The sequence below is a fragment of the Cuneatibacter caecimuris genome, from assembly GCF_004216775.1.
Taxonomy (GTDB): Bacteria; Bacillota; Clostridia; order Lachnospirales; family Lachnospiraceae; genus Cuneatibacter; species Cuneatibacter caecimuris.
Map to the genome: position 1 here is coordinate 56,589 of NZ_SGXF01000006.1, position 57,671 is coordinate 114,259.

A 57,671-nucleotide genomic window follows, 5' to 3' on the forward strand; every position below is an offset into this window, starting at 1 on the left:
TCAACCTTGCAAGGAGTGCTGAAATGTGGTATAGTAAGCATATAAACTTTTCGCGAAACCCTAGTTTAACGAAGAGTATCAAGAAAAACAAGAGAAAGGTATAAATATTATATGAAACTGCAACAGTTGCTGAGTTATGCCCGCCGGGCTGTAGATGATTATCAGATGATTCAGAATGGAGACAAAATTGCTGTGGGAATTTCTGGAGGCAAAGACAGTCTTGCACTGCTGTACGCCCTGCAGGGCCTGCGGCGCTTTTACCCGAATAAATTTGAACTTTTTGCCATCACAGTCGATCTGGGATTTCCGGAATTTGATCTATCAGAAATTTCAAAGCTATGTAAAGAACTGGAAGTTCCTTATCATATTGTCTCCACACAGATTGGTGAAATTGTTTTTGATGTCCGCAGAGAATCTAATCCCTGTTCTCTCTGCGCGAAAATGCGCAAAGGCGCTTTCAACACGAAAGCCCGGGAGCTGGGCTGCAATAAAATTGCCTACGCCCATCACAAAGACGATGTGGTGGAAACCATGCTATTGTCCCTGATCTATGAAGGCCGCATACATACCTTTTCGCCTGTGACATATCTGGACCGGATGCAGGTTACCTTAATCCGCCCCCTGATCTATGTGAATGAATCTGATATTGTAGGATTTCAGAATCTCTATCGCCTCCCTGTGCGGAAGAATCCCTGTCCGGCGGATGGAAAGACTAAGCGTGAGTTTTCCAGCAGGCTTCTGAGCCAGTTGATACGGGAAACACCAGATGCAAAAGAACATATCTTTTCTGCAATCCGCAAGTACCCCTTAAAAAACTGGGAAAAATAATTTTCAACCTATGTTAATAAATTAACGAATGGAGTGAGTATATCATGGCAGAACTTCCTTATCATGAACAGATCAATATAGCGAATACTGAAAAGCTTCGTGAACTTCTAAAACCGCTTCCGCCTTTTGTAAAGACTTATTTCAGAGGAATTGAGCCGCAGACATCTTCCCGCACCAGAATTGCATATGCCTATGACCTGCATATATTCTTTGAATTCCTTCAGCGAGAAAACCCTGTGATTCAGAAGCTGAATCTGCAGGATATTACGCTCTCCCATCTGGAACAGCTCACACCTGTGGATATCTCTGATTATCTTGAATTTGTGAAATACTATCGCTCGGAGGATGACCAGGGGCATATCAATGGGGAACGGGGACAGCGGAGAAAACTGGCCTCTCTGCGCTCTTTTTATAATTATCTCTATAAAAACCAGATGATAGAATCCAATCCGGCGGCTCTGGTGGATATGCCCAAACTGCATGAAAAGAATATTGTACGGCTGGATGTGGATGAAATCGCGGTTTTGCTGGATGAAGTGGAACAGGGGGATAAACTGACAAAACGGCAGCAGGCATATCATGCCAGAACCAAAGTCCGGGATCTTGCTCTGATGACGCTGCTTTTGGGAACAGGAATCCGCGTTTCTGAATGTGTGGGCCTGAATATTCAGGATGTGGATTTTCGGAACGCCGGCATAAAAATTTACCGCAAAGGCGGCAAAGAGATGATTGTTTATTTCGGTGAGGAAGTGGAGGAAGCTCTCTCCTGCTACCTGGAAGAAAGAAAGCATATGATCGCGGAAGAAGGCAGTACAGACGCGTTATTTCTCTCTTTACAGAATAAACGAATATCTGTACGTTCCGTGGAAAATCTGGTTAAAAAATATGCTCAGACTGTGACTACGTTGAAACATATTACGCCCCATAAGCTGCGCAGCACATATGGCACCAATCTCTATCAAGAAACAAACGATATCTACCTGGTGGCTGATGTGCTGGGCCATTCTGATGTCAATACTACCAGAAAACACTACGCCGCCATGGATGATTATCAGCGCCGCAGGGCCAGAACCGCTGTCCGGCTTCGGGAAAAGCTCCCTGATTCAGAAGATTAATCTGGCATATAGTTTTTCATTTTTAGGGTATACTATCTGCAGTATCAGATGAAGGCGCCATTTTGCGGCGTTCCACCTAAAGGAGCAGGATGATATGATCGAACAGGATACCATTAAATTACTGAGAGAATGCGATGCGGGAATTAAAATGGGCGTAACGTCCATCGACGAGGTTTTAGATTACGCCCATCATGAGGAACTGCGCAAAGCGCTCTCCGAATGTAAAAATGAGAATGAAAAGCTGAAAGAAGAAATTCAGTCTTTGCTGGACCAGTATCATGACGAAGGAAAAGACCCCAATCCCATGGCCAAGGGGATGTCGTGGCTGAAGACCAATGTTAAACTGACTATGAATGAATCAGATCAAACTATTGCAGATTTAATTACGGACGGATGCAACATGGGTGTTAAATCTCTCTGCCGATATCTGAACCAGTATAAGGCTGCGGATGAAAGATCCAAGAATATTGCCAAACAGCTGATCCGGCTGGAAGAACAGCTTGTCATAGACTTGCGGACATTTCTATAAGTGGAATCGAAAGAGCAGGCCGGAACCTGCTCTTTTTAACTGTCATCCTATTCTTTTACTCAGCTCATCAGTCCGACGTAACATGATATCATGCACCCGCTCAACCTCGTCCAGAATCATAGAATCCATTTTTTGCATTTTCCTCATTTGCAGGTTGGTTTCCTTCAGGCCTTCCGCAAGCTCCGCCACTTTGGCATCAAGACCTGATACTTTAGCATCAAGCCCCGATACTTTAGCATCAAGACCTGATACTTTAGCATCAAGCCCCGATACTTTGGTATCTAGCCCTGATACTTTGGTATCTAGCCCGTCAAGCTTACTTAATATCTGCTGTAGTATATTCTCGTTTATTTCCATTCATCCTCCCACGCTTTGCAACGGATCTTCAACGACAAGATCATCCCTTCTTAGTTCCAAGATTCTTTTCTTTAATCCGAATAAATTCCAGAATGAGATCCACTGCCCCTTCATACCCGGTTATACTGCTGTTGACGCAGAGATGATAGCTTTTCGCGTCCCCCCATTTTTTGTTGGAGTAATAATTGTAGTAATTCGCACGTTTTTTATCTGTTTTGGCTATAATATCTTTCGCTTTTTCCGGTGTTACGTTCTGGGCTTCTGCAAAATGACGTATTTTATCTTCCTCATTTCCGGAAATAAATACGCTGATCATACTCGGATACTCCGCAAGAGCGTAATCGGCGCAGCGTCCAACGATAACACAGGATTCTTCCAGAGCCAGTTTCTTAATGGTATCAAACTGCGCCAGAAAAACCTTGTGATTGAGCGGCATATCCATAAATGATGAAGTGGTATAACCCATGGAATAGGTATCCATTACCAGGGAATAAAGAAAACTGTTTGTAGGCTTTTCATCATGGGATTCAAACAGCTCCTTACACATCCCGCTCTGTTTGGCCGCCAACGTCAGCAACTCCTTGTCATAAAACTTCACACCCAGCCGTTCAGCAAGCATCTTACCGATCAGACGGCCGGCACTGCCGCATTCTCTGCCGATTGTAATAACAAGATTTCCGTTCATATAAACAACCCCTTTCCCTCTGTTGACAATATACTCTGTTATTTACCATAATAATAACACAGAATTGCGGAAAAGTACAGCAAATTATACAAATAAATCAATGTACTTCCAGAGATCGGATATGCTTTGCCTCTTTTTGCCCGATTGGAGTGTTGGCAAGACCTCCTCTTCCGGTCTCCCGGAGAGAAACATCCATCTTCTCCCCTACCTCCCGCATGGCGTCAATGACCTGATCCGCAGGGATTGCGCTCTTTATTCCCGCCAGGGCCATATCTGCTGAGGCCATGGCATTTACGGCTCCTGCTACGTTCCGCTTCACACAGGGAACTTCCACAAGACCTGCTACTGGATCACAGACCAGCCCAAGCATATTTTTCAGGGCGATTGCCGCAGCATGAGAGATCTGGTCCGGGCTGCCGCCCTTTACTGCCGCCATAGCTCCTGCGGCCATAGCACTGGCAGAACCTACTTCAGCCTGGCAGCCTCCGGCCGCTCCGGATATAAACGCCCGTTCTGCAATTACCTGTCCGATTCCTGCAGAAACAAAAAGCGCGTCCAGGATCAGGTCAATGCTGCATCCGCTGGATTTGAAATAGGGAATTAAAACTGCCGGAAGAACGCCACAGGAACCTGCTGTAGGCGCTGCCACAATTCTTTTCATGCAGGCATTGGATTCCCCCATCTGAAGAGCCTGAGTAATCACGGAACCCATAAAACTGCCGCAAAGGGATTCCTGTTCCATGCAGTATTTTTCCATCTTTCCGCCGTCTCCGCCCACCAGGCCGCTTTTTGAATGGAGATTTTTTTCGTAAGTAGCGGAAGCCAGCAGCATCGCATCCCAAATCTGATACATCCTGGCTCTTGTCTCTTCTGATGTTACATTCCGGTCCTGGCAGTCATCCTGGATTATTGCTTCAGCGAAACTGATCTGTTTATTTTTGCATTGCTGCATTATTTCTTCCATAGATTGAAAGGCCATCAAAAATCCTCCCCTAGATTGATGCAGGTAACTTTTAAAATTCCGGTGCAGGTACGCAGATGTTCCACGACAGAGTGTGGAATATCTGTATCTGTTTCTGTTACCAATACTGCTCTACCTCCCCGGCTGGAGCGGTTGAGGGCCATGGTTGCGATATTGATGCCGCTTTGGAACAGGACCTTGGATACCTCGGCCACATGCCCGGGTTCATCATGATTATGAACGATCAGCGTAGGCTGTTCTCCGGTGAAATCAACCCGGATATCGTCGATGTAGTTCACCATAATACGTCCGCCGCCCAGAGAACTGGCCTGTATTTTTAATTCCTTTCCATCTTGCCCCTTTACCTGAAGCAGCGCGGTGTTCGGATGTGCGCCGCGGATATTTTTGGTATGAAAATGATATTTCATACCTTTTTTCTCCGCCAGCTCCTCACTGTCCGGAATACGTATGTCATCCGGTTCCATCCCAAGCAGTCCTGCCAGAAGAGCTTTATCTGTCCCATGACCTACTCCGGTAGCAGCAAAAGAGCCGTGCAGTGTGATCTCTGCATGGGCTGGGATTCCGGCCAGCAATTTCTGAGTGATCCGGCCGATGCGGACAGCTCCGGCAGTATGTGAACTGGATGGACCTACCATTACAGGACCCAGAATATCGTAAATATTCACCTGAGAATCTCCTTTTCTTCTGTATCTGTTAGTATAACCTGTTTAAGTGGTTCTATGTCAGTTCCGCAATTTTTCGAGAAGACTCTGAAAGTAAGCAGGAAGAGGGGCGTGAAATTCCATATATTCATTGGTTCTGGGATGTACAAACCCCAGAGACTCCGCATGAAGCGTCTGGCCCTTCAGACCGGAAAAGGGACATTTAGCAGGACCATACAGTTCATCCCCCACCAGTGGATGTCCGATAGAAGACATATGAACCCGGATCTGATGAGTTCGTCCGGTTTCTAACCGGCATGCGATATAGGAATACCCTTGAAATGCTTCGAAAACTTTGTAATGGGTCACTGCATGACGGCCTCCTCTGGCCGCCACCGCCATTTTGAGCCGCTGGGTGGGATGTCTTCCGATGGGCACATTAATACTGCCTTCCTCGTCTTTCAGATTCCCGTAAACCACTGCTCGATATTCCCTGGTGATGGAATGTTCCTTCAGTGCTTCAGCAATTTTATTATGAGCAAGGTCGTTTTTACAGGCGATCAGGATGCCGGTGGTGTCTTTATCTATGCGATGGACAATACCAGGCCGTAAAACTCCGTTGATTCCGGACAGCTGCCCGCGGCAATGGTAAGAGCATTGACCAGAGTGCCTGTATAATGGCCGGGAGCAGGATGCACCACCATGCCCTTTGGCTTATTAACCAAAATTACATCTTCATCTTCATATACCACATCCAGAGGAATATTTTCCGCCAGAATCTCCGGCTCCATAGCGGGAGGGATTTCCGCTGAGACACTGTCTCCGCAGACAACCGGATAGCTGCTTTTTACCGGAGAACTATTTACAAGAATACCGCCGGATTTGATCAGTTTCTGCAGATAAGAGCGGGTCAGGGTATCCAACTGCGCAGTCAGGTACTTATCGATCCGTTCACCTTCATATTCTTCAGTAACTTCAAAATGCTCCGTCATGATTCTTCCCCATTATGATGACGCTTTTTACGGGAAAAACGCATCCAGGTCCAGTCATCGTCCTCTTTATAGTAAAAAAACGCCAGAACCAGCAAAGCTGCGGCTGATACTGTGATATAACAATCAGCAACATTAAATATCGGGAAATTGATCAGTTTAAAATAAACAAAATCTACTACATAACCATTCAGAAACCGGTCAATAAAATTTCCCGCCGCACCTGCCATCACAAAAACTGCGATGATCCGCAGTGGGAGGAAACGTTTCGTCTGCGGGATTTTCCAATACAGGTATCCCAGAATGATTACAAGGACAATGGTCAGAACGATAAAAAGCACTCTCTGGTTCTGCAGCAGCCCAAAGGCTGCGCCGTGATTTTCATAATAATTTAGCTCCAGCGCTCCTGAGATAAGCTCCACAGGCTTTTGATTTTTTAAATTTGCTACCGCCAGGAATTTTGTCCATTGATCCAGTCCAATCAGCAGCAGTGCGGAAACTGCCGCTGTCAGACAGGACTTCACATGTTTTATCATTTTATTTATTCTCCAATCCCATATATTGCAAGGCGTTCCGCATATCTTCATCCGTAACCGAATTATCTATATATGCGCTGCCTATCCGGTTCAACAGGATAAAGCGGATGACGCCGGCAAACATCTTTTTATCATGTTTGGTAGCCTGAATCACATCTTCCGGATCAAGATCTGCAGGAAACGTTACAGGCAGCTTCAGCAGCTCCAAAAGAGCCCTGCAGTTATTCAGCTCCTGGGAAGCTATATTCCCTTTTATGCCGGAAAGGTAAAGGGCAGCCATACAGCCGGCGGCCACACATTCTCCATGCAGCAGGGAAAAACCGCATAATTTTTCTACCGCGTGCCCCAGGGTGTGACCAAAGTTCAGCAGAGCCCGTTCACCCTGTTCAGTGGGATCTTTTTCCACTACATCTTTTTTAATCCGGCAGCTTACTGCAATCATCTCTTCCAGAATATCATAATCTCTGTTCAGAATTTTATCCGTATTCTGCCGGAGCCAATGGTAATAATCTGCGTCTTTGATCATCCCGTGCTTTACAATTTCTCCCATTCCGGACAAGTATTCCCGTTCCGGAAGGGTATTCAGAGAAGACAGGTTCATATAAACCAGGCTGGGCTGTTTGAAAGCGCCTACCATATTTTTATAGGAATCAAAATCCACTCCGGTTTTTCCCCCAATACTGCTGTCCACCTGGGAAAGCAGTGTGGTAGGAACCTGAATAAAGCTGATTCCCCGCAAATAGGTGGCGGCAGCAAAGCCTGTTAGGTCTCCTACCACGCCTCCTCCCAAAGCGACAAGGAGATCTCCGCGGTCAAAACCTGCTTCTATGAGGGCGGTATACAGGCGGCGCACCGTATCCAGATTCTTCTGGGCCTCACCGGCGGGAAAGATAAAAGAAATCAGCCGGGAACAAATCGGTGTTAATAATTTTTCCATCTGACTCAGATGAAATTCTGCTACATTGCTGTCTGTGACAATGCAGATTCTCTTTTTTTCAGGGGACAGGAAAGCAATAGCCTCCCCCATTTCATCGAATGAGTCCCGGAGTAAAATATTATAAATAGGCTGTCCGTTCTGGCGGACTGTGATTGTCTGGCTCATATCCTGCATCCTTTCCTGATCGGTTTTATATAAATTTTTGAATAAGAATAAGATAGCGGCCTTTTTTCGTCTGACTCACTTCCTGCTGATAAATAAATTTTCCGAATCCTCGTACAGAAACCACATCCCCGGGAGAAAGCCGATAGGCATTGGAATTGACCAACCGTCCATTGACAAAGACTTTTTCCCCCTCAATCAGACCGACAAGCCGGCTTCTGGAACCGGAAAAAGCCAGCGCCAGCACAGAATCCAAACGGACAGATGCCACGGTGCCGCGAATATCTTCAAAATGAGGGCTGTACTCAAAGGATTCCCGGTCCGTGCGCACACAATGTACGCTTGTATGTCGGATTCTGGTCAGTTCCCTGCAGATCAGGTCCGCAGCCGGTGCGGTACAAAAAACCACGCAGGACTTGTCCATAGGAAGGATGTCACCAATTCCGGAACGGTCCAGGCCTAGATGAATCAACGCGCCCAGATAGTCCCTGTGGGTCAGGTCCTCAGAAAATTTTGCCTGAAGGGGAAGAATTTCCAGGGCACAGAAAGAAGCCGGGATGTGATACCCGGCTCCGGCAGGTTCAAAAGCCAGAATTTTCCGTTCTGCATATTCATAGCCGCCATCCAGACAGAAATCTACCGGAGGCAGCCCTCCGGCCACATACTGATGAAACAGGCTCTGTTCATACAGACTGAGGAAATCGCTGAAAATAGGAATATCTCTTCTGTAGCAGGTTTCAGCCAGATCCATCAGATGCCTGCACAGCATCTGTTCTTCTCTGTTCATCGTCACTGATTCAGGTTCAGAGAACCCAGGTCAATATTTTCGCCGCCCAGCAGATCGCTGAAATCACCGGACAATTCCACTGTATTAGGCGTTACAATAAAAATCTTCTTGGAAATTTTCTGAAGGTTTCCTCCCATCGTATAACAAGCTCCGGAGGCAAAATCAATAATCCGCTGTGCGGAATCTACATTCATCCCTTCCAGATTCAGAACTACAGCCTTACCCTGCAGAAGCAGATCAGCCACCTGATTGGCGTCCTCATCCGCTCTTGGCATTACCATACATACTTCAGAATGTCTCCCGTTCATTTTCATCGGCACCACCTTACTGTTTGATCGCGCAGAGGACTTACGGGATTTCTCCTGCACTGGCTCTTCATAATCATCGTCCTCATCTATATCGTAGGAAGCCTTCTTCTTATTGAATAAAGACTTTTTTTCTTTCGGTTCATCATAGATTTCATCTTCGTCGTAATCGTCGTACTCATCCTCTTCAGGCATGTTCAGACGCATTGTTCCTAAAAACTTATCCATTACACCCATGTTTCTGTCTCCTATCTGTATTGTCTTTCTCCAAAAATCCCGGTACCGACGCGCACCATAGTAGCGCCCTCCTCAATTGCAACCGGATAATCATTGGTCATTCCCATAGATAAATGGTCCATACTGACATTATCAATGTTTTTGGCCCTGGTGTCAATAAAAAATTCATATAATTTCCGGAAAACCAACCGGTTTTCTTCTGGGTCTTCTACAAAAGGAGCGATTGTCATCAGCCCTTTTATTTGTATATGAGGAAATCCGGCAATTGTTTTCAGTACACGCTCCGCGTCTTCAAGGAAAAAGCCATATTTGCTTTCTTCTTTTGCAACATTTATTTCAAGAAGAACGGGAACTGTAATCCCCATTTTCGCAGCTTCTTTTTCAATCTGATCCGCAAGGCGCAGAGAATCCAGAGAATGGATCAGGCTGACTTTTCCAATCACCTGACGCACCTTGTTGCGCTGAAGATGACCGATCATATGCCATTCCAGTTCCGGAAACGCAGCTGTCTTATCCAGGATTTCCTGCACATGATTTTCACCGAAAATCCGCTGACCTGCTGCCTGGGCCTCTTGTATCGAGGAGAAAGGCTTTGTCTTGCTCACTGCAATCAGCGTTATATCCTCGGCTCTGCGGCCGCACCTTTCACAGACCTGCCTGATATTCCTGCGCACAACTTCAATATTCTCACGAACCATCCTGGATTCCTCTCTTTCTGATTTCAGTAAATCACCTGGTTTTCTCGTTCCACCAGGCCCCCGTTTAAGACAATATGGTCGTAAATGGAAACTCCGTAATCTGTATCAGGGCTGATGATATAAAAATCTTCCTTTTGTCCCAGAATTTCAATGGGATCGAACTGGGTATATCCTTTATTGACGTTGTAAACCCCCTGCATAGAAACAGTTTGTCCCAACTGATAGGTTTCGTTGGAGTCAGGCTTGACCAATACACTGCCTGCTTCCAGCCCTGCTCCTGAGATACAGTACATGCCGTCTTTATGCGCATAAAATCCGGGAATCACAAACTGAACCGATTCGTTGCCATTGCTGTCATAAGTTTTTTGGTAAAACCCGGCAGCATTGGAATTTCCTCCTCTTGTAAGAAAATTCTCTGGCACAGTAAAAAAATCTTTTGTCACTACAGAAGAAACCGGAATTTGATAGCCGTTCACCTGTTTTCCAAGAATCTCAATATCCAGATACCGTTTGGTCAGGTATTCGGTGGCATAATTAGAAAGAATCAGCTGTCCGTATACATTACCTTCTGAATCATTGATCACAGAAAAATTACCTGCTGTTTCCAAACCGCTGTCAGAAAAACGGATCTTCAGCGTTTTCTGATCTGCTAATTCCGCCTGATCTTCAGCCGACATCTGAAATAGTACAGTCCAGGTCCGTCCGGTATACAGCCTGTACATCGGGGCTCCCTGCTGCAGCTGGTCCCCGGATTTTACTGCAGTCTGCGCATATGCGGACTCATCAAAAAGGGCAGGAGACACAGACTCCGCCGTCAGCGCTTCCATTCCATCGCTCCGGTAGGTGATCACGCCGCTGGATACGGCTGTCTCCTTCTGAAACATAGAAGATTCGTCCTTCTGCTCCATATCCTCTGCGGCAGCCATATAGAGATAATCCACGATGGAAGATTCCAGCTCCAGCTTTGCCTCAGCTACCTGGTAAAAGGCGTCATCCCGGTAGGACAGGCTCAGGGAAGTGAGCTGTTCTTTGAGTTTGGTCTGGTCATTTTTGGACAGGCCATTCAGATCGTCCACAAGCTCCGCCAGCTTCTCTGAAAACTGGCCGTCCTGATCCAGCGTACATACTGTAGCTCCCACACGTACCTTGCTTCCCTCACGGACAAAATAATTGACGTATCCGGAGGCGCCTGCTGTGTGAACCTCTTCCTCCCTCAGGATCAGCCCGCGAAAACTGCGGTTATTGGCGATCTTTCCCTGTGATACCTGATAGATTTGAATTTTATCAGCACGCACATATTGTACGATTACTATCACAATATAAAGAAAAATAACGCAAAACAATGCTGTACTGAAATGAAACTGCAGCGGTTTGCGGTAACGGACTATTTTTTTGTTTTTTTTCTTCATAAATGCCTCCAAAATCCTGTCATTGCTGACTTTAAATATCATAACATGTTTTTTCTGCTATGAAAAGGCTTTTTGTAAATATTTCCAGTTTAACAGACTGTGATAAGTGAAATACTACAGTTAAATCCATTGATAGATACAAGGAGGTTCCTTAATGAAAGTATTGGATTATGTAGCGCTGGCATTGACTGTGATCGGCGCAGTAAACTGGGGGCTGATCGGATTTTTCCGTTTTGACCTGGTGGCATTTTTATTTGGAGACATGACGGCCCTTTCCAGAATTATTTACGGTCTTGTGGGTATCGCGGGACTGTACTGCATCAGCATGTTCGGCAGAATCAGGAACGGTGCTGACGAAGGGTGAACCAAAGGGGCAGCACATTTTAGATGGATACGCCCAAAAGAGGCTTTTGCATATACTGCAAAAGCCTCTTTCAATAGGATTTTTTATTACAGGGAAATTACGATATTCTTTTTCACTGTTTCAGGAAGATCAGACTCATCCGCAGATACACTCAATACAAAAGTTATATTATACTGTCTGCCCAGCTCTTCTAATTTGCCCACCGCTTCTGTGATATCTTTGCCTTCCAGGTAAGAAAGGCGCAGAAAACTGTCCAGATATACCTGTTCCAGATCATGATCCTGGGAAACCAGCCCACAGAGAAAACCGATGAATGCGTCATAAGAAGCCAATCCGTATTCCGAGACATTAATCAGACGTACCTTATTGTTCAACTCATACATATGTTTACCGCTTTTATCCAGGTAAACAATAGAACCATTGGTGGAGCCTACCGCGTTATTGCACTTTTCCAGCAGATATTTCGTTTTCCCTTTCCCTTTTCTTCCTGCAATAATCTGAACCATACCGAGTTCCTCCTATCTTGTATGTAAGTTTTTAATAAAAATTACTTTGTTTTGACCTCATTATAGAACAAAATGCAAAAAAATACAATGCCTAAATTCAAATTTAATAGAAAAAAATGCAGAGGGCAGCACGGACACACCGCCCCCTGCAAAAAGCTCACTTATACGCATTCCGCCATTCCAAATCTCCCCGGTCCAGAGCTTTGATTAAAAGCTCCGCAGTAGCCAAATTGGTGGCCAACGGGATGTTGTATGTGTCGCACAGCCGAAATACATTATTCACATCCGGTTCATGAGACTTTGGCGTCTGAGGGTCCCGAAGGAAAATCATTAAATCAATCTGATTGTGCTCGATCTGCGCACAGAGCTGCTGCTCTCCCCCAAGATGCCCTGCCAGATACTTATGCACATTCAAATTCGTCACTTCTTCAATCAGTCTGCCGGTTGTCCCGGTTGCAAACAAAACATTTTTGCTGAGGATTCCACGGTAAGCGATACAAAAATTCTGCATCAGCTTCTTTTTTGAATCATGAGCCATTAATCCGATATTCATTGATTCAACCTCCTGTTAATCATAATATAGTTTTTGCCTAACTGGCCCGCCGCTGCAGACCTACATTTAAAACTAACCCCACCGCAATAAAAGAACTGAGTACGGAGCTCACACCGTAGCTGACAAAAGGCAACGGAATTCCAGTGTTGGGAAGCAGGAATGTGGCTACGCCGATATTGACAAAACTCTGGAAAGCCAGCAAAGCCCCAATCCCCCCAGCAATCAGTTTTCCCGCAGTATCTTTTGCCCTTCTGGCAGCCATGAAACAGCAATAAATCAATACTGCCAGCAATATAATCACAGCGCAGGACCCTACAAACCCAAGTTCCTCGCCAATGATAGCAAAAATAAAATCAGTCTGTGCCTCAGAGAGAAAATTCCCATTCTTCACAGATTCGAAAGTTGTGGTATTCAGGCCTTTTCCCCTCAGCATGCCGCTCCCAATGGCCATCACAGAATTCAGCTGCTGGTACACCAGGCCGGGATACTGATCCGGGTAAATCCAGGACAAAATACGATTCAGCTGATAATCGGGGAAAGGAAAATGCTCTGGATTAAATACAAAATAAATCATTGCGCCTGCCCCTGCAGCTACCACACCAAAAGCGCCTAATATCCATTTATAATTGATTCCGGCCAAAAACAGCATGGAAGCAATGACCAGAAAACATACGATAGTAGTAGACAGATCCGGCTGCTTCAGAATCAAAATCAGCGGAACCGCCGCACAGGCGCCGGATATCAGGATTGTAACAGGGGAGCTGATTACATCCTTAAATCTTGCAAACAACGCTGCGAAAAATAATACGATCGCCAGTTTGGAAAACTCTGACGGCTGTATCTGTCCCACAACCGGCAGGACAATCCAGCGTGTTGCACCGCCGACCTCCTTCCCCAGAAACAGCGTTGCGACCAGAAGCACCAGATTCAATAAATAAATCAACACAAAGCCTTTCAGCCAGATATGGTAATCGATGAGAGAAACAATCACCATGACGCCGATCCCCACACCGATCCCCATAATCTGTTTCAAATAAATTCCTTCGTCAACGGAACCGTCTGTGGCACTTTTGATGACTAACACGCCGAATATGGAAAGTGCCAGAACCAGAAAAAAGAAGTGGAATCCATAATGGCTTAACTGATACTTCTGTAAAAAACGTTTCATCTGTCAAAACCCCTTACTTTTCAGGAGGACCGTCCACATGTTTTTTCCCTTTAATGGGGATATTGGCATACAGGGCCGGCGTTCCGGGCTTGTCTCCCTCGATATCCGATTTGGTGATTTGAATGTCCAGCCCTTCTGTGTCAACCTCAAGATACTTGGAAATCACCTTAATAATATCATTTTTAATCATTTCCATAATTTCAGGAGAACAATCAGCGCGCTCTGAAACCAGCAGCAGTTTCAGCCTGTCTTTTGCCACATTGCCTGAGTTTTTTTTACGAAACAAATCCAGCAGACTCATCGCGTGCTCCTCCTCATGATTTTCTCTTAAACAGTGAAGCTACTCTGCTCCAGAATCCGCCGCCTGTGTTCAGATCCATCAACGGCACATCTTCACCGGTGATGCGTTTACAGATATTCAGGAATGCCTGTCCCGCAGGAGAAGCAGAACCCACCAGAGGTTCGCCCTGATTTGTGGAAACTACAATATTCTCATCATCCGGCACCGCGCCGATGATATGGACGGCAAGAATATCCACCACGTCGTCAATGGACATCATATCGCCCCGCTTTACCATATCCATGCGGATACGGTTGACAATCAGGTCCACTTTTTTCATTTCATTAGCTTCCAGCAGGCCGATAATACGGTCTGCATCACGAATGGCGGACACTTCAGGCGTAGTAACCACCAGAGCCCTGTCCGCGCCCGCAATAGCATTTTTAAAACCCTGTTCAATACCTGCCGGGCAGTCCAGCAGTATGTAATCAAATTCTTCCCGCAGTTCATCCACCAGCTTCTGCATCTGTTCAGGGGTTACTGCAGTTTTATCCCTGGTCTGAGCGGAAGGGAGCAGGGACAGGTTCGGGTATCTTTTGTCCTTGATCAAAGCCTGCTTCATCCGGCAGTTTCCTTCCACCACGTCCACCAGATTGTAAACAATGCGGTTTTCCAACCCCATCACTACATCCAGATTACGCAGCCCAATATCTGTATCAATCAATACAACTTTACTGCCAAGCATAGCAAGTCCGGTTCCAACATTGGCTGATGTGGTTGTTTTTCCTACGCCGCCTTTGCCGGACGTTACTACGATTACCTCGCTCATGTCAATATCCTCCAATTCTGTCAAAAATCCTTTCAATCTATTCTACAATATTTCTGTTTATAATTCCAGTGTTTTTCAAAAAAAAACGGGCATTATTGAAAATTTATTTCGTTCATGATATCTCTGCTGATGGATTCGACATAAATATTTTCGTTTTCGACAAAAGCGATTTGGGGGCCTGTAGGCTTCGTCCCCCGTTTCGACACGCCGTCTGCGCAGCGCCCCATCACATCTCCAATGCGGATCTGCATGGGCTGCATTTCAAGGGCTACAACAAACGCGGTTGTGTTGCCGTTGCTGCCGGCATGGGCGTTTCCCTTCAGGGACCCTAAAACTACCACATTTCCTTTAGCTATTACAGTCGCTCCGGGATTGATATCCCCCAGCACAATTATACTGCTGTCCGATTCCACAACCTGGCCGGAACGCAGGGTACCTTTATAAAACTGTCCGGGATTTGCAGCGGACGCGCTCTGCTCATCCATACGGTAGAGCTCTTCATTCCCTGGCAAAGAATCTTCCTCCTGTTCCAAAGGCTCCTGCTCCGCTACCCTCGGAGGAGTGGTTGCAGAACGGGCATACTGTTCCACCGCCTTCTGATATAAATTTTCTCTGGCTTTGTCCTCATCCACCACACAGACCACCTGAATCCTGGAATGGGCTGAAATCACATCCAGAAGCTGGCCTTCCTGATCAGGAGTCAGCTCCCGTCCCTGGAAACTCACTGCCATCCTGGCATCCCGAAAAAAATCTGCTGCTTCAGAAAAAGCCCTGCCTGCATCTTCCAGAATTTTCTCAAAAGGCGCTGACGCATCCATACGAACCGCGATCCCGTAACGGTTTCCTTTAATTGAAACAAGCTGGTTCATCTCAATATCCCTTTCTGTTTAGTCTCCCACTGAAGTATAACCGTCCGCGGTGGCCCTCCGCGATTTGACCTCTTCCAGTGTTATCTGACCGAAATAATATTTATATAATTCCTTTGCCGCTGTGGCGGTATAGCCGGAGGTGTAGCCATGGGGTATCATCACCACCATGGAAATTTCCGGGTTTTCGTAAGGCGCGAAACTAATAAACTGCGCATGGTCGGCCCGGGACAGATTCTCCTGGGCAGTTCCTGTTTTACCGGCGACAACAGTATCCAAATCGCTGAAAAAGCCAGCAATGGAACCTTCATAGACCACATCGTGCATCCCCTGCTGCAGGTTGTCAAATACCCAATCAGGCAGCTCCACAGCTCGTTCCAGCTGCGGCTGAAATTCTTTCGTCACATTCCCCTGGGCATCCTTTTCATTTTCCAGAATGCTGAGTTCAAACAGGCTTCCCTTATTAGCCAGGGCTGTCACATAACGGGCCATCTGGATCGGGCTGTAGGCGTTGGTTCCCTGACCGATGGCAGAAGGGACAGGCAGAGAATCTGAAATCTGGGTATTTCCGGTTTCATCCACTTCAATGCCGGACTTCTCGCTGAATCCAAACATTTCCGAATACTTAGCCAGACGCTGCAGTCCCAGCTCTTCATTATACTGTCCCAGTTCGTCCAGACACAGCCTGTACCCCACTTCATAAAAGAAAAAGTTGCAGGAATTGGCGATTGCCTGTACCACATTCTGTTCGCCGTGTCCCCCGTCCAGTTTCCAGCATTTTGGAGACGGGGTGATTTTATCGAAGACAACTGTGCAGTCTACTTTTGTATTTAGGTTGATCACGCCTTCACAGAGCCCCGCTGCGGCTGTAACCATTTTAAAGGTAGACCCGGGCGCCATGGAAATCTGCGTCGCCTCGTTCAGAAACGGGCTGGAGAGATCTTCGGACAGCTGCCGGTAATAATCAGCATCCACTTTACCGGACATTTTATTGTTATCATAGCCGGGATAGGTTACCAGCGCCTTTACCTTGCCAGTGTTCACATCAGTGATGATTACAGAACCGCTGCAGGGGTCCAGGGCCAGCTGTGCGGGCGTCAGTTCCAGGCTGCCGATTTTCTCTTTGACGAACTCAAAAGCCTCGGCATGACCGCCTGATGAAAGCCGTTGCACCGCCTCCTGGTCGTATTCCAGAACTCCCTGATCAAACAGGGCCAGACAGAGTTCATTTCCGGTGACGACCTCCTGGTGTACCAGAGAATCATAGATCACCTTCGAAAAAGCTTTATTGTCAGGCAGCGATTCCAGCAGCTGCTCCACCAACTGCCGATAGATCTGATCCGTGTTGGAATAGGCGGATTCAGACTGAATCTGTGTCGTGTCGATCCAATTTTTTTCAATTGCCGCATAGAGAAAATCCCGCAGGCTGATCTCATCGTTAATCCACTGCTGGTAGACCGCATCATTCTTATCAATTTGGGCGGTCAGCAGGATTTTTTTGCTGCTTGCAAGATAGGAGTACAAATATTCCATATAAGACTGCATTTCCTCAGAGAGCTGGCTCACCGGCTGAGGAGAAACCGTCAGCTGTTCTTCCAGCTGCTGCAGAACCAGCTGACGGCGTTCAGTAAACTTCTGATGGATGGTTTTTTCTGTTTCAGAAGCTTTATCGCCGGAAAAATGATCCATATCCAGAATATTGTTATTGATCAATTGGAAATATAGGTCTTTTACCGGTATTTTCCAAAGATCGGCATCCAGCTTTTCCGTTGGACGCGTGAACTCTCCGTCTGTGAGCTTGTTCAGCAGGATGCTGGCAAGAGATTGTTCCAGGATATGATACATGCCGATCTGCAGGTCTTTGTCAATAGAGAGGGTCACATCGTTTCCATTGACAGCTTCCACAGTCTTATCCTCTTCCACTTCCAGAATATGGCCAACGCTGTCCATATAAACAGTCTGTGTCCCCTTTTTGCCCTGAAGGTCAAGCTCCATTTTCTGTTCCATGCCGCTTCGGCCCACTATGTCTCCAGATTTATAGATCCCTTCTTTCCCTTCATTCTCCAGGGCTCCGTTAAACTTGTCCAGATCTTCCTGGGAAGCTGTTCCCGTATAGCCGATGATATGTGAAAAATATTCCGCGTCCGGGTATACACGGATTGTTTCCTGTTCCACATCCATCCCCAAAAGCCGGTCCGCATTTTCTTTTACGGCGGCTACAGTGCTTTCGCTGACGTTGGATGCGATCTTAACAGACTGGGATTTATTGTAGGTGAGAACACGCATGGCATACCGGATGTTCACGATCTTCATGGCGTCTTCTTCGCTGATCTCCACAGGCTCGTTGTGATTAGAGCGGTCCAGCCACCCTGTAAATTTTACTTTTTGTCCGTCTTTTTCATAGCTGGAGGTCAGCCCGTAAGTACTTTTGAATTTGGCGAACACCTGGTCCGCTGTGGTAGCCTTCTGCTCTTCGGTGAGCTCCTCAACAGATTTAACGCCAAAAACATCGTCCCGGAAGAATCTGTAGACCGCGGCTTCGCTGTTCAGAGTGAAGGAACAGACGTTATCTTCCCCCAGGGTTACAGGAAATGTAGTTTCCAGCGATTCTCCGTGTTCTTCCAGCAGCCGTATCATTTCCAGAAGGGCCTGATTCAGCTCTGCATTCGTTTTATAGTATCCGCTCTTAACTGTAACCGCATAGGCTGGCAGATTATCCGCCAGCACATTCCCATTGCTGTCAAAGATACGTCCGCGGGTACTGGTAAGGGTGATTTCTTTCCGGGTTTTCTGAATATACTTGTCCTGATAGGATTGTCCCTCCAGAATCTGCAGCTGAAACAGCCTTCCGATCAACAGAATACAAAGCCCGGTCAGAACCGCGCCCAGCCAGAACATTCTGGAATGTATCGTTCCCAGCAGAATTTCTTTGATCATTTCTTTCAGTTCCCGGAACCAGGATTTTTTAAACAAATTTTGCCGCACTCCTTTTCTCATGCTTTTCTAACCATTTGTTCAGATAATAACAGCAGCCATATATAATGAATGTCAGCAGAAGGGTCCCGATCAGCTCAGGCAAAATGATTCCCGATGCATAGCTGCTGAAACTCAGCTGATTCTTCAGCAAAAAGCTGAACAGATAAATATAAATATGATACGCCGCCTCATTCCCAATACAGAGCAGGAATGGGAGCAGCAGCGTATCCGGAGTGACAATCTGATAAAGCTTTCCGTTGATATACCCCAGATACATGTAGACCAAAGCGTGATAACCAATTACGTCGCTGCCGGAAAGGTCCATCAGCAGCCCGCTGGCACAGCCTGCGATCAGCCCGGTCAGGCTTCCGTGAAGCGGTCCAAAGGAAAACGTGATGATCAGCAGAAGATTGGGCACGGCGGTCAGATAAGGGATCCATGTAAATACAGTTGTCTGCAGGAGAAACGCTGCGACGATCAACGCTGCGGTACAGATCACTCTTCTCATCGGGCACCTCCTATTCCGTCTTCTTAACTGCTTTTATTATCAGCACATGCCCCAGATGTTCAAAATCCACTACCGGAGTGATATAACCGGATTTGCTCAGTTTATCTGCGTCAGTGCTGATTTCCGTGACATATCCGACAGGGATACCCGATAAGTACTTGTCGCTGATCTGAGAGGTTACGATCAGAGAATCCTCTTTCATTTCAGAATCCCTGTCCGCCATTGTCAGGCGTAGCCGGTTTTCCTGAATCAGGTTCAGATCGCCGGAAATTACACAGATATCCTTTGTGTCGGAAGACATCGCGCTGACGCTGGTAGAATCATTGATAATCGCAGTTACCACAGAAGAATCCGGCCCTACGCTGCTCAGGTATCCAACCAGCCCCCCGCCGGACAGAACGTTCATATTCAGTTCCAGACCATCATTGCTGCCTTTATCGATGGTGAATTTATAAAACCAGTTGCTGCCCGAGGAGGCGATGACGGAAGCCCCTACTGTATCATACTGGCTGTAGGTTTTTTTCATCTCCATGAGGCTGCGCATCTCTTCCAGCTCTTTCAGATCTGTTTCATATTTCAGTTTATCTTCCTTCAGCGCTGCGATTTCAGATTCTAACTGATCGATCTGAGCTCTGGCTTCATCCAGATTTTTCTGTTCCTGATGCGCGCCGAACATCCAGCCGCCCAGACGGTTCAAACCATTCTGAAGCGGAACAACTGTATAATTGGCCAGGGTACGGGTGATTGCCGTACCGGCCGGGCTGTAATAGGTGACGGCGATCAGCATGATTAGAATGATCGTCAGCACAGACAGAATAAATTTAGAAGTCAGCGAAAGTTTTCGTCTATTCATGTTAAAACCCCTTGTTCCTTCAGACTGAAATACTCCTTGTCTCCGATGATAATATGGTCTGTCAGCGGGACATTCAGCAGGTCTCCCACCAGGGAAAAACGTTTGGTCAGCAGCAGGTCTTCCTCACTGGGAGTAGGATCACCGCTGGGATGATTATGCAGCAGAACAACTGAAACTGCCTCCTGCCGGAGCGCTTCCAGAAACACTTCCCGCGGCGTGATCATAGATGCGTTGACCGTCCCCTTGGATATAATGGTTTCCTGAATGATCTGCAGCTTGGTATTCAATGTCAAAAGCATCATCTGTTCCTGACGGAGGTGGCGCATCTGCTCCATATAGTGCTCTGCGATCGTTTCCGGAGAATCCATCTGCAGGGACTGTTCTGTTACTTCTTTTGCGATTCTTCTGGATAGTTCCCCGATGCACTGCAGCTGTATGGCTTTGACCGGACCGATTCCCCGAAGCTTTTTCAGTTCCCCCGGCGGCATCCGGAATACGCCCGCCAGGCCAGCTTTTCCGCTGGACTCCATGAGGTTCTTCACCATTGACAGGGTGTTTTCCCCGCGGCTCCCGGTTCGGAGCACTGCAGCCAGCAGTTCATTATCTGTCAGCAATTCCGGACCGAACTGCATACACTTTTCATAGGGCTGCATGCCTTTTGGAATTTCTTTCATGGTTTTAGTCTTTTTCAAAGGTTCTTCCTCCCTCCGGCTCTCCAGGCGCGAATGCAGGAAAAAACACATTTTATTTTAGCACAGAAACAGGCGTTTGTATAGAGCTTCACGAATTCTTCATAAAATCTTCAGGTGTCCTGATCCCTGCGTCACATAGTTCCTGGAGAGATTTCAGGATCCCAAGCTTTGCGTGATACCAGGTAAGGCCGCCCTGAAAATACACGGCATAAGGGGGTTTCAGCGGCCCGTCCGCACTCAGCTCAATGGAGGAACCCTGCACAAAAGCCCCGGCGGCCATAATCACATCCGAATCGTACCCGGGCATGGCCCAGGGTTCCGGAGTGACATAACTGTCTACCGGTGCGGCATACTGTATTCCACGGCAGAATGCCTTCATGGCTTCCGGATCTCCGAACTCTATGGCCTGGATAATATCATGCCTTGGCGCATTCCCTGCAGGCACGGCTCTGTACTGCCCTTCATATAGATTTGCGGCAAAAATCGCGCCTTTCAGAGCGCCGGCCACCACTGTGGGAGCCAGGAAAAAGCCCTGGTAAAAGGCCGGAAGGATTCCGAGATTTGCCCCCACCTCCTGGCCCAGCCCCGGAGCGCTCAGCCGGTAGGCGCACTGCTCAATGCAGTCCTTCCGGCCGCAGATATAGCCGCCGATAGGAGCCAGGCCGCCGCCGGGGTTTTTGATCAGAGAACCTACAATCATATCCGCGCCCACATCTGTGGGTTCTATGGGTTCCACAAATTCTCCGTAGCAGTTATCCACCATGCAGATCACATCCGGTTTGCAGGATTTCACAAATGTAATCAGTTCTCCGATCTGTTTCACAGACAGAGTGGGTCTGGTCTGATAGCCTTTGGAACGCTGAATAGTCACCAATTTAGTTTTTTCATGAATAGAGGCCCTGATGCCTTCCCAGTCAAACCCGCCGTCCTCCAGCAGATCCACCTGGCGGTAGGAAATATTATATTCCTTCAGAGAGCCGGGCGACCGGCGGATGCCGATAACTTCTTCCAGGGTATCATAGGGCTTTCCCACCGGGGAGAGCAGCTCATCTCCCGGGCGGAGATTCGCGGAGAGCGCTACAGCCAGGGCATGGGTGCCGCAGGTGATCTGCGGACGGACCAGCGCCGCTTCCGCATGAAAGCAGTCCGCATATACCTGTTCCAGGGTCTCCCTTCCCATATCATTATATCCATAACCGGTGGTGGCGGCAAAATGCGCTTCACTGACCCTGTTTTTCTGCATGGCCCGGATCACTTTCAGCTGGTTATACTCAGCGGTTCTGTCAATTTCATCAAATACAGGCTTCAGTTTTTCCAGCACTTGTTCTCCGCAGGCAAGCACTTCTCTGCTGATTCCCAGTTTCCGATACATTTCCTCTATAAGCATGATAATTTCTCCTGTCTTCTTTCATTCGTTTTCCGGGCGCTTCTGCAGAATTTCAGCCGCCTGAAGCACGCCGCGTCTCTCCGCCTCCTGCAGGATGGCGTCCAGAACTGCTGCCCTGTTGTGATGGCTGGCTGGCAGATCAAACCAGGTCACGTCCCGTTCCCTTCGAAACCAGGTGATCTGACGTTTTGCAAAATGCCTGGTATTCTGTTTCAGCTTCTGCACCGCCTCTTCCAGACTGCAGCAGCCATTCAGATATTCCAGCAGCTCCTTATAACCCAGACCCTGCATGGAGACCAGATCTGAAGTGAGCCCGCGGTCTTTCAGCTTCTTCACTTCTTCCAGGAGGCCTTGTTCCATCATTTCATCCACCCGGCGCTCAATCCGCTCATACAGAAGCGCCCTGTCGGTATTCAGGACGCAGTATAAAAAACAATAAGGGGATTCGTGGTTCCGCTGTTCTTCATTGTGGTCGGAAATTCTGGACCCGGTGAGCTGAAAAAACTCCAGGGCGCGAATGACCCGTTTGATGTTGTTGGGATGGATGGCCTTTGCGGAAGCAGGATCTGCCTGTTCCAGCCTGCGGTACAGCGCTTCCCGCCCCTCTTGCGTGGCAGCCAGCGCTTCCAGGCCTGCTCTGATCTGGCCGTTGTCCGCGATGGGAGTAAAATCAATATCATAAAGCACCGACTGGATATAAAATCCTGTCCCGCCTACCAGCACGGGAACCCGCCCCCGGCTGTAGATATCCTGAATGGCCTGCTTAGCCATGGTTTGAAACTGCAGGACATCAAACGCCTGTTCCGGTTCCAGGATATCAATCAGATGGTGCGGAACCCCCTGCATCTCCTCGCGTCTGATTTTTGCAGAACCGATATCCATTCCTTTGTATACCTGCATGGAATCCGCGCTGATGATTTCTCCGTTCACTGATCTTGCCAAATCAATGGACAATGCTGTTTTTCCCACCGCGGTGGGGCCGGTCAAAATCAACAATGGTTTTTTCATGATACTACCTCATACAATCCGTTTAAATTTCTTTTCCAGTTCATACCGGCTCATGGAAATCAGCGTTGGCCTTCCGTGAGGACAGGCGTAAGGATTATCCAGGGTAAGCAATTCCCCGATCAGCGCGTCCGCTTCCTGCCGGCTCATCGTATGCTTTCCTTTCACAGCAGCTTTACAGGACATGGAGGCAACTTTGGCAAGAATCAGATCAGAACTGGCCTTTCCGGTATCTTCTCCCAGACTGTCCAGGATTTCCAGAAACAGGGCCTTTGTATCCAGACCGAATAAATTCATGGGAACCGCGCTGATGGCGTATTCCTTTCCGCCGAAATACTCCAGTTCAAATCCCAAAGAAGAGAAGGCGTCCCGGTACTGTTTCAGCACAGTCTCTTCCGCAGCATTCAGCGCTATGATAGCCGGGGGGCTCACCTGCTGAGACAGGATCTCTTTCTGTCCCAGAGATTTCATCGTCCGTTCATAGAGAACTTTTTCGTGAGCAGCATGCTGGTCCAGAATAAACAATTTATCTTCATACTGAATCAGCCAATAAGTATCAAACAGCTGCCCGATGAGCTGATGGCGGCTGCGGGCCTGTTCAGACAGCAGTTTCCCGTCAAACAGATCCAGCTGTTCCGCCTTTTGGCCCTGCGCACAAGCAGGCCTTTCCTGTTCCGGCCGAGGAAGCCGCTCTGTTGTCTCTTTTTGTTTTTGTGAAGCAGGCGATTTTATACTGGAAGGGGATTCGGAAGAAGACGCTATATGGGGCCGGCTGCATTTCCGGGCCGGCTGGCTCCCATAAGGCGCTGCATATTCCCGGATCATCTGGAGGGTCTGCCTCTGCTGAATCTCTTCCATCCGTTTCCGTTCAAAGGGCTCTGGAGGGCGCTCTTTGGACTGCTGAGAGGAAACTGGTTTGCTGCTCTCTTCTTTCCCTGCCGACACCTCGGGAATAAACTCTTTTCCAGACAGCGCATCAGACAGTGCCTGGTAAAGGGCTTTGTAAATCTGATCTTCCTGCTTAAACCGCAGTTCCATTTTGGTAGGGTGAACATTTACATCCAAAAGCTCTGGCTCAATGGTCAGATGCAGCACCGTAAACGGATATTTATGAAGCATCATAAATGGTTTATATGCGTCTTCAATGGCTTTAGAAATCAGGCGGCTCCTGATGTACCGGCCATTGATAAAGTAGTTTTCATATGCCCGGTTTCCTCTGGCGATCACCGGTTTTCCGATATAGCCGGATACCTGCATCAGCGGGGAATCCGCCTGGACTTCCAGGGTATTGGCGGATATATCCCGGCCATAGATCATATAGATCAGGTCTTTCAGGCTCCCGTTCCCAGTGGTGAACAGTTTATTGCTACCGTTTTGAATCAGGCGGATAGAGACTTCCGGATGGGACAGGGCCATTTTTTCCGCCAGATCCGCGATATATCCTCCTTCTGTAGCAGGGGCCTTCAAAAACTTTCTGCGCGCAGGCGTGTTATAAAACAAGTTGCGCACCAGGAAAGTAGTTCCGTCGGGAGCCCCTACTTCCTTCAGGGACTTTTCCTGCCCGCCTTCAATGCTGTAGCAGGCGCCGGTCAGGGCCTCCTGGGGTTTGGTGATCAGCTCCACCTGGCATACCGCGGCAATACTGGACAGCGCTTCCCCCCTGAAGCCCAGACTGCTGACTGTCATCAAATCTGCTGCTGACCGGATCTTGCTGGTGGAGTGCCTCAGAAATGCCAGGGGAATCTCCCCTGCGGGGATGCCGCAGCCATTGTCGGTCACACGCACCAGACTGAGGCCTCCCTCTTTTGTCTCAATGGTCACTGCGGTGGATCCTGCATCAATGGCATTCTCCAACAGCTCTTTCACTACAGAAGCCGGACGTTCGATCACTTCTCCGGCAGCGATCTGGTTGATGGTATCCTGATCCAAAACGGTAATATTCGCCATAATTCTCCTACTTTCCCTGCAGGTCAATTCTGTTTTTCAGCCTGGACTGCAGCCTGTACAGCATGTTCAGCGCATCAATGGGTGTCATGTTTCCCAGTTCCAGGTCTGTGATCTCTTTGATGATATCGTCCTCCCGGACAGCGTCAAACAGTGTCAGCTGGTTGCAGTCCACTTCATCGGGCCTGGAAATCCGCTGTTTCCGGCCGCTGCCGGTTCCCTGGCTCTGAGCCAGCTCCCTGGCTTTTAGGCTGATATCCGCATCGATCAGCTCTGCCAGCAGTTCTTTGGCCCTGAGAATCACAGGGTCAGGGACGCCGGCCAGTTTCGCCACCTGTATGCCGTAGCTCTTGTCCGCTCCGCCTTTGATGATTTTACGCAGAAAAACAATATTGTCCCCCTGCTCCTTCACAGCAATGCAGTAATTGTTTACGCCCGGGAGAGAGCCCTCCAGTTCGGTCAGCTCATGATAATGAGTGGCAAATAATGTCTTTGCTCCTAAAATCCTGGTATCGCTGATATGTTCGATCACTGCCCAGGCAATGCTCAGGCCGTCGAAGGTGCTGGTCCCCCGGCCGATTTCATCCAGAATCACCAGGCTGTTTCTGGTAGCGTTTCGGAGGATATTGGCCACTTCCGTCATTTCCACCATAAAGGTGCTCTGTCCGCTGGCCAGATCATCCGAAGCCCCTACCCTGGTGAAAATCCTGTCGCAGATACCGATATTGGCAGAAGCGGCCGGTACGAAACTCCCCAGCTGCGCCATCAGCACGATCAGGGCCACCTGGCGCATATAGGTAGATTTTCCCGCCATATTTGGTCCTGTAATCACGGAAAGACGGTTCTGGTGATGATCCAGATATACGTCGTTGGAAACAAATAATTCCTCCGGAATCATCAGTTCCACCACCGGGTGTCTGCCCGCTTTGATATCTACAATTCCTTTTTCGTTCACAGCCGGACGGACATACTGATTTCTCTGCGCCACACTGGCAAGAGACGCCAGAACATCCAGCTGGGCCACCGCCCGGGCGGTTTCCTGGATCCGCACTACCTGGGCGCCGATCGCGTCGCGCACCTGGCAGAACAGGTCATATTCCAGGGCATATAATTTATCTTCCGCACCGAGAATCAGATCTTCCAGCTCCTTCAATTCCGGCGTGATATAGCGTTCCGCGTTTGTCAGTGTCTGCTTTCTGGTATAATCTTCCGGCACCTGGTCGCGGAAAGAGTTGGTGACTTCCAGATAATATCCAAATACCTTATTGTATTTGATCCGGAGGTTTTTAATCCCTGTCCGTTCTCTTTCCCGTGCTTCCAGTTCAGAAATCCATTGTTTGCCTTCGGTTTTGGAGCGCCGCAGTTTATCAGCTTCCTCATTGAACCCTTCTTTAATCATCCCGCCTTCCCGGACTGAAACAGGCGGGTCCTCCTCTATCGCTCTGTCAATCAGGTCAAACAGATCCTCCAGGGGGTCAACCTGTTCCAGCAGTTCTTTCAGAAGAGGGGCGTCAAATTCCTCCAATACCCCGCGGATCGGAGGCAGCATGCTCAAAGAATTTTTAAACGCGATCAAATCCCGGGGATTTGCGGACTGATAGCTGATCCGGCCGATCAGGCGCTCCAGATCATAGATGGGATTCAGATACTCCCTCAGCTCTTCCCGGCCGATATAGTTGCCAAAGAGCTGCTCTACCGCATCCTGCCGGCGCAGAATGGCGGATCGTTCAATCAGAGGCTGTTCCACCCAGCTGCGCAGCAGGCGCGCTCCCATAGCTGTTTTGGTCTTGTCCAGCACCCAGAGCAGGGTTCCGCGCTTCTGCTTCTCCCGAAGGCTCTCCACCAGCTCCAGATTTCTTCTGGTAGAGGTATCCAGAATCATGTACTTTCCAGTGGTATAGGGCTTCAGGGTAGTGATGTGGGCCATCTGGTTTTTCTGAGTTTCCAGCAGATACTGAAGCAATGCGCCCGCGGCTACCGATCCGGTCTGGTAATCATCGATGCCCAGGCCGCTGAAGCTGTTTACATGAAAATGCTCCAATATGGTTTTCCTGCAGAGGCTGTCGTCAAAATACCAGTTATCCAACGCGGAGACTGCAAACTGAAGTTTATTTTTCAGCGGTTCCAGATCCACGCCGCTGACAAAAAAAGCATCATTGCAAACGATTTCGGAAGGAGAAAATCGAAAAATTTCATCCAGCAGCGTCTGCATGCTCTCTACCTCTGTCAGGACAAAGTCTCCGGTGGTGGCGTCTGTCACGGCAATTCCAAAAGTACGGCCCAGATAGACGATGCACATCAGATAATTATTTTTTGATTCGTCCAGGGCCTGGGCGCTGAGAATGGTTCCGGGGGTCACCACCCGCACCACTTCCCGTTTTACCAGGCCCTTCGCAAGTTTGGGATCTTCCACCTGTTCTGCAATGGCCACCTTATATCCCTGGCGCACCAGCTTGTTCAGATACAGATCCACCGCATGATAAGGGACGCCGCACATGGGCGCCCTCTCTTCCAGACCGCAGTCTTTTCCTGTCAGCGTAATATCCAGAGCCTTGGATGCGGTCAGCGCATCATCAAAAAACATTTCATAAAAATCACCCAGGCGGTAAAAGAGGATGCAGTCCTTGTATTCCTCTTTCGTCTCCAGGTATTTCTGCATCATTGGTGATAATGCCACTTCTTTACTCCTCTTCTGTAATTTGTTCGCCCAGATAATAAAAACCTCTGGATTCTGTCAGCTTCACCGGGATAATCGTCCCGATCAGAGAAGCGTCTCCCGGAAAATGCACCAGAACGTTATTGCCCAGACGCCCGGTTACCATGCATTCGTCCTGCCGGTTCACTTCCTCCACCAGCACCTTTTGCACTGTTCCCGCGTCCCTGCCGCTTTCTTCCTGGCCGATCTGCTGCACCAGGGCCAGAAGCCTGTCAAACCGGTCCTTTACCTCATTTTCAGGCACCTGATCTTCCATGGACGCGGCCGGAGTTCCGGTGCGTTTGGAATATATAAAAGTAAATGCGCTGTCAAATCTGGCTTTTCTCACCACATCCATGGTTTCCAGAAAATCTTCTTCTGTCTCGCCGGGAAAGCCCACAATGATATCCGTTGTCAGGGAAAGATCCGGCATGGCTTTTTTGAGTTTCCCCACAATTTCTAAAAACTGCTCTTTTGTATAGCGCCGGTTCATCCGTTCCAGAATCCTGGTGCTGCCTGACTGCAGGGGCAGATGGAAATGACGGCAGATCTTTTGGGAACAACGCATCACTTCAATCAGCTCATCGGATAAATCCTTTGGATGGGAAGTCATAAAGCGGATTCGTTCCAGGCCTTCAATCTGTTCAATGCGGCGCAGCAGTTCTGCAAAGGAGACCGGCGTATCCAGATTCTTCCCATAGGAATTCACATTCTGTCCCAGAAGCATTACTTCCACCACGCCTTCAGAGACCAGGCGGCGGATCTCCCGGAGAATATCTTCCGGATTCCTGCTCCTCTCCCTGCCCCTCACATAGGGCACAATACAGTAGCTGCAGAAATTATTGCAGCCAAACATGATATTCACTCCGGATTTAAACGGATATTTCCGGTCAACCGGCAGGTCCTCCACGATCTCGGCCGCGCCGTCCCATACTTCAATCACCATCTGTCCTGTGATCAGGCGCAGATAAAGAAGTTCCGCGAGTTTGTAAATATTGTGGGTCCCGAATACCAGATCCACAAAACGGTAACTTTTCTTTATGGCGTCCACCACATGCGGTTCCTGCATCATACAGCCGCAGAGCGCGATCTTCAGTTCCGGATTCTGTTTTTTCAGGTTATTCAGATGCCCAAGGCGGCCGTATACCTTCTGGTTGGCGTTTTCCCGCACCGTACAGGTATTATAGATCACCAGATCAGCATCCTCCTCCTGGTCTGTCTGCACATAACCTGCCTGTTCCAGAATACCCAGCAGCTTTTCAGAATCCCTGGCGTTCATCTGGCAGCCCACCACCAGGCTGAACACCTTCAACGGCCTGCCCAGCTCTCCGCTGCGCTGCCGCACCAGTTTCTTCACCTGGCTGATAAAATAATACTGCCGATCCGGTTCTGCTTCCGGCGCTTCGGAAAAGTCCGGCAGCATCCAATCTTTTTTCTGACTCATGCTTTTCTCCAAATTCACGGACGAACCTGCCCGTTTCCGTATATTATATATTTTGTAGAAGTCAATGCCTCTAAACCCATAGGGCCCCGGGCATGCAGCTTCTGGGTGCTGATGCCGATTTCCGCGCCGAAGCCAAACTCAAACCCATCGGTAAATCTGGTGGAAGCATTGACATAAACTGCCGCCGCGTCCACTTCATCCAGAAATTTCTGAGCATTGGCATAGTTTTCTGTTACAATGCACTCAGAATGGCCGGTATTATAACGGTTGATATGCGAAATAGCTTCTTCCAGAGAATCCACTGTTTTTATGGAGAGGATCAAATCCAGATATTCTGTTCCCCAGTCCTCCTCTGAAGCGGAAAGGACAGATCTCTCCGCCCCGGCCGCCCTGCTGTCTCCCCGCAGCTCCACCTGCTTTGGGGACAGGCGTTTTGCCAGCAGCGGAAGAAACTTCTCTGCAACAACGCTGTGCACAACCAGAGACTCACAGGCATTGCATACACCTGTGCGCTGGGTTTTCGCATTCTCAATGATGTCCAGCGCCATGGCAAAATCCGCGCTCTCATCCACATAGATATGGCAGTTTCCCGTCCCCGTTTCAATCACGGGTACTGTGGAATTCTCCACCACGCTGCGGATCAGTCCCGCTCCGCCCCTGGGAATCAGCACATCAATATACTGGTTCAGCCGCATCATCTGCCTGGCGGCTTCCCGGTCCGCAGAGGCTACCAGCTGCACGCAGGATGCAGGAAGGCCGTTGGCTTCCAGAACTTGTCCGATTACCTTTACAATGGCCTGGTTAGAAGCCAGAGCGTCGCTTCCGCCTTTCAGAATCACCGCATTGCCTGCTTTAAAGCAGAGGCCGAAAGCGTCCGCCGTCACATTGGGACGGGATTCATAAATAATGCCCACCACGCCGATGGGTACCCGCTTTTGGCCGATCATCAGCCCATTAGGACGCTTCTTCATGGATAGGACCTCACCCACAGGGTCTTCCAGAGATGCAATCTGGCGCAATCCTTCTGAAATGCCTTTAATTCTTTCAGGAGTCAATTTCAGCCGGTCTATTAAAGAATGCTTCATTCCGGCAGCTTCTGCCGCTGCCACATCTTTTGCGTTGGCCTCCATAAGGTGTTCCTGATTCTCTTCAAGAGCCAGCGCCGCCTGGACGAGCACCTTATTTTTCAGCAGGCATCCGGCAGTATTCAGTATTCTGGAAGCTTTCCTGGCTTTTCTGCCGATTTCTGTCAGTCCGTAATCTTGCATATTCCCACCTCCGTAACAATCCAATCCACCGGCACATCCCATTCTTCTGCGGGAAGCCGGTCCATGATCTGAAACTCATAAGAGATCCCCGCTTTGAGAAACTGAGGATTCTTCCTCAGATACCTGTCATAGTATCCTCCGCCATACCCCAACCGGTTTCCGGCTCTGTCAAAAGCCAGGCCAGGTATCAACATCAATCCCTGTTCTGGCGTTTCCGCCGCACAGGCTGTCTCTGGTTCTAAAATCCCATGGCAGCCGGGAACCAGCGCCTTCAGAGAGACAATTTTACAAAACTCCATCTCCCGTCCTCTGACTCTGGGGACAGCCAGAAAAAGGCCGCGCTCCAGCGTCCAGGACAGAAACTGTCTGGTATCCGCCTCATTCTCAAGAGAGACATAGCAGCAGACGGTGCCCTTTGGCTGCTTCCGAAGGTATTCCTCCGTCAGCAATGCCATATTCTGAAACAGCTGCTCATCCTTCTTTGTTTTCTCCGGTACAGAAAGCTTCTCCCGCTGCCTCCGCATCCAGTTCCGGATCTCTTTTCTCTCCATTTTCCGCTTCCCGTTCCATTTTCTCATCATGACGTTTCTTTACATCAATGATCGTCCCGTCAGGGTTCTGAATCTTGATGGTTTCCAGGGAACCTCTCAGATTTTCCCGGAACGCTCTGATGTAAGCGCCCCTTAAATGAGCCTGCTCCGCCTCTTCCTCGGGCGTCAGCCCCTGGGCCTGTTTCTTGTGGTAGAGTTCGTTAATCCGGTCTATCGTTTTCTGGTCTATCATTTCGCCCTCATTTCTCCAAATATTCCATCAGTGCGCCATACTGTTCCTGCATGGTCAGGTAGCCATGCTGATAGAACTGTTCCAATTTTTCCAATTTCTGCTCTGTTCTGCCGATTACAGGGGCTTTCGGACGGATCACGAAAACTCTGCCCTCTGCTTCCAGCCGTTCCACCAGCTCCAGAGACTTATTATAGATTTCATGACGGTGAAACAGAGCCTTTACCAATTCCGGATACGCCCTGTACTTCATCACCGCCAGCCTGACGGAAGCCCTCCCCGCAGTTTTTCGGTATCCCGCCGGCCTGGTGAGCACAATTACAGCCTTTTTATATCCTTCATGAAGCGCCCTGCGTATGGGGATGGAATCCGCCAGGCCTCCGTCCAGATAGGGGATGCCGTCCAGATCCACCATAGGAGACACAAACGGAAGGGAGCTGGACGCACGTACGATCTGCATGAGCCGGTCCCTGTCCTTCCTTTCATCCCAGTATTCCGCCCTTCCGGTCATGCAATTCGTCACCACCAGTTCTATCCTCGCGGAAGATGAAAAATAAGTTTCAAAGTCAAAGGGCACCAGCTCCATGGGATATGTATGAAATACTGTGTCCATATCAATATAGTATCCGGTCCGGAACAATTTTGATAAACCCATGACAGGCTCTTCCTCTCCGTCGCAGGCAGTGATACAGCTCTTTGTCCGTCCGGGCTGCCTGGAAATGTAGTCGATTCCATTGCAGGCCCCGCAGGAAACCCCGATCACGTAGGGAAGATATACTTGTCTCTCCATCAGATAATCCAATACTCCTGAGGTAAAAATACCGCGGTTTCCGCCGCCTTCCAGCACCAATCCTGCAGGTTTCATTTTATTCCTCCTCATTGCAGAGAAACATATAAACTATATTCAAATCCGGCGCTTCCAGCCAGCAAAGCCCTGCCCCTCTCTCCCTCAGCAGTTGTTTCATCTCGGGATATTGATAGACCTCATAGACTGTTTCCTGTCTGCCGGTAAACATCTTTTTCCGCATATTTTCAATGCACAGCAGATTTCCTGCAATTCCCGCCAGCCTGGATCTGTTTTGAAAACGGATTTCGCCGTTTCTTTTATCCAGGGGCACCAGGTGGGCATGGCTGCTGTCCCCATTGACCAGATAAGGCCTTCCCTGAATCAGACACCCTGTGCCCGGCAATTCTTCCCCTGCAGATTTTTTATAGGGATAGCGCTGAATTTCTTTTGTCTTCCAATTATAATTCACCAGTTCCCGGCCTTCGTTTTCCCGGAACACCCTGGAAAATATCAAATGGTCTCCTGTCATGCTCAGCCCGTAAATTGTTTCATAAAACTGAACGCTGCAGATGACTTCCATCGACAGCTGGCTCTGGGACAGGATCAGCTCGGATATCATCTGGGTGATGGGGATGATTCCAAGAAGCTCTACCGGCGCGTCTCCTTTTGTAAAACTGGAAAATCCTCCCTCCATCTGGGAATATCCAACCCGCACCGCACAGAGATTTCTTTCCAGAGGAAAGATCGTTTCAATACCGTAAGCGGAAATATTTTCCTCCGTCACCTGGTACTTCAGTTTCTCATCCAGATCGTAAAGAACCTGCTCAAAATCATAATATCCTTCATGTGTATTGTCCAGCGTAGACCGTCTGTAGGCGAACTGCAGGAGAATATAATTTGCGTTCAGGACAAAAACCTTCAGCTGCTTATCCTTCTGATACAGGGACGGCCTGTCAGTAAAACGAAGCAGCTCCTCCATTTTCTGTTCTTCCAGGAGGTAGCGGTACAGCACGCACTCCATTCGGTCCGCTGCCCCTTCTATCGCTTCCAGATGAAAGAAATAGGTATAATTCCGCTCATGCTCCGCAAAATAGAATTCTCCCATACGATGCTTCTCCATCTGCGGTTCGATTTCCTGTACGCGGTTTTCTTTCCCCCAATATATGCTTGCATTCATGGTTCTGAATCCAAACCTGCGGTCCGTTCCGGCATCTGTCAGCTGCAGCACCTTGCCTCCGCCCAGATACCGGCACTCCATATGAGGGACACCGTGAATCATCCGGATATCCATAGTTTCAGTCTCCTTTTAGCGCGAAATATAATCGATCAGGTCAAAGTTCAGATTTTTATGGGCCAGGAACAAAGTTCCTGTTTCCTGCCCTTCCATCACTCTGGCCAGGTTCTCTATATCTGATCCGTTGCAGATCACCATATCTGCCCCGGCGTCTGTGGCAATCCGCGCAGCCTCCAATTTCGCAGCCATTCCTCCGGTCCCCACGCCGCTGGAAGAAGTGGCCTTGCCCATCCCGGCCAGCTCTGCGGTGATTTCCGGAACCAGGCTGATAAATTCCGCCTGGGGGTTCTGGTGCGGGTCGTCGCTGTACAGCCCGTCGATATCGGAAAGCAGCACCAGAAGATCCGCCTGAATCAGCGCCGCCACCAGAGCGGACAGCCGGTCGTTGTCTCCGAACTGAATCTCATAGGTAGACACGGTGTCATTTTCATTAACAACTGGGATCACGCCCAGTTTCAGCAGCTCTTCAAATGTATTGCGGGCGTTTCTGCGGCTTAAGTCATTCAGCATGGTATTTTTCGTCATCAGGATCTGAGCCGCGGTCTGCTGGTATTCGCCGAACAGCTTCTGATAGGTCATCATCAGACGCGCCTGCCCGATGGCCGCCATGGCCTGTTTCTCTTCCACACGGTCAGGCTTTTTGCCAAACCCCATGGCCGTACATCCCACCGCAATCGCCCCAGACGAAACCAGGACCACGTCCCTTCCCTCGCCCCGCAGATCGCACAGCAGACGTACCAGCTTCTCCAGTTTCCGCAGATCCAGCATGCCGGTGGCGGCATGGGTGAGGGAGGAAGACCCGATTTTGATCACAATCCTTTTCTTTCCCTGCAAATGTTCCCGCATTGGTTTTCTCCTTTGTATGAAATCTTTTCTATTTTACACTATTTCATCCGATTCGTCAAATCCCGGCCTGGCATAACGGGAGATAATTTCCTCTGCCACTTTCATCCCGTCCATGGCGGCGGAGGTGATTCCTCCTGCATATCCGGCGCCCTCTCCGCAGGGGTACAACCCCTTTAGGCTGCTCTCCAGACGGTCGTCCCGGTCGATACGCACCGGGGAGGAGGTTCTGCTCTCAATGCCGGAAAGGACCGCGTCCGGCCTGTCAAATCCCTTTATTTTTTTCCCGAAAGCGCGAATTCCTTCTTCCAGGCTGACAGCCGCTTCCGGGGGGAGAATGCTGCGCAGGTCCCCGAACTGCCAGGTTCCTTTGATTGCAGGAATGATCCGCCCCAGCCCGGAAGAAATTCTGTCCAAACAGAAATCGCCAAAGAGCTGAACGGGAATCTTCCCGTTTCCCGCCCTGTACGCAGCTTCTTCCAGCCTTCTTTGAAACTCCATGCCGGATAAGGGACCTGTTCCTCCGAAATCTTCCGGCGTCACCGTCACGATCACAGCGCTGTTTGCGTTTTTACCGTCTCTGGCGTGATAGCTCATCCCATTTGTCGCCAGGCGGCCGGCTTCTGACGAGGCGTTTACCACATATCCTCCCGGACACATACAGAAGGTATAAACCCCTCTTCCATTCCCACAGGTATGGGTCAGCTTGTAATCTGCCGCCGGAAGGCCGGGAAGCTCTGTGCTCCCATACTGGGCCAGGGTCACCATATCCTGGGGGTGCTCAATGCGCAGGCCCACGGCAAATGCCTTGCTGTGCATGGAAATCTGGTGCCTATGAAGCATTTCAAAGGTATCTCTTGCGCTGTGCCCTACCGCCAGCACAACAGCTCCGGCCTCTATGGTCTTCCCGTCTTCCAAAACAATTCCGCACACCCGTCCATCCTGTACAATCAGGTCAGACGCCTTGCAGTGGAAAAGTACCTGGCCGCCCAGCCGCAATATCTCCTCCCGGATATTTTTAACGGCCCGGCGCAGCAGGTCTGTTCCGATATGGGGTTTGTTTTGCCATAGGATTTCCTCAGGGGCTCCCGCCTCCGCCAGCAGTTCCAGAACTTTTCTGTTCCTGCCGGAGACATCCTTTACCAGAGTATTCAGCTTGCCGTCGGAAAAAGCGCCCGCCCCGCCTTCTCCGAACTGCACGTTGGAATCTGCTTTGAGCGTTCCGCTGCTCCAAAAGGCCTCCACATCTTTCAGCCTTTCTTCCACTGCCGCCCCACGCTCAATGAGCACAGGGCGGTATCCTGCCCGGGCCAGAATCAGGCCGCAGAACAATCCGGCAGGGCCGGTTCCAATGATGAGAGGCGGGCCGGAAAGAGGCTGTGTTCCTGGTTCTGGAAACCGATAGGGTCTGATATCGGCAATCGTGATTTCTTTTTTCCGCAGCCTTTTCACAAGATCGGCCTCTTGTCTGTCATAGGGAGGCTTCATTTTAACAAAAACCTCATAGACCAGGAGCAGAGCCGGTTTTTTTCTGGCGTCAATGGACTGCTTTCTGATTGTCAGCTCTGCAATAGCTGACGGGGGAAGGCGCAGCAGAGCGGCAGCTTTCTTTCTTAATGCAGCCTCCGCGTGCCCTGGTTCCATTTTTATCTGTGTGATGCGTATCATAAATTTTCTCCTGCATGTTTTCCCGCAATCAGTCCGGTCGCCCAGGCCCAGTGCAGGTTATAGCCTCCGCAGAGGCCGTCGGCATCCAGCAGTTCTCCGGTCAGATATAGCCCGGGAACAAGGAGTGACTCCATGGTATTAGCACATATTTCTCTGAGGCGGACGCCTCCCGCGCAGACCTGGGCACTGTCAAATCCCTTTGTTCCGCTGACTTCCAGGTTGAACCGCTGCATCAGCCCCAGCAGCATTCTCTGTCTGGATACCGGAATCGAAGGCCAGATCCAATCAGGTTTTATTCCTGCTCTTCCCAGCAGCACTGCTGTAAGCTTTTCAGGAAGCGCCCCGCCTAAAGCGTCAGAAATCCCTTTATAGGATTGTTTCTCCAAAAAACGGCTCATTTCTTCTGAAAATTTCCTGGGGTTTTGCTCCGGAAAAAAGTTCAATCCCACAGCAACAGGAATATGGCCTGCCAACGCTTTGGAGGCATACCGGCTCACCTGGAAAACCGGAATTCCTGAGATTCCGTATTCCGTCAGCTGAAGTTCTCCCTGATCGCTTCCGGCTGCTTTCCCTCCGGTGAACAAAGTGACCTTTCCCTGCACCCGCACTCCCGACCAGTTTCGGAAGAATTTTCCTGCGCATTCCAGCTGGACCAGCGCAGGCACAGGCGGTATGAACGAATGTCCCAGCTGTGCTGCCAGGCTGTAACCGCTGCCGTCGCTGCCGGTTTTCGGCGCCGCACAGGAACCGCAGGACAGTACCAGCTTTCTGCCGCGGCAGCAGGCGTCCCCGGACCATACTTGAAAATCTCCGTTCGGAAGTTTCTCTGCCTTCTCCGCCCGGAATTCCGTGCGAATCGCCACTTTCAAGTAACGGCATTCCATCTCCAGAGCCTTCCGCACAGAAGAAGCCTGGCCGCTGGCCGGATACAGATACCCGTTTCTGGACATGGGCCGGATTCCCAGCTCCTCAAAAAACGCTACAATGGCAGGGGCCGGATACTGTTCTAAAACAGCGCCGATCCCTGCCGGGTCATCACTTCTGAAATAAGAAGCGTCCATCAATTCATTTGTATAATTACATTTTCCATTTCCGGTGGCCAGCAGCTTGCGGCCAGGAAGCTTTCCCTGCTCCAGTATGCACACGGAAGCGCCGCGCCGTGCCGCCGCAATGGCTGAGCACATCCCGGAGGCGCCTCCGCCAATGACAATTAAATCGTATTTCATTCCAGTCTCCATTACAGCAGATGCAGTTTTTTCGCCAGCCTCACCAGGCGTCCGCCCATCGGCAGATCCGCAATGTCAGCTTCATCTACACATCGTAAAAGCGGTAGGAGGACAGCATATACCAGAACCGCAATGATAATTGCTGCGATCACAGAAATCAGGTTGCTGGGAACCAGATAATGTGTCAGCTCATATGTGCCCCAGGCCGCTCCGCCCATCAGCGCCGACGCGGCAAGGGGCAGGAGAAAGCATTTGATAATTTCATACCGGAAACCCAGGTATTTTTCGATCGCCATGCAGTTCAGCGTACTCATGACTGCGCCGAAAAGAATGTATGAGAAAATCACTCCGTAAATATCCATATGCAGCAGCCACAGGCAGCCGCACAGCACAATGCAGTGCACGATCAGTGAGATCACAGCATTGCGCACCGGAATCCTCATCCTGTTGATTCCCTGCAGGATTCCGTTGGTTACGGTAGCCAGCGAGAAAAATACAACGGAAAGAGAACCGATGGTAAGATAAGACGCCGCCGCCGACTGGTCATGGGGAAACAGCAGATGAATAATCGGTCCCGCCAGGACTGTCAGGCCTACCGCTGAAGGGAGAGCGATCAGCATTGTCATTCGTATTCCGCTGCTGGCGCGGTCGATCATCTGAGCCCTGTTATTCTCACTCATGGCCCTGGTCAGGCTGGGAACCACAGAGGAGGACAGCGCTGAAGCGAAAGCCGTGGGAACATGGATCAGCAGCAGGTATTTCCCGGTGTACACACCGTAAATGCTCTTGTATTTTTCTGCTGCCCCCACGCCTGTCATATAATTTCCAAAAATGCTGTTGTCCACCAGATCCAGCATATTGTATGCGGCGGTGCTCAGAATAACAGGAATGATCGTCATGATGAGCATCTTTGTCATCCGCCCGTAAGATTCCTGTGCGGAAACGTGGTCATGGCGGGCGGCCCGCAGCAGATTCTTTCTGAAAGCCATGAACAGACATACACAGAACACCAGAGCGAGCAGCGCTCCGGCTCCGGTACCGATCGTCCCCCCCATAGCGCCCCAGGCAGCCGCATTTTTGGATGCCTCTTCTACAGCCTGCATTTTAAATCCGATATCGTACAGGAAATACGCTGCGGCTACGCTGATCACAGCATTGATAATCTGTTCCAGCAGTTGGGAAAAGGCGGTGGGGATCATGGTGTTCATACCCTGGAAAAATCCCCGAAGCACTCCCAGCACAGCCATCACCAGAATCGTCGGCGCAAGAGCTTTCAGCGCAAGAGCAGCCAGCGGCAGCCTGAGCACATATGTGGCCAGAGCGTCAGCCAGAAAAAAGGTCAGCGAAGAAAAAATCAGCCCGCTGACAATTGCGATCATCAGAGCACAGTGAAACAGTCTGTAAACATTTTTATATTCTTTTCTGGCAATTCTGGAAGAAATCAGTTTGGAAACCGCCAAAGGCATGCTGTAGGAAGACAGCAGCAGCATCAGGCTGTAAATGTTGTAGGCCGCCCCATAGTAAGTGTTGCCCTGATCTCCGATGATGTTCGTCATCGGGATACGGTACAGCATCCCGATCAGTCTGGAGATAATGCCTGCGGCTGCCAGGATGCTGCCCTGAATAATAAATTGGTTATTTTTGTTTTTCTTTTGTTTTGCTGTCATGGACCTGTTATCCTCTTTATCCTGTTACTGGAAATGCACTCCGCCGAACCGGTCGGACTGTACGATGCAGACCCAGGTTTTTCCCTGATTCAGGCGGATTTCTTTTCCGTCCGCGCCAAAATAATGTGTCTGTCCCCATTCAGAATCCTTCGTCCATGTCACCGGAACGGCTTTTCCTTCTGTGATAAAATACCCGTTGCCGCCGGATTGGACATCAAAATTCAAATAGGGCGTATCGTCATAATGGGTCATGTTACAGGACTGAATGATAATATTTTTTACAGCCAGCTGCTGGTTCACAGCAGCGTCCATATGGGCTTCTCCGTACTGAAACCGTTTGTAAAGACCGCTGGCTGCATCGTATTCAAACCATGGCTCATTGACCGGATAGTTGGGATTTACCAGAACAGCGTCCGCGCCTCCCTTTAAATCCACCGGGCTTTCGCTGTTTTTCACAAACTGGAAATGGCCGGTATAATCGCCAGGATAAGTTGTGGAAAAACCGTTTTTCTCCATTGAGGCATCAATCCGTTCCCCGCTGGTAAATGCATTGTGAGGGGATTGTCTGTCCGATGTCCTGAAAAAGAGTTCTGATCCTGAATCGCTGAGGCAGTCAAAATGCTCGAACCCCGGGCTGTTGAGATAGGGCTGCGCATAAAAAGCCTCTCCGAAATGCCCCAGGACAGCATCGAATTCCTTGCTGAAAAAGCAAAAATAAGTCCTGGCGCTTCGCAGGGAACCGATCCTGTCCAGACCGGAATAGTCTTCAAAGACCGGCATCAGCCTGTTGATTCCTCCCTCTGCCGGCGCTTCATAGATCACGCCTGCCTTGGATAGACCGTACTGCGGGAGCGCCGCCTGCGTATTCCCGATCATCAGAGCGACAGGCCTTCTCTGAGCCTGTTCTATGCTGACAAGCTCTCCGGTCAGAAAGCTGTACTGCATGCCTTCCGGAAGCTGTTCTTTTGTCTCCCCATCTGTTGTTTCTTCTTTTGTACCGGTTTTTGTCTCAGCCTGAGTCGTCGGCGCCAGTGTTACCACCTGCCCTGTCTGGGACGGCGCAGTAGGACTTGACGCCTCTTTTCCGCAGCCGGCGGCGGCAAGCGCCATGCATCCGGCCATGATGAAAGCCCACAATTTTTGTTTCCTCATATCTGTTTCCTCCGGTTCTGTTTTTTATTTCTGTTATCTGGTGATTCCCAGATTCTGGAGCACAGCTTCCTGGCGCTGTTCCATCACAGCCCGCTCCTCTTCCTCCATATGGTCATATCCCATCAGGTGGAGCATGCTGTGCGCGACCAGAAAGGCCAGCTCCCGCTTACGGCTGTGGCCGTATTCTTCCGCCTGGGAACAGATCTTGTCCACAGACAGCACAATATCGCCCAAAAGCAGTTCTCCGGTGTCCGGATTACAGACATCAAAACCTTCTTCCTCCACCTTTGAAAAATCTGCCGGCGATTCAAATTCCAGCATGGGGAATGACAGCACATCCGTAGGCGCGTCAATTCCTCTGTTTTCTCTGTTGATTTCCTGAATGGAAGGGTTATCCGTCACCAGCACGCTGATTTCCGCTTCATAGGGGCACTGCTCATATTCCAGAGCTGCCTCCGCTACTGTGCGGATCAGCAGATCCGCGTCCTCCACTCCCAATTCTTTCTCTGTTTCGTATTCAATGCTGACTGTCATACCCTCTTCTCACGCCCGGGCGCTTTCCCGGCTTCTCCCCTTTATTTTCGTATTCTTCATAGGCCTTCACAATCTTCTGTACCAGAGGGTGGCGCACCACGTCCTGGTTGGTCAGCTGGATCATGGCGATGTCTTCCACACGGCGGAGCACCTTCATGGCCACATCCAGTCCGGAGGCCTGTCCTCCGGGAAGATCTTTCTGAGTCTGATCCCCGGTCACGATCACCTTGGAGCCGAAACCAATCCGTGTCAGGAACATTTTCATCTGGGCCGGCGTGGTGTTCTGGGCTTCGTCCAGAATAATATAAGCGTTATCCAGGGTCCGTCCCCGCATATAGGCCAGGGGCGCCACTTCTATCAGCCCTTTTTCTGAATTGTGCAGGAAACTTTCGGGTCCCATGATCTGATAGAGCGCGTCATACAACGGCCGCAGGTAGGGGTCGATTTTGCTCTGCAGGTCTCCTGGCAGAAAACCCAGCTTTTCTCCCGCTTCAATGGCCGGCCTGGTGAGAATAATCCTTCCCACCTCGTTGTTTTTAAACGCCTGGATAGCCATTGCCATTGCCAGATAGGTTTTGCCGGTTCCGGCAGGCCCTACGCCGAATACGATCATCTTTTTCCGGATGGCATCAATATACTGCTTCTGTCCCAGGGTTTTCGGCTTCACCGGACGGCCGTTGATGGTCCGGCAGATTACGTCCCTGTCAATTTCCAGAAGCGCCTTGTCCTTTTCCTCAAATGCCAGGGAAAGCGCGTAATCCACATTCTGTTCCGCAATGGCATTCCCTCTCAGGGACAGCTGAAGCAGTGTATCCAGCACACTCTTGGCGCGCTGCACTGTATCGGGCCCGCCGATGATCTTCAGCTCCCCCTCACGAAAAATCATGGTCACATGAAGTGTACGCTCGATTTTTTTCATAAAAACATCAAATTGGCCGAAGATATTTGCCTGATGTTCTGCGGGTATATCCACTATTGTTTCAATCATGCTCATTTTGTTCTGTCTGATTCTCCTTGGGCAGTAAATTCTCCTGGGGGATCGGCCGGCGTTCTGCAGCCTGGTATACTGCGTGCACTTCCGCGCTGACAGTACAGTTATCCCCTATTATTTGTACTATAACATTTTTTGAAGATATTTGCACTGTTTTTTTTGCTAAATTTTCCAAATACTGTGCAAGTCGTTTCTCTCCTTCAGCTCTCGCCTCCTCTTCAGTGTAACGGTGCTGTTCCAGGGCATAGGCGGTATTTTCAATTGTACCCCAATAAAGAGGCAGATAAAAGTGTTCGAATAATTTCATCTGGTGTTCCTGGACCAGTTGTTCTTCCTGATCACCCGGAGTTCCGGGGGAAAACAGCGAAAACTGCCGGTCAAATACTCTGAAAAAATATCCTGTTTTTCCTGCCACAGGCTTCTGTTCCAGCACGGTCATGGAGAATGTATCCTGATATTCAGAAATTGTTTCGATCAGAACGTCTCCGTCCGCCGCCACAGATTTCTGGCTGAATATTTCCTGGGAATCATTGGTATATTCCAGCAGCCCGCTGATCAGAACATCCCCGGCCTTGACCTCCTGACCGGCAGATACCTTCGGGGTCCCGCTTCTGGTCACAATCGACTGCACGGTTCCCGACACGTCGGCCACCAAATCGCTGGGGCTTTTTTCCTCCTCTTCTGCCTGGCCGGCAGAAAGCTTCAAATACCCGTCGTTTTCCTTGATATGTACGACCAGCCTGGTACCGTCGATCTGTGCCGATACCCAGGTGACGTCATTGTAAGCGTTGCGGATCAGTTTTTCCAGCTGTTCGCAGCCTGCGTCAGATACCAGCATCCCGCAGTCATACCCGTTCTGCCGCAAAAATTTTCTCAGCTGCACGTCCGTATAATGCAGGTTTCCCTGAAATTCGATATCCCAAATGAACAGCGACAGTGCGTAGAGGAGCAGAAAAAAGCAGCCGGTTCCAGCCATCATCAGCTTCCGCCTGCGGTTTCTGTACAGCCAGAACGGCAGCCCTGTCCGCCTGCAGATGCGCAAGCGCACGCGGGATTTCCGCACAAGGCCTTTCAGCTTTTTGAAATTCTCCAGGCTGATACAGATATGATAACCGTCGTCTCTTGCCTGCAGCGCCCACAGTTCCAGTCCGTGATGCTGGCAAAGATTCAGGAAACGTTCCGGCCCGATTCCGGAAATTACGATTTCCACATATCCTGTCAGAAAACGATACAGCTTTTTCATTTCCGCCCTCCCATTTCAAATGAAACAGATTCGATCATCCCGGATATTTCCAGAATCTCTGCTGTGAACTGCCGGATTATCAGACGTTTTCCGGTAATCCTCAGGTTTTTATGCTTGCCTTTCAGCAGCAGGCAGCAGTCCGTAAACTGCATAATTCCTCTGTGATTTTCTATCCGCAGCCCGCAATTCCCGACCATCGTTACCAGTATCGCGCCGGAAACCACATCTTCAGGAAGGGAAAAATGCTCGGCCAGAGCCTGCGGCAGGGATGTAAGTTTCCTCTTGGGCATCCTGTTTTCACCCTCCCGGAGTTGTTGTTCACTGAATATTTTATGAAATTGCTCCCGGAAAAATGCAAAAACTTACTGCAAAATAAATTCTGATATGATATACTCTATCGGGATGAAGCACTGCATAAGATGTAAATGACAGAAACAGGGGCAAAAAGGAGGCAATGATTGTGAAGGAACTTCTGATTCCAGAGGGATACCTCCCTCAGATGTCCGTCCGGGAAACCGAGATCGGCATCAAATATGTAAAAGACTATTTTGAACGGGTGCTGGCAAAAGAGCTGAACCTGACCCGCGTGTCGGCTCCGCTGTTTGTTACGCCGGAATCCGGTCTGAATGATAATCTGAACGGCGTGGAACGTCCTGTATCCTTTGGGATACGGGAACAGGGGGAGCGCAGGGTGGAAATCGTACACTCTCTGGCAAAATGGAAGCGCTATGCGCTGGGCCGTTATGGTTTTCGTCCCGGTGAAGGACTGTATACAGATATGAACGCAATCCGGAGAGATGAGGATACCGATAACCTGCATTCTCTTTTTGTGGACCAGTGGGACTGGGAAAAAATTATTGCAAAAGAAGAGCGCACCACAGAAAAACTGGAAGAAATAGTAACACATGTCTATCAGGCTCTGAAAAGCACAGAGGAATATGTGGCTCATCATTTTTCTTTTGTTAAAGAAATTCTCCCCAGAGAAATCCATTTTATCACCACTCAGGAGCTGGAAGACCGCTACCCTGAAAAAACACCCAAAGAACGGGAATACCTGGCAGCCAAAGAATACGGCGCTGTCTTCCTGAAACAGATCGGCGGCGCCCTTGCCTCAGGAATGCCCCACGACGGACGCGCCCCCGATTATGACGACTGGAATCTGAACGGGGATATTATCGTATATTATCCTGTACTGGATACGGCTCTGGAGCTATCCTCCATGGGAATCCGCGTGGATGAAGAAGCGCTGATGCGCCAGCTGAAAGCTGCAGGATGTCCGGAACGCGCCAACATGCCTTTCCAGAAAGCGCTCCTGGAACATAAACTGCCCTACACCATCGGAGGCGGGATCGGCCAGTCCCGGATCTGCATGTTTTTCCTGCGCAAAGCCCATATCGGAGAGGTGCAGTCCTCTATCTGGCCGGAGGAAGTGGAAAAAGAGGCGGAAGAAAAGGGAATTCCGCTCCTGTAATATTCATATTGTCCAGCACAGCGCGCCGCAGACTAATTCTGCGGCGCGTCTTTTGAGTTTTCCGGAGTTCCGTCTGACTTTCGATATAATTTCTGGATGGAAAAACCTCTTCCCCGCACCTCGTTTACTTTGCTGACCACCATAAATGCTTTAGGATCGATCTCCTGAACCAGCTTGTTCAGCTGGGGAAGCTCCCGGTTGGATACCACTGCCAGTACCATGGGCTGTTCCTGCTGCAGATACCCCGTGGTGGCATGAATCAGCGTACAGCCTCTGTCCAGCCTGCTGATCACCGCCCGGCACACCGCATCGTGCCTGCGGGTGATGATCTTCACCTGTGTCTGCGCTGTTCCGAAAAGAAGTATCTTGTCCAGCACCATTGTGTAGATCAGCACCAGAAGGATTCCATATAAAATCTGCTCTTTATTGGAAAAAGTCATCTGCAGCAGCAGAATTGTCACATCAAATCCATAGAGCATCACAGATACCGGCAGGCCCAGTTTTTTATTCAGAACCAGAGGCGGGATATCCATGCCTCCGGTGGACGCTCCGGCGCGGATCACAATGCCGATAGCCAGGCCGATCATCAGCCCTCCAAATACAGTAGCCAGCATCGGGTCCTCTGTCATGTGCTGCAGAGCCGGAATTTTCTGAAATACGCCCAGAATCACAGGATAATAGAAAGTGCTCAGCAGCGTGGTAAGCGCAAAAGCCTTTCCCAACACAGCAGCCCCCAGCAGAAACATCACCAGATTAAACAGCAATACGAATACTGAGATGGGAATCTGGAAATAATATTCCGCCGTGATCGCCAGCCCCGTAGTGCCTCCTGTAATCAGGCCTCCCGGCAGAATAAAAGCAGCCACCGCCAGCGCATAGATTGTATTGCCGGCCAGGATCAGGAGCAGATTCTGAGCAAGTTTTTTCCAATTCTTTTTCATGTTTATCCTTCTTTCCCAATGTAGTAATTCATTATCAGAATAAAGCGCATCAAAAAAGCAGGCCAGCGCCTGCCCTTTTCCATGATAATTCATTTTTCCTGTAACAGTTTCTACAGCTCAAACCATTCCCTCCTGCAGCATCAAATACTTTTTTATTTTACTCTTCTATCAAGGTCTTGTCAACTCTGCCGGGAGTGTTTCAACGCCTTTCTCAGTTCTCTCATACGGGACAGATCCTCTTCACTGCACAGCTCTCTGCCATATCTTGCTTTTCTGTATAGTTCCACCAGTTCCCTGCGTTTTTCCTCTCCGTCAATCTCCGCCAGCCGCGACTGTTCTTCTGCCGTGCTGGTTTCCGGTATTGGTTTCTTTCCCCCTGTGCGTTCCAGAATCAGACGCTGGTAGATCCGGCGCATTTTCTGGCTGCGGTTTCCGGAAAAAAACGGCAGGCGGGCCTCCCTCTTTTTGCGCCCTTCTTTCTCTGCCTGTTCCGGTGGGCCGATAAATTCCTTCTGATCTCCATCCGTCTGCTGTTTTTCGTAAAAGGCCCGGTACAGCCTGGAGAACAGATAGAGGACAGCCGCAGCCGCCCCGATCACCAAGGCTATGGCAACGATCACACCGATGAGCTTTGACAGCGCCTCTAAAAAAGCAGAAGGGTCGGAAGGCTCCATAACAGGAGGAGAAGCCGCCTCCCCGATCATTTCCTCGGAAACTGCTTCCCCACTGCCCTCCCGGAAAATCAGTTTTACCAGAAAACGTATGGCTGACAGCAGTCCCTGCCCGATTGCAGAAAACAGCCGGTTGAAGGGTAAGAATGAAAAAATGCCCATAACCGCCAGGCCAAGAATGGTATAAATCCCCATCATCATCCGGTTGACCCGGATCATCTGCCCCGCAGGAAGGTTGGCGGTATCCCGGTTCATTTTTACAAATCTGTTGGCCTCGCACTTATTATGAAAGACCAGCATGAGAAGGATCTGAAGAAAACCGCAGACATAATTGATCTTCCAGACGGTTTCCATTTCTTTGACATAAGCGAATGCTGCAGCAGCCACTAAGAGGACCGCATAGGCCAGCATGATCCAGCTGGAATTGCTGATATCCAGTTTATAGCGCTGCCATACAGATATTCCAGCCGCCGCAGCCAGAAATACCAGCACCAGCACCGGGTATTCCCCAAGCAGCGTAGCGGCCAGAAAAAAGCTTGTTCCTGCCGCGAGAAAATGTCCTGCAAAAAACAGTATGAACTGCCGCGCATAGATCCTCAGAAGCGCAAATAACAATACCGCAGCGGCAAGCCACAATCCTCTGAAGGGCTGATTAAAATCATTTCCTTCCACACCGCAGTAAAGAAGCTGGTAAATTCCGTAAAGCATTAAAAATTGTCCGGCCGCCTCCAGGTAATGAAGCGCGCCTTCTGCCTTTTCAATTCTTTTCATTGGCGTTCACCTCCAGATAAAAACAATTTTCTGCGGGCAGAGAAATTTCTCTGGGAATTTCTTCATTTACCGGCGCGATCCAATAAAATCCTCTTGGGTTTCTGCTCAGCCTGTCCGCTTCTCTTTGAAGGTCTTTGCCCTGATTGGAAGACACCAGTACCAGGAGAGCGTCCCCGCTGTTCCCTGTTTCGGACAAAATACCCGAAAAAGCGTCTTTTTTCTGTCTCAGATCTAACCTTGCCAAAGCCCTGGCAGCGGTTTCTGCATGGGGTCCGCCCGCTCCTTTTGGCACCTCCACAGGCATGCGGGTCAGAATATCCCTTCCGTTGGAGTAAATCCCGGTTTCCACTCCTTGTTTGACAAACCATTCCAGCAGCGTATAAGCTATACGAATGCTCTCTTCCTGCAGGTCTTCGTGAACCCGTACGCCACAGTCTTCCAGGTTCAGCAGAATCCGCACCTCCTGGCTGGAAGTATCATGATGCTGGTTTACCTTCCACTCCCCCGTCTTTGCAGAAGCTTTCCAGTTAATATCCTTCATGGAATCATAGCTTTGGTAAGGCCGTATTCCTCTGAATTCAAATGGGTCCTCATAGAGGCGGCGGTCTGTCAGCACAGTGCCCATCATTTTTCTGAAAGGTATTTTCAGAGCCGCAAGAGAGGATTTTACGGGATAGACATAGAGATATGCGCCGCATTCCGGATTGCAGGCCAGACTGCCGGCAAAAAACAGGTTTGTGGAGACCAGGCTGACGCTGGTAATTTCATAATATCCTCTGCCGGTACATTGAATCTTTATATTTCTGGTAATGCGCTGGTAAGGGAGCAGAGAAAATACGTCGTGTTTATAGTAAAGATCTGACTGGGAAATATTTTCTTCTTCTAAAAAGACCAGCTTACGGTGGAGCTGGAACTTCACATGCAGCAGCGGCAGGGGAAGCCATTTCTGATTGCTCACCACTTCCTGCAGCACGCAGCTGTCCCCTTCTTTTACCGCCGTCTCCGCAAATTTGATGTTGGCGTCCAGCCCCAGATCCCAGAATTTTCTGTATAGTTTCTCCTGGAGTATGTAGAGAAGGGCGGCGCCGATGGCAGCATATAATAAAGGCACTTTATCTCCTCCACTGCTCTGTGGGAACCCATACTTGTTCCAGAATCTGCGCCATGAGCTTTTCATTTTCCGCTGTTTTTCCAAAGCCTCCGAACAGGATCAGGCGGTGCGCCAGAACCGGTACGGCCAGGGATTTCACATCTTCAGGAACCGCATAGTCTCTGCCGGAAATCATGGCATAGGACTGTACCGCCCGCAAAAGCGCCAGCGTGCCTCTGGGGCTCACGCCGAACTCTATTTCACCGCTGCTGCGGGTAGCCGCGGATATTCTCTGGATATAATCCAGAAGGGAAGGATGGACATAAACTTCTGAATAAGAACGCTGCAGCTGAAGCAGTTCCCGGCGGCTGCAGACCGGCTCCAGGGTCTCCAGGGGAGAATGATCCATAAACCGGTTCATAATAGCGATTTCCTCTTCTGCCGAAGGGTCGCCCATGGACAGCTGCATCAGGAAACGGTCCAGCTGTGCTTCGGGCAAACGGAAGGTTCCTGCTGTTTCCACCGGGTTCTGTGTAGCGATCACAAAAAAGGGCCGGGACAGCTCTCGGGTCACTCCATCCACCGTCACCTGGCATTCCTCCATGCACTCCAGCAGGCTGGACTGCGTTCTGGGCGTAGCGCGGTTAATTTCATCCGCCAGCAGTATATTACAGAAAACCGGGCCGGGATGGAACACAAACTCGCTCTCCTTCTGATTAAAATAATTCAGCCCGGTCACATCGGAAGGCAGCAGATCCGGAGTAAACTGGATTCTGCTGAACTCTGCGTCCACAGACCGGGCCAGGGATTTGGCAAGAACGGTTTTTCCTGTCCCAGGCACGTCTTCCAGCAGCACGTGGCCCCTGGCGATCAGCGCGGTGAGGATCAGGCTGATCGTCTCCTCTTTTCCCACAATCACACGGGAAATATTCTCCTGAATGCGGCCGGCCGCTTCTGTGATTTGCTCAATATTCATATTTTTTCTCCGATTTAAAGTTTGTTTTTGTGCTATATACCATATAGATTATCATAGGCAGCTGCCCGTGTCAATAAAATAACGGAGTTTCCTAAGCGCGCAGTACGCATCCCCGGAGGGTTTTGTTTCATAGGGAACGCAGTTTTTTATTAAACGAAAAAATCCCCAGCCTGCAGACTGGGGATTTCATAGCACAAAGCAAATTAGTTATACTTACGCTTTCTTGCAGCTTCAGACTTCTTCTTACGTCTTACGCTGGGCTTCTCATAGTGCTCTCTCTTGCGGATCTCCTGCTGGATACCTGCCTTTGCACAGTTTCTTTTGAATCTGCGCAATGCACTATCTAAGCTCTCGTTTTCTTTAACGATGACATTAGACATAGCTCACACCTAACCTCCCTCCAGTTGTGTATTGTGCTAATACAACTGTTTGGGTATTTTAACGCACTGATAAGATTATACCACATTTTCAGAATTCGTCAACAGATTTTTAAAACTTTTTTCATCTGAATTTAATGAATCTGTCCAGCCAGCACCTCCGGCACCTTTCCCAGCGCATCCGGCACGCCGGCAGGGTTCTTGCCGCCCGCCTGGGCCATATTCGGACGGCCTCCGCCGCCGCCCCCCACCAGGCCTGCTATTCCTTTGATCAGGTTGCCTGCGTGAGCGCCTGCTTTCATAGCTCCCTCTGTTGCGGAAGCGATCAGGTTGACCTTTCCGTCCTGGACAGAAGCGATCACCACCACGCCTTCGCCCAGCTTTTCCTTCATCTGGTCTCCCAGGTTCCTCAGTCCGTTCATATCCACATCTGACACCTGCAGGGCCAGAAGCTTCGTTCCCTTTATTTCCTGCACCTGGCTCATCACATCGCCCACAGCCTCATTGGCGAGCCTGCTCTTTAACTTCTCGTTCTCAGCATGCAGGGATTTGATCTCCTCCATCAGCGCATTGATTTTATCCTTCAGGTTTGCAGGCGTGCACTTGGCCGCTGCCGCTGCAGCATGTACTTCCTGTTCCAGGTTTTCATAGTATTTCATCAGACCGCGCCCGGTCAGGGCTTCAATTCTGCGCACGCCGGCGGCAATTCCCGCTTCGGAAACAATCTTAAAGGAAGAAATCGCGCTGGTGTTGGGCACATGGGTGCCGCCGCACAGCTCAGTTGAGAAATCCCCCATGCGGACAACCCTTACCTTTTCTCCATACTTTTCACCGAACAGCGCCATGGCGCCGGTCTTTTTGGCTTCTTCCAGGGTCATCACATCTGTCTCCACCGGGAGGGAATCTGAGATTTCTTTATTGACGATCTCTTCCACCTTCCTGATTTCCTCCGGCGTCATAGCGGAAAAATGTGTGAAGTCAAAACGCAGCCTGTCTTTTGTCACCAGGGAACCGGCCTGCTCCACATGATCCCCCAGCACCATGCGAAGAGCTTTCTGAAGCAGGTGGGTGGCGCTGTGATTTTTCGCGGTATCGCTGCGGTTTTCGCTGCATACAGAAAGCGTAACCTTCTCCCCGGCCTGCAGCATGCCGCGGGTCATGCGGCCCACATGGCCTACCTTACCGCCCAGCAAATGGATGGTATCCTCTACCAGGAATTCTCCGCTGTCTGTAAAGATCCTGCCCACATCTGCCTGCTGTCCGCCCATGGTGGCGTAAAAAGGGGTTTCCTTAACAAACACGGTTCCCGCCTGTCCGTCCGTCAGAGCTTCTACAATTTCATTCTCCGTAGTCAGCACTGTAATCTCGGAATCATGAGTCAGCCGGCCGTAACCTACAAACTCCGTGGTGACAGCCGGATCAATGGACTGATACACTGTCACATCCGCGCCCATATAATTGGTGGTCTTTCTGGCAGCCCGGGCCTTTTCCCGCTGTTCCTGCATGCACCTGTCAAAGCCCTCTTCATCCAGGGTTAAATTCTTTTCTTCCAGAATTTCCTTCGTCAGGTCGATGGGGAACCCGTAAGTATCGTACAATTTAAAGGCGTTCTCTCCGGAAAGCACAGATACGCCTGACGCCTTCATCTCTTCTTCCATCTGTCCCAGAATTTCCAGCCCCTGGTCGATGGTCCGGTTGAACTTGTCCTCTTCCTCGGACAGAACCTTGAAAATCATATTTTTCTTCTCATCCAGCTCCGGGTATCCGTCTTTGGAGAGTTCGATCACCGTATTGGACAGCCCTGCCAGGAACTTTCCCTGAATGCCCAGAATCCTGCCGTGGCGGGCGGCGCGGCGCAGAAGACGGCGCAGCACATATCCTCTGCCCTCGTTGGAAGGCATGATGCCGTCTGAAATCATGAAGGTACAGGACTTGATATGGTCCGTTACAATACGCAGGGATATATCTTTGTTATGATCCTTCTGATATTCCGTACCGGCCAGCCTGCAGACCTGATCCAGAAGAGCCTTATTGGTGTCCACAGTGAACAGGGAATCCACCTCCTGCACAATAGCAGCCAGGCGTTCCAGCCCCATGCCGGTATCGATATTCTTCTGCTTCAGCTCTGTATAATTGCCGTGGCCGTCATTTTCAAACTGGGTGAACACATTGTTCCAGATTTCCATGAAGCGGTCACACTCGCAGCCCACATGGCAGTCCGGCTTTCCGCAGCCATATTGCTCGCCCCGGTCATAGTAGATCTCGGAACAGGGGCCGCAGGGACCCGCTCCATGCTCCCAGAAATTATCTTCCTTGCCGAAACGGTAAATCCGCTCCGCCGGAATCCCGATCTCTTTATTCCAAATATCAAAGGCCTCGTCATCCTCCAGATAGACGGAAGGATACAGGCGGTCGGGATCCAGCCCCACAACCTCTGTCAGGAATTCCCAGGACCAGCGGATGGCGTCAGTCTTGAAATAATCGCCGAAGGAAAAGTTCCCCAGCATTTCAAAGAAAGTGCCGTGGCGGGCAGTTTTGCCGATATTCTCAATATCCCCGGTGCGGATACATTTCTGACAGGTGGTCACCCTCTTTCTGGGAGGGATTTCCTGTCCGGTAAAATAAGGCTTTAACGGCGCCATGCCGGAATTGATCAGCAGCAAGCTGTTATCATTATGCGGCACCAGCGAAAAACTCTTCATCGCCAGATGTCCCTTGCTCTCAAAAAATTCCAGGAACATGCGCCGCAGTTCATTAACACCATATTTTTTCATGGTAATTGTGCCTCCATTGTTCTCCTATGTCAGTCCTGCTCTTTTGCAGCCTGTATGGCAGCCTCTTTGGCTGTTTTGCGGTCCCGCAGTTTTTTACCTGCAAAAATCCCCGCTCCCGCCATAGCCGCCAGAAAGATGAATTTAACCGCCTCATTTAACACTTCACCCCAAAACTCCATTGAAAACCTCCTTATTCTGCTTTGATCTTATGGTAGCCCTTTTTCCCTTTTTTAATCAGCAAAGCGCCCTCTTCGTCCAGATCGGCAGCTGTATAAACCTTGGCAAAATCAGTTACTTTTTCTCCATTAACAGAAACCCCGCCGTCCAGGATCAGCCTTCTTCCCTCAGAACGGGTTTTACAGAATTTAGCGGCGATGAGCATGGTGATCAGATCCACGCCTTCCTCCATCTCCCTTCCGGAATAAACAGTGGTAGGAATATCGTCGCTGTTTCCAGGCCCCGCAAACATTGCACGGGCGGCTTCCAGCGCCTTCTTTGCTTCCTCTTCACCATGTACGATCTTGGTGATCTCATAAGCCAGAACCTCTTTGGCGTGGTTGATTTCTGCGCCCTGCAGCGCGCCCAGGCGCCGAACCTCTTCCATGGGCAGGAATGTGAGAAGCCCGAGGCACTCTTCCACCTTCACGTCTTCAATATTTCTCCAGTACTGGAAAAATTCATAAGGAGAGGTTTTCTCAGGATCCAGCCACAGCGCGCCCTTCATGGTTTTACCCATCTTGATGCCCTCGCTGGTGGTCAGCAGCTTGAATGTCAGTCCGTACGCCGGCTTCTGTTCCTTCCTGCGGATCAGTTCCACGCCGCCGATAATATTGGACCACTGGTCGTTGCCTCCCATTTCCAGGGTACATCCGTAGTCTTGATTCAGCTTCCAGAAGTCATAGGACTGCATCAGCATATAATTGAACTCAAAAAAGGTCAGCCCCCGCTCCATACGCTGCTTATAGCACTCGGCAGTCAGCATGCGGTTGACAGAAAAATGCACGCCGATCTCCCGCAAAAATTCCACATAATTCAGATCCAGCAGCCAGTCCGCATTGTTAGCGATCAGCGCCTTCCCGTCGGAAAAATCGATGAAACGGGACAGCTGACGGTAAAAGCAGTCCGCATTGTGCTGGATTGTCTCTCTGGTCATGATTTTGCGCATATCGCTTTTGCCGGTGGGATCGCCTACCATGGTAGTCCCGCCGCCCAGCAGCGCGATGGGCCGGTGCCCTGCCCTCTGCATGTGCATCATAGCCATAATGGTCAGAAAATGGCCTGCCGTCAGGCTGTCCGCGGTAGCGTCAAACCCGATATAAAAAGTTACAGGCTCTCCTCCCAGCAGTTCTCTCACTTCGTCCGGGTTCGTGCACTGCTCGATAAAGCCGCGCTCCGTCAGGACGTCATATACATTTGTAGACATCTCTAAAGTCCTCCTTCAGTATCCGTAACACTGATATAATATCTTAACACAAAAATTCTGAGCATTCAAGGGTTTTTCCGCCTCAGACGCCCGGATCCACAAGCAGTTTTGTCCCGTCCGCGGCAGCCGTGGCCAGCTGGTCGCACCTCTCGTTTCCAGGATGTCCCGCATGCCCTTTCACCCAATGAAAATGCACCTCATGAGGCTCCATGGCGGCCAGAAGCCTTTTCCACAGATCCACGTTCTTCACCGGTTCATTCCCGCTTCTCTTCCATCCTTTTTTCTGCCAGCCGTCGATCCAGTGCTGGGAGAAGGCATTGACCAGATACTGAGAATCGGAATACAGCTCTATCTGGCAGGGGCGGTTCAGGGCCTCCAGCCCTGCGATAGCGGCCATGAGCTCCATCCTGTTATTGGTGGTCCGCACATAACCGCAGGAGAGCTCCCTCTCGTGCAGCGTTCCGGCGCTGTCCACAAACTGCAGCACAGTCCCATATCCTCCCGGCCCGTCGGGGTTTCCTCTGGCCGAGCCGTCTGTATAGATTGTTACCAGCATATTTCCTCCCTCATTCCGCAGTCCACTTGCCTGTTTCCAGAAAACGGTTGGCAGTATCTTCTGCTTTTCGGATTACAGCCTCATCATACCCCATAATTCCCAGAAGTTTAATGGCATTTCTGGTGGTCGCTCTGCCGCTGTAAAGGACATAATTAAATTTCACATCATTATCCCTGATTTCCTCCTGAAAATGATAATTGGAGTACCTGGATTCCAGCAGATGTGTCAGTTCAATATCATGGGTCGCTGCAAAGCACATCATTCCGGAGCTGCTCATATCTTTGAGGATCTCTGTGGACGCGGCGATACGTTCTACTGTATTGGTCCCGCGCAGGACTTCATCCACAAAACACATCACCGGATAATCCCCATCCTTTGCGTCCAAAATCCTTTTCAGCGATTTGATTTCTACAATATAATAACTCTCATTTCCGGCCAGGTCGTCTCTTAACGCCATGGATGAGTAAACCCGGAACATGTTGGCGTGATAGTTATGCGCCAGTACAGTGTACACGGTCTGCGCCAGGACGGCATTGATTGCTACTGTTTTTAAAAATGTGGACTTGCCGGAGGCATTGGAGCCGGTGAGAAGCACACAGCGGTTTTCGTTGATGCTGTTGGCCACGGGGTCGGAAATCAGCGGATGGAACAGATCCTTTGTCTGAAGGAGCGTCTTTTTCCCATAAGTAAAATCCGGATGACAGTAAAAAGGCAGGGTTTCCCGATAGGAAGCCAGCGCCGCGCCCAGCTCCAGCTGGCCGATCACGTCGATCATCTGCTGAACAGATTCCATATGTCCCTGAATCTTGTTTTTCATGGAATTAAATTTGATCAGGTCGATATGAAAAAACATCCGCACATAATCCATTATGATATCTCCCAGGCTCCCCTTCATCACATTGGCAGGCCCGATATAGGCAGAATCACTGACCAGAGAATGCAGCGGCTTGGCCCCTTCCGCCAGCCGGTCGAAATAAGGCTGCAGCTCCGGGATTTTTTCTTTGCTGATCCGCTCGCTGCTTTTTACGAGACGGACAATATATGCGATACAGGTGAAATACTTTTCAATTTTTCCTTTATCCCTGTAGTAGGTTGCTACATTGAATATTGCCGAGCCCACGAGCAGAAGCACTCCCAGCACAATATTCGCAAAAAAGCCCACAATAGAGGCCACAATCAGCATGATGCAGCCATAATGAAACGCATTGTTGGAATCCGGCAGGTCGTTGAGGTTCAGCGCGTAGTCGATCAGGGACAGTTTTCTGGTTTTTCCCACATCCACAAACAGCAGCTGCATTTTCTCCCGCTCTTCTTTGTGATCCCTGAAATAATCTGCCAGCCTGCTCCGCTCTTTCAGAACCTCTTCGTCAAATACAGGCATTCTGAGGGCTTTGTAGAGATATTCTTCCCCGGCGGAGGACTGTGTGGCGTTCAGCGCCATGAACACAGAATCCATATCCAGATCATTCCAGGTAATATCATCAATGGCAAATTCTCCCTCTTTCCGGGTTTTGCGGAAGTAATGGGTCAGCTGTTCAAATTCGCTGTACTCATATTCCCGTTCCGGCAGCTTACCCCAGGAACGCCTGATCTTCCGAAGCTGCTCCACTTTCCGCTGTTTGTTGCTGTAGGACGCCTGTACCGTAATTGCCAGCACAATGCCAAACAGCAGCGCAATATAAATCCATGAATCCATCCAGTCATTCTCCTTTAAGACAGCACACGCCCTGCGCGCGCATAGATTTCTTCCGGGTCCGCGCCGATATGGTACTCCCCGTTCTCATATAACACCTTTCCGGCTACCATAGTCAGCTTCACATTTGATTTGCTGCCGCTGTACACCAGGTTTTTGTCCAGGTGATATTCCGGCTGCATATTGGGCTGGTCCAGATCAATGAGGATCAGATCGGCCTGCTGTCCCGGAGCCAATTCCAGGCAGTCTGTGAGGCCCATGGCCATCGCTCCTCCCTCGGTGGCCATCCGCAGTACCCTCCCAGCGTCCATAGCGGATGCGTCATGCCTGGACAGCTTTTGAAGGGCCGTGGCCAGAAACATCTCCCGGAACATGTCCAGGCAGTTGTTGCTGGCAGGACCATCGGTACCCAGGGCCAGGCCGATCCCCGCCCTGTCATATTCTACCAGCGGTGCGATTCCGCTGGCCAGCTTGCAGTTAGAGGCAGGATTTGTCACGATATACAGCTTTCTTTCCCGGAAAATCTCTATATCCTCTTCTGACAGATAATTACAGTGGAATCCTCCCCCGCCAAAATCAAACATTCCCAAGCTGTCCAGGTATGCAGTGGGCGTCATTCCGTAGCGCCCCACACACTCCTTCACCTCTCTTCTGGTTTCAGAATTATGGGTGTAGACAGGCGCCTTCAGTTCCTGCGCCAATTCCGCAATGGCCTTCAGATTTTCGGCGCAGGTGGTGTACTCCGCATGAAAGCCCAGGCGGAAAGAGATCAGCGGGTGATTCCCGTTAAGCCTCTCATACCAGTCTTTCAGCAGGGCAGTGATCTCTTCCGCGCTGCCATAGGGATCATTGACCCCGCCGCAGAAAACAGTCCTGAAACCGCAGTCCTCAGAAGCTTTTGCTGCGGCAGGCATTTCGTAATACATATCAAAATTTGCCGTAATTCCGCTGCTGAGATATTCCATGACAGCCAGTCTGCTGCAGTCATAGATGTTTTCAGGCGTCAGCTTTGCCTCCAGAGGGAAAACAGCCCTGGTCAGCCATTCCTGCAAAGGGAGGTCATCCGCGTAGGAGCGCAGGAAGGTCATGGCGGAATGGGTATGGGCATTTTTAAAACCTGGCAGCACCAGACAGCGGGAAGCGTTGATCTCCACATCCCACGGCCCCGCCAGTTCCGCCGCTTTCCGGTCCGCAGGCCCTGCCATCAGAATCCTGCTGTCTTCAATCCAGACTTCCCCTTCCGCCGCCTGAGATACGCCCGGCCTGGTCAGAAGCTTTCCTCCATATATTCTGGTTTTCATGGTTCACATCCTCTGAATGCAGGCTTCCACCAGCTTTTCAAATTTAGGCGCCGCCTGATCCGCCGCCTGCTGTACCTCTTCATGGGACAGGGGAGACTCTGTCAGCCCGCAGCCCGGATTGGAGATAAAAGAGATTCCGCAGATCTTCAGCCCCATGTGATTGGCGGCAACCGCTTCGCAGGCGGTGCTCATGCCTACAGCATCCCCGCCCAGCAGCCTGCACATACGGACTTCTGCCGGCGTTTCAAAATTAGGCCCTGTGAGCTGAACGTAAACACCCTGTTTCACCGGGATCTGCAGCCGGTCCGCTTCTTCCCGGAGAATTTTCTGAAGTTCCGGGTCATAGATATGGCTCATATCAGGGAAACGCGTCCCCAGCTCATTGACATTGGCTCCGATCAGCGGGCTGGGTACAAAGCAGGAAATCTGATCTGTGATTATCATAAAGTCTCCGGCCGCAAAATCAGGATTCAGTCCTCCGGCCGCGTTGGTCAGAAACAGCTTTTCTGCGCCCATCAGCTTCATCAGGCGCACAGGCATCACCACTTCATTCATATCATAGCCCTCATAGTAGTGAACCCTTCCCTGCATCATCACCACAGGCACTCCCCCGATATGGGAAAAAATGAACCTCCCCTTGTGCCCTTCCACAGTGGAAACAGGAAATCCCTCTATCTGGTGATAATCAATCACCGCTTCCTGATCAAACCGTTCTGCAAAATTCCCAAGCCCTGACCCCAGAATCAAAGCTGTCCTTGGTACAAAGGGAATCTTCTTCTGTATGCTCTGGTATGCCTTCTGCAACTTTTCATATACCGCACTGCTCAACGCAAATACCTCCATCTCATTCATTGATTACCATATCATCCTAACATTTCCGGCGTTGTCTGTCAATTCTTACCACAGT

The 57,671-nt window shown here is 49.9% G+C and carries 56 protein-coding genes and 1 pseudogene; 5 read left to right on the plus strand and 52 right to left on the minus strand.

Going from position 1 to position 57,671, the window contains the following annotated elements:
• Positions 1-111 precede the first annotated feature (111 nt).
• The 3 genes from EV209_RS13060 (at position 112) to EV209_RS13070 (ending at position 2,472) form a co-directional block, all read left to right on the plus strand.
• Entirely contained in the window at positions 112-828 is a 717-nt protein-coding gene (locus EV209_RS13060; protein WP_130435919.1) for a tRNA 2-thiocytidine biosynthesis TtcA family protein, read from the plus strand.
• 44 nt (positions 829-872) lie between these two features.
• Positions 873-1,943 (plus strand): tyrosine-type recombinase/integrase, encoded by a 1,071-nt coding sequence (locus EV209_RS13065; RefSeq protein WP_130435920.1) that lies wholly within the window; start codon positions 873-875, stop codon positions 1,941-1,943.
• 94 nt (positions 1,944-2,037) lie between these two features.
• Entirely contained in the window at positions 2,038-2,472 is a 435-nt protein-coding gene (locus EV209_RS13070) for a hypothetical protein (protein WP_130435921.1), read from the plus strand.
• A 42-nt stretch (positions 2,473-2,514) separates the two neighbouring features.
• On the opposite strand, the gene EV209_RS13075 is transcribed toward EV209_RS13070, so the two are convergent.
• The 11 genes and pseudogenes from EV209_RS13075 to EV209_RS13125 all read right to left on the minus strand — a co-directional run bounded on the left by EV209_RS13075 (position 2,515) and on the right by EV209_RS13125 (position 11,197).
• On the minus strand, positions 2,515-2,829 hold the full coding sequence (locus EV209_RS13075) for a hypothetical protein (protein WP_130435922.1): 315 nt from the start codon (positions 2,827-2,829) through the stop codon (positions 2,515-2,517).
• 40 nt (positions 2,830-2,869) lie between these two features.
• Complete coding sequence (locus EV209_RS13080; protein ID WP_130435923.1) at positions 2,870-3,514, minus strand: cytidylate kinase-like family protein; 645 nt, start codon at positions 3,512-3,514, stop codon at positions 2,870-2,872.
• Positions 3,515-3,611: 97 nt separating this feature from the next.
• A complete protein-coding gene (gene sdaAA / locus EV209_RS13085; RefSeq protein WP_130435924.1) occupies positions 3,612-4,493 on the minus strand; it encodes an L-serine ammonia-lyase, iron-sulfur-dependent, subunit alpha in 882 nt (293 codons plus the stop codon).
• Entirely contained in the window at positions 4,493-5,161 is a 669-nt protein-coding gene (gene sdaAB / locus EV209_RS13090) for an L-serine ammonia-lyase, iron-sulfur-dependent subunit beta (RefSeq protein ID WP_130435925.1), read from the minus strand. The genes sdaAA and sdaAB overlap by 1 nt, the downstream gene beginning before the upstream one ends.
• A 57-nt stretch (positions 5,162-5,218) precedes the next feature.
• Positions 5,219-6,129 (minus strand): annotated as a pseudogene (locus EV209_RS16990) (RluA family pseudouridine synthase).
• On the minus strand, positions 6,126-6,662 hold the full coding sequence (gene lspA / locus EV209_RS13100) for a signal peptidase II (RefSeq protein ID WP_130435926.1): 537 nt from the start codon (positions 6,660-6,662) through the stop codon (positions 6,126-6,128). The pseudogene EV209_RS16990 and the gene lspA overlap by 4 nt, the downstream one beginning before the upstream one ends.
• A gap of 1 nt (position 6,663) precedes the next feature.
• A complete protein-coding gene (aroB, locus tag EV209_RS13105) occupies positions 6,664-7,764 on the minus strand; it encodes a 3-dehydroquinate synthase (protein ID WP_130435927.1) in 1,101 nt (366 codons plus the stop codon).
• Between the two features lie 25 nt (positions 7,765-7,789).
• Positions 7,790-8,548 (minus strand): YlmH family RNA-binding protein, encoded by a 759-nt coding sequence (locus EV209_RS13110; RefSeq protein WP_130435928.1) that lies wholly within the window; start codon positions 8,546-8,548, stop codon positions 7,790-7,792.
• A gap of 2 nt (positions 8,549-8,550) precedes the next feature.
• A complete protein-coding gene (locus tag EV209_RS13115) occupies positions 8,551-9,090 on the minus strand; it encodes a cell division protein SepF (RefSeq protein WP_130435929.1) in 540 nt (179 codons plus the stop codon).
• A gap of 11 nt (positions 9,091-9,101) precedes the next feature.
• On the minus strand, positions 9,102-9,788 hold the full coding sequence (locus EV209_RS13120) for a YggS family pyridoxal phosphate-dependent enzyme (protein WP_130435930.1): 687 nt from the start codon (positions 9,786-9,788) through the stop codon (positions 9,102-9,104).
• A gap of 23 nt (positions 9,789-9,811) precedes the next feature.
• The gene (locus EV209_RS13125) at positions 9,812-11,197 is read right to left on the minus strand and encodes a biotin/lipoyl attachment domain-containing protein (RefSeq protein ID WP_130435931.1); all 1,386 of its coding nucleotides are present in this window, start codon (positions 11,195-11,197) and stop codon (positions 9,812-9,814) included.
• Between the two features lie 154 nt (positions 11,198-11,351).
• On the opposite strand from EV209_RS13125, the gene EV209_RS13130 reads away from it, so the two are divergent.
• On the plus strand, positions 11,352-11,561 hold the full coding sequence (locus EV209_RS13130) for a DUF378 domain-containing protein (protein ID WP_130435932.1): 210 nt from the start codon (positions 11,352-11,354) through the stop codon (positions 11,559-11,561).
• Positions 11,562-11,647: 86 nt separating this feature from the next.
• Here the strand turns inward: EV209_RS13130 and EV209_RS13135 are convergent, their stop codons facing one another.
• The 29 genes from EV209_RS13135 to EV209_RS13275 all read right to left on the minus strand — a co-directional run bounded on the left by EV209_RS13135 (position 11,648) and on the right by EV209_RS13275 (position 43,010).
• Positions 11,648-12,067: a twitching motility protein PilT gene (locus EV209_RS13135; RefSeq protein ID WP_130435933.1), complete on the minus strand. Its 420-nt coding sequence runs from the start codon at positions 12,065-12,067 to the stop codon at positions 11,648-11,650.
• A 157-nt stretch (positions 12,068-12,224) separates the two neighbouring features.
• The gene (gene mgsA / locus EV209_RS13140; protein ID WP_130435934.1) at positions 12,225-12,620 is read right to left on the minus strand and encodes a methylglyoxal synthase; all 396 of its coding nucleotides are present in this window, start codon (positions 12,618-12,620) and stop codon (positions 12,225-12,227) included.
• 37 nt (positions 12,621-12,657) lie between these two features.
• Complete coding sequence (locus EV209_RS13145; protein WP_130435935.1) at positions 12,658-13,788, minus strand: FtsW/RodA/SpoVE family cell cycle protein; 1,131 nt, start codon at positions 13,786-13,788, stop codon at positions 12,658-12,660.
• A 13-nt stretch (positions 13,789-13,801) separates the two neighbouring features.
• Positions 13,802-14,089: a cell division topological specificity factor MinE gene (minE, locus tag EV209_RS13150; protein WP_130435936.1), complete on the minus strand. Its 288-nt coding sequence runs from the start codon at positions 14,087-14,089 to the stop codon at positions 13,802-13,804.
• Positions 14,090-14,102: 13 nt separating this feature from the next.
• Entirely contained in the window at positions 14,103-14,897 is a 795-nt protein-coding gene (gene minD / locus EV209_RS13155; RefSeq protein WP_130435937.1) for a septum site-determining protein MinD, read from the minus strand.
• Between the two features lie 92 nt (positions 14,898-14,989).
• Positions 14,990-15,766 (minus strand): septum site-determining protein MinC, encoded by a 777-nt coding sequence (gene minC, locus EV209_RS13160; protein WP_130435938.1) that lies wholly within the window; start codon positions 15,764-15,766, stop codon positions 14,990-14,992.
• Between the two features lie 18 nt (positions 15,767-15,784).
• On the minus strand, positions 15,785-18,736 hold the full coding sequence (locus tag EV209_RS13165) for a penicillin-binding transpeptidase domain-containing protein (protein WP_165388929.1): 2,952 nt from the start codon (positions 18,734-18,736) through the stop codon (positions 15,785-15,787).
• Positions 18,729-19,247, minus strand: a complete 519-nt coding sequence (mreD, locus tag EV209_RS13170; RefSeq protein WP_130435940.1) for a rod shape-determining protein MreD — start codon at positions 19,245-19,247, stop codon at positions 18,729-18,731. Before mreD ends, EV209_RS13165 begins: the two co-directional genes overlap by 8 nt.
• Positions 19,248-19,257: 10 nt before the next feature.
• On the minus strand, positions 19,258-20,100 hold the full coding sequence (gene mreC, locus EV209_RS13175; protein ID WP_130435941.1) for a rod shape-determining protein MreC: 843 nt from the start codon (positions 20,098-20,100) through the stop codon (positions 19,258-19,260).
• Positions 20,097-20,792: a RadC family protein gene (gene radC / locus EV209_RS13180; RefSeq protein ID WP_243647595.1), complete on the minus strand. Its 696-nt coding sequence runs from the start codon at positions 20,790-20,792 to the stop codon at positions 20,097-20,099. Before radC ends, mreC begins: the two co-directional genes overlap by 4 nt.
• Positions 20,793-20,880: 88 nt before the next feature.
• Complete coding sequence (locus EV209_RS13185) at positions 20,881-22,179, minus strand: methionine gamma-lyase family protein (protein WP_130435943.1); 1,299 nt, start codon at positions 22,177-22,179, stop codon at positions 20,881-20,883.
• Between the two features lie 21 nt (positions 22,180-22,200).
• Entirely contained in the window at positions 22,201-23,187 is a 987-nt protein-coding gene (gene miaA / locus EV209_RS13190; protein ID WP_130435944.1) for a tRNA (adenosine(37)-N6)-dimethylallyltransferase MiaA, read from the minus strand.
• 9 nt (positions 23,188-23,196) lie between these two features.
• Positions 23,197-25,131, minus strand: a complete 1,935-nt coding sequence (gene mutL, locus EV209_RS13195; protein WP_130435945.1) for a DNA mismatch repair endonuclease MutL — start codon at positions 25,129-25,131, stop codon at positions 23,197-23,199.
• A gap of 7 nt (positions 25,132-25,138) precedes the next feature.
• Entirely contained in the window at positions 25,139-27,790 is a 2,652-nt protein-coding gene (mutS, locus tag EV209_RS13200) for a DNA mismatch repair protein MutS (RefSeq protein WP_130436053.1), read from the minus strand.
• A gap of 19 nt (positions 27,791-27,809) precedes the next feature.
• Positions 27,810-29,267, minus strand: a complete 1,458-nt coding sequence (gene miaB / locus EV209_RS13205) for a tRNA (N6-isopentenyl adenosine(37)-C2)-methylthiotransferase MiaB (protein WP_130435946.1) — start codon at positions 29,265-29,267, stop codon at positions 27,810-27,812.
• A gap of 14 nt (positions 29,268-29,281) precedes the next feature.
• Complete coding sequence (locus tag EV209_RS13210; protein WP_130435947.1) at positions 29,282-30,535, minus strand: glutamate-5-semialdehyde dehydrogenase; 1,254 nt, start codon at positions 30,533-30,535, stop codon at positions 29,282-29,284.
• Positions 30,517-31,086, minus strand: coding sequence for a 5-formyltetrahydrofolate cyclo-ligase (locus EV209_RS13215; protein WP_165388930.1), 570 nt, complete (start codon positions 31,084-31,086; stop codon positions 30,517-30,519). Before EV209_RS13215 ends, EV209_RS13210 begins: the two co-directional genes overlap by 19 nt.
• A complete protein-coding gene (locus EV209_RS17105; RefSeq protein ID WP_330521218.1) occupies positions 31,007-31,318 on the minus strand; it encodes a DUF896 domain-containing protein in 312 nt (103 codons plus the stop codon). Before EV209_RS17105 ends, EV209_RS13215 begins: the two co-directional genes overlap by 80 nt.
• A 7-nt stretch (positions 31,319-31,325) precedes the next feature.
• The gene (locus EV209_RS13225; RefSeq protein ID WP_130435949.1) at positions 31,326-32,180 is read right to left on the minus strand and encodes a patatin-like phospholipase family protein; all 855 of its coding nucleotides are present in this window, start codon (positions 32,178-32,180) and stop codon (positions 31,326-31,328) included.
• Between the two features lies 1 nt (position 32,181).
• On the minus strand, positions 32,182-33,393 hold the full coding sequence (locus tag EV209_RS13230; RefSeq protein WP_130435950.1) for a hypothetical protein: 1,212 nt from the start codon (positions 33,391-33,393) through the stop codon (positions 32,182-32,184).
• 15 nt (positions 33,394-33,408) lie between these two features.
• Complete coding sequence (proB, locus tag EV209_RS13235; protein ID WP_130435951.1) at positions 33,409-34,242, minus strand: glutamate 5-kinase; 834 nt, start codon at positions 34,240-34,242, stop codon at positions 33,409-33,411.
• Positions 34,243-34,275: 33 nt separating this feature from the next.
• Complete coding sequence (locus EV209_RS13240) at positions 34,276-35,907, minus strand: NAD(P)/FAD-dependent oxidoreductase (protein WP_130435952.1); 1,632 nt, start codon at positions 35,905-35,907, stop codon at positions 34,276-34,278.
• The gene (locus EV209_RS13245; RefSeq protein WP_165388931.1) at positions 35,904-37,133 is read right to left on the minus strand and encodes a BaiN/RdsA family NAD(P)/FAD-dependent oxidoreductase; all 1,230 of its coding nucleotides are present in this window, start codon (positions 37,131-37,133) and stop codon (positions 35,904-35,906) included. The genes EV209_RS13240 and EV209_RS13245 overlap by 4 nt, the downstream gene beginning before the upstream one ends.
• Positions 37,134-37,144: 11 nt before the next feature.
• Positions 37,145-38,800: a putative polysaccharide biosynthesis protein gene (locus EV209_RS13250; protein WP_130435954.1), complete on the minus strand. Its 1,656-nt coding sequence runs from the start codon at positions 38,798-38,800 to the stop codon at positions 37,145-37,147.
• A 24-nt stretch (positions 38,801-38,824) separates the two neighbouring features.
• Positions 38,825-39,952: a DUF3048 domain-containing protein gene (locus tag EV209_RS13255; RefSeq protein WP_130435955.1), complete on the minus strand. Its 1,128-nt coding sequence runs from the start codon at positions 39,950-39,952 to the stop codon at positions 38,825-38,827.
• 33 nt (positions 39,953-39,985) lie between these two features.
• Entirely contained in the window at positions 39,986-40,486 is a 501-nt protein-coding gene (gene ybeY / locus EV209_RS13260) for an rRNA maturation RNase YbeY (RefSeq protein ID WP_130435956.1), read from the minus strand.
• Positions 40,470-41,480 (minus strand): PhoH family protein, encoded by a 1,011-nt coding sequence (locus EV209_RS13265; RefSeq protein WP_130435957.1) that lies wholly within the window; start codon positions 41,478-41,480, stop codon positions 40,470-40,472. Before EV209_RS13265 ends, ybeY begins: the two co-directional genes overlap by 17 nt.
• Entirely contained in the window at positions 41,467-42,720 is a 1,254-nt protein-coding gene (locus EV209_RS13270; protein WP_130435958.1) for a sporulation protein YqfD, read from the minus strand. The genes EV209_RS13265 and EV209_RS13270 overlap by 14 nt, the downstream gene beginning before the upstream one ends.
• The gene (locus tag EV209_RS13275) at positions 42,717-43,010 is read right to left on the minus strand and encodes a YabP/YqfC family sporulation protein (RefSeq protein ID WP_130435959.1); all 294 of its coding nucleotides are present in this window, start codon (positions 43,008-43,010) and stop codon (positions 42,717-42,719) included. Before EV209_RS13275 ends, EV209_RS13270 begins: the two co-directional genes overlap by 4 nt.
• Before the next feature lie 170 nt (positions 43,011-43,180).
• On the opposite strand from EV209_RS13275, the gene asnA reads away from it, so the two are divergent.
• On the plus strand, positions 43,181-44,191 hold the full coding sequence (asnA, locus tag EV209_RS13280) for an aspartate--ammonia ligase (RefSeq protein ID WP_130435960.1): 1,011 nt from the start codon (positions 43,181-43,183) through the stop codon (positions 44,189-44,191).
• A 32-nt stretch (positions 44,192-44,223) separates the two neighbouring features.
• Here asnA and EV209_RS13285 read toward each other — a convergent pair whose 3' ends face one another.
• The 12 genes from EV209_RS13285 to EV209_RS13340 all read right to left on the minus strand — a co-directional run bounded on the left by EV209_RS13285 (position 44,224) and on the right by EV209_RS13340 (position 57,592).
• On the minus strand, positions 44,224-45,132 hold the full coding sequence (locus EV209_RS13285; protein WP_130435961.1) for a YitT family protein: 909 nt from the start codon (positions 45,130-45,132) through the stop codon (positions 44,224-44,226).
• A 179-nt stretch (positions 45,133-45,311) separates the two neighbouring features.
• Entirely contained in the window at positions 45,312-46,574 is a 1,263-nt protein-coding gene (locus EV209_RS13290) for a DUF4129 domain-containing protein (protein ID WP_130435962.1), read from the minus strand.
• The gene (locus EV209_RS13295) at positions 46,561-47,685 is read right to left on the minus strand and encodes a DUF58 domain-containing protein (protein WP_165388932.1); all 1,125 of its coding nucleotides are present in this window, start codon (positions 47,683-47,685) and stop codon (positions 46,561-46,563) included. Before EV209_RS13295 ends, EV209_RS13290 begins: the two co-directional genes overlap by 14 nt.
• A gap of 1 nt (position 47,686) precedes the next feature.
• A complete protein-coding gene (locus EV209_RS13300; protein ID WP_130435964.1) occupies positions 47,687-48,640 on the minus strand; it encodes an AAA family ATPase in 954 nt (317 codons plus the stop codon).
• A 203-nt stretch (positions 48,641-48,843) separates the two neighbouring features.
• Positions 48,844-49,020 carry a 30S ribosomal protein S21 gene (rpsU, locus tag EV209_RS13305; protein ID WP_005603101.1) on the minus strand — a complete coding sequence of 59 codons (177 nt, stop codon included), beginning with the start codon at positions 49,018-49,020 and terminating at the stop codon, positions 48,844-48,846.
• 131 nt (positions 49,021-49,151) lie between these two features.
• Entirely contained in the window at positions 49,152-51,791 is a 2,640-nt protein-coding gene (gene alaS, locus EV209_RS13310) for an alanine--tRNA ligase (RefSeq protein ID WP_130435965.1), read from the minus strand.
• Positions 51,792-51,820: 29 nt separating this feature from the next.
• On the minus strand, positions 51,821-51,970 hold the full coding sequence (locus EV209_RS13315) for a vanadium nitrogenase (protein WP_130435966.1): 150 nt from the start codon (positions 51,968-51,970) through the stop codon (positions 51,821-51,823).
• An 11-nt stretch (positions 51,971-51,981) separates the two neighbouring features.
• Entirely contained in the window at positions 51,982-53,214 is a 1,233-nt protein-coding gene (tyrS, locus tag EV209_RS13320; RefSeq protein WP_130435967.1) for a tyrosine--tRNA ligase, read from the minus strand.
• Between the two features lie 82 nt (positions 53,215-53,296).
• Positions 53,297-53,770: a ribonuclease HI gene (rnhA, locus tag EV209_RS13325; RefSeq protein ID WP_130435968.1), complete on the minus strand. Its 474-nt coding sequence runs from the start codon at positions 53,768-53,770 to the stop codon at positions 53,297-53,299.
• A gap of 10 nt (positions 53,771-53,780) precedes the next feature.
• Complete coding sequence (locus tag EV209_RS13330; RefSeq protein WP_130435969.1) at positions 53,781-55,466, minus strand: MutS-related protein; 1,686 nt, start codon at positions 55,464-55,466, stop codon at positions 53,781-53,783.
• A 14-nt stretch (positions 55,467-55,480) separates the two neighbouring features.
• Complete coding sequence (locus tag EV209_RS13335) at positions 55,481-56,764, minus strand: amidohydrolase family protein (RefSeq protein ID WP_130435970.1); 1,284 nt, start codon at positions 56,762-56,764, stop codon at positions 55,481-55,483.
• Positions 56,765-56,767: 3 nt separating this feature from the next.
• Positions 56,768-57,592, minus strand: coding sequence for a purine-nucleoside phosphorylase (locus tag EV209_RS13340; protein ID WP_130436055.1), 825 nt, complete (start codon positions 57,590-57,592; stop codon positions 56,768-56,770).
• Positions 57,593-57,671 lie beyond the last annotated feature (79 nt).

Excerpts from the sequence above, each read along its gene's own strand:
- EV209_RS13060 (WP_130435919.1), top strand. The coding sequence starts at position 112 with ATGAAACTGCAACAGTTGCTGAGTTATGCCCGCCGGGCTGTAGATGAT.
- EV209_RS13065 (WP_130435920.1), top strand. The coding sequence starts at position 873 with ATGGCAGAACTTCCTTATCATGAACAGATCAATATAGCGAATACTGAA.
- EV209_RS13070 (WP_130435921.1), top strand. The coding sequence starts at position 2,038 with ATGATCGAACAGGATACCATTAAATTACTGAGAGAATGCGATGCGGGA.
- EV209_RS13075 (WP_130435922.1), bottom strand. The coding sequence starts at position 2,829 with ATGGAAATAAACGAGAATATACTACAGCAGATATTAAGTAAGCTTGAC.
- EV209_RS13080 (WP_130435923.1), bottom strand. The coding sequence starts at position 3,514 with ATGAACGGAAATCTTGTTATTACAATCGGCAGAGAATGCGGCAGTGCC.
- sdaAA (WP_130435924.1), bottom strand. The coding sequence starts at position 4,493 with ATGGCCTTTCAATCTATGGAAGAAATAATGCAGCAATGCAAAAATAAA.
- lspA (WP_130435926.1), bottom strand. The coding sequence starts at position 6,662 with ATGATAAAACATGTGAAGTCCTGTCTGACAGCGGCAGTTTCCGCACTG.
- aroB (WP_130435927.1), bottom strand. The coding sequence starts at position 7,764 with ATGAGCCAGACAATCACAGTCCGCCAGAACGGACAGCCTATTTATAAT.
- EV209_RS13110 (WP_130435928.1), bottom strand. The coding sequence starts at position 8,548 with ATGAACAGAGAAGAACAGATGCTGTGCAGGCATCTGATGGATCTGGCT.
- EV209_RS13115 (WP_130435929.1), bottom strand. The coding sequence starts at position 9,090 with ATGGGTGTAATGGATAAGTTTTTAGGAACAATGCGTCTGAACATGCCT.
- EV209_RS13120 (WP_130435930.1), bottom strand. The coding sequence starts at position 9,788 with ATGGTTCGTGAGAATATTGAAGTTGTGCGCAGGAATATCAGGCAGGTC.
- EV209_RS13125 (WP_130435931.1), bottom strand. The coding sequence starts at position 11,197 with ATGAAGAAAAAAAACAAAAAAATAGTCCGTTACCGCAAACCGCTGCAG.
- EV209_RS13130 (WP_130435932.1), top strand. The coding sequence starts at position 11,352 with ATGAAAGTATTGGATTATGTAGCGCTGGCATTGACTGTGATCGGCGCA.
- EV209_RS13135 (WP_130435933.1), bottom strand. The coding sequence starts at position 12,067 with ATGGTTCAGATTATTGCAGGAAGAAAAGGGAAAGGGAAAACGAAATAT.
- mgsA (WP_130435934.1), bottom strand. The coding sequence starts at position 12,620 with ATGAATATCGGATTAATGGCTCATGATTCAAAAAAGAAGCTGATGCAG.
- EV209_RS13145 (WP_130435935.1), bottom strand. The coding sequence starts at position 13,788 with ATGAAACGTTTTTTACAGAAGTATCAGTTAAGCCATTATGGATTCCAC.
- minE (WP_130435936.1), bottom strand. The coding sequence starts at position 14,089 with ATGAGTCTGCTGGATTTGTTTCGTAAAAAAAACTCAGGCAATGTGGCA.
- minD (WP_130435937.1), bottom strand. The coding sequence starts at position 14,897 with ATGAGCGAGGTAATCGTAGTAACGTCCGGCAAAGGCGGCGTAGGAAAA.
- minC (WP_130435938.1), bottom strand. The coding sequence starts at position 15,766 with ATGAACCAGCTTGTTTCAATTAAAGGAAACCGTTACGGGATCGCGGTT.
- mreD (WP_130435940.1), bottom strand. The coding sequence starts at position 19,247 with ATGAGAAGAGTGATCTGTACCGCAGCGTTGATCGTCGCAGCGTTTCTC.
- mreC (WP_130435941.1), bottom strand. The coding sequence starts at position 20,100 with ATGAATAGACGAAAACTTTCGCTGACTTCTAAATTTATTCTGTCTGTG.
- EV209_RS13185 (WP_130435943.1), bottom strand. The coding sequence starts at position 22,179 with ATGCTTATAGAGGAAATGTATCGGAAACTGGGAATCAGCAGAGAAGTG.
- miaA (WP_130435944.1), bottom strand. The coding sequence starts at position 23,187 with ATGAAAAAACCATTGTTGATTTTGACCGGCCCCACCGCGGTGGGAAAA.
- mutL (WP_130435945.1), bottom strand. The coding sequence starts at position 25,131 with ATGGCGAATATTACCGTTTTGGATCAGGATACCATCAACCAGATCGCT.
- mutS (WP_130436053.1), bottom strand. The coding sequence starts at position 27,790 with ATGATGCAGAAATACCTGGAGACGAAAGAGGAATACAAGGACTGCATC.
- miaB (WP_130435946.1), bottom strand. The coding sequence starts at position 29,267 with ATGAGTCAGAAAAAAGATTGGATGCTGCCGGACTTTTCCGAAGCGCCG.
- EV209_RS13210 (WP_130435947.1), bottom strand. The coding sequence starts at position 30,535 with ATGCAAGATTACGGACTGACAGAAATCGGCAGAAAAGCCAGGAAAGCT.
- EV209_RS13215 (WP_165388930.1), bottom strand. The coding sequence starts at position 31,086 with ATGGAGAGAAAAGAGATCCGGAACTGGATGCGGAGGCAGCGGGAGAAG.
- EV209_RS17105 (WP_330521218.1), bottom strand. The coding sequence starts at position 31,318 with ATGATAGACCAGAAAACGATAGACCGGATTAACGAACTCTACCACAAG.
- EV209_RS13225 (WP_130435949.1), bottom strand. The coding sequence starts at position 32,180 with ATGAAACCTGCAGGATTGGTGCTGGAAGGCGGCGGAAACCGCGGTATT.
- EV209_RS13230 (WP_130435950.1), bottom strand. The coding sequence starts at position 33,393 with ATGGATATCCGGATGATTCACGGTGTCCCTCATATGGAGTGCCGGTAT.
- proB (WP_130435951.1), bottom strand. The coding sequence starts at position 34,242 with ATGCGGGAACATTTGCAGGGAAAGAAAAGGATTGTGATCAAAATCGGG.
- EV209_RS13240 (WP_130435952.1), bottom strand. The coding sequence starts at position 35,907 with ATGATACGCATCACACAGATAAAAATGGAACCAGGGCACGCGGAGGCT.
- EV209_RS13245 (WP_165388931.1), bottom strand. The coding sequence starts at position 37,133 with ATGAAATACGATTTAATTGTCATTGGCGGAGGCGCCTCCGGGATGTGC.
- EV209_RS13250 (WP_130435954.1), bottom strand. The coding sequence starts at position 38,800 with ATGACAGCAAAACAAAAGAAAAACAAAAATAACCAATTTATTATTCAG.
- EV209_RS13255 (WP_130435955.1), bottom strand. The coding sequence starts at position 39,952 with ATGAGGAAACAAAAATTGTGGGCTTTCATCATGGCCGGATGCATGGCG.
- ybeY (WP_130435956.1), bottom strand. The coding sequence starts at position 40,486 with ATGACAGTCAGCATTGAATACGAAACAGAGAAAGAATTGGGAGTGGAG.
- EV209_RS13265 (WP_130435957.1), bottom strand. The coding sequence starts at position 41,480 with ATGAGCATGATTGAAACAATAGTGGATATACCCGCAGAACATCAGGCA.
- EV209_RS13270 (WP_130435958.1), bottom strand. The coding sequence starts at position 42,720 with ATGAAAAAGCTGTATCGTTTTCTGACAGGATATGTGGAAATCGTAATT.
- EV209_RS13275 (WP_130435959.1), bottom strand. The coding sequence starts at position 43,010 with ATGCCCAAGAGGAAACTTACATCCCTGCCGCAGGCTCTGGCCGAGCAT.
- EV209_RS13285 (WP_130435961.1), bottom strand. The coding sequence starts at position 45,132 with ATGAAAAAGAATTGGAAAAAACTTGCTCAGAATCTGCTCCTGATCCTG.
- EV209_RS13290 (WP_130435962.1), bottom strand. The coding sequence starts at position 46,574 with ATGAAAAGAATTGAAAAGGCAGAAGGCGCGCTTCATTACCTGGAGGCG.
- EV209_RS13300 (WP_130435964.1), bottom strand. The coding sequence starts at position 48,640 with ATGAATATTGAGCAAATCACAGAAGCGGCCGGCCGCATTCAGGAGAAT.
- rpsU (WP_005603101.1), bottom strand. The coding sequence starts at position 49,020 with ATGTCTAATGTCATCGTTAAAGAAAACGAGAGCTTAGATAGTGCATTG.
- alaS (WP_130435965.1), bottom strand. The coding sequence starts at position 51,791 with ATGAAAAAATATGGTGTTAATGAACTGCGGCGCATGTTCCTGGAATTT.
- EV209_RS13315 (WP_130435966.1), bottom strand. The coding sequence starts at position 51,970 with ATGGAGTTTTGGGGTGAAGTGTTAAATGAGGCGGTTAAATTCATCTTT.
- tyrS (WP_130435967.1), bottom strand. The coding sequence starts at position 53,214 with ATGTCTACAAATGTATATGACGTCCTGACGGAGCGCGGCTTTATCGAG.
- rnhA (WP_130435968.1), bottom strand. The coding sequence starts at position 53,770 with ATGCTGGTAACAATCTATACAGACGGCTCGGCCAGAGGAAACCCCGAC.
- EV209_RS13330 (WP_130435969.1), bottom strand. The coding sequence starts at position 55,466 with ATGGATTCATGGATTTATATTGCGCTGCTGTTTGGCATTGTGCTGGCA.
- EV209_RS13335 (WP_130435970.1), bottom strand. The coding sequence starts at position 56,764 with ATGAAAACCAGAATATATGGAGGAAAGCTTCTGACCAGGCCGGGCGTA.